The sequence below is a fragment of the Xylella taiwanensis genome (genome assembly GCF_013177435.1).
In the GTDB taxonomy this organism is placed as follows: domain Bacteria; phylum Pseudomonadota; class Gammaproteobacteria; order Xanthomonadales; family Xanthomonadaceae; genus Xylella; species Xylella taiwanensis.
This window is the reverse complement of sequence record NZ_CP053627.1, coordinates 2442727-2500397: the sequence shown is the minus strand read 5'-3', so window position 1 is coordinate 2500397 and position 57671 is coordinate 2442727. Positions and strand designations below refer to the sequence as shown.

Genomic DNA, 57671 nt, shown 5'->3' with positions numbered 1-57671 from the left:
AGCTTATCACCACAGTCGTACAGACAAACAGGATGATTGCCACGATCGTAGTGCCTTGCATGCTGCGCTGGATGCCAACTCAATAAATTTTTGCAAGTGTTGAGGATACAGGTCCCAGTACCACCGATCATATGCACGAACGCCGCGATAGCGGTGACAGTGGATACTGGATTTCTGAAGAAATTTCAGGGAAGTGGGTTAGATCCAGATCAGGCTGTGGCTGCTGCTACCAATATCGTGTTGCCTGACATCTTCTCATCTTCGTGTATGTGCTGGTTGATCCGTATCAAGCTGAATGGATGGTGCGTGGTTCTGGAAAAATGATTTATTTTTCAGATTTTCATCAACGCGCACGCCAGGATAGGTGGTATAGACGGTGATAGTGTTTCAATTTGGGTCACGGACCTGCCTTACTTGTCGGGGAAGTTGGCGATCTGTAACGTAGCGATCGCTTCCTCGGACAGTAGCACCGGAATACCGTCTTCGATTCGGAACACTTGTTTGCGGTCTCGAGTGAGGAGGGCTTCGCGTAATGACTGATCCTGAATGCTCCCGTCGGCTCGCTGCACAGTGCCGGTGGCGATTGCCTGGTTCAGTGCCTCTAACCCTTTACTATCAAGTAAGGACAGTGGTTGACGGGTATCTGGAGAGCACAGTAAATCAAGCAATTTGCGATCCATTAGGAGCGTCTGATCTTAACTGGGAAGATGGCTAGAATACGCCTTTGCGATAGGTTAGGGTCATGATCTCCAATCAATCCACCCCTCTGGTTGGCCTCGTCATGGGCTCCTGCTCGGATTGGGGAACGATGCAGCACGCAGCACAGAAGCTCGATGCCCTCGGTGTCGCGTACGAAGTGAAGGTTGTTTCGGCGCATCGTACTCCGGATAGGCTGTTTGCTTATGCCGAGCAGGCTGAATGTCGTGGTTTGCGTGTGATCATTGCCGGGGCCGGTGGTGCAGCGCATCTGCCGGGTATGTTGGCGGCTAAGACGGTGGTTCCAGTGTTGGGAGTACCAATACAGTCCAAGGCTCTGAATGGTTTGGATTCGCTGTTATCGATCGTGCAGATGCCGGCTGGCATTCCAGTGGCCACGTTCGCGATTGGGGACGCCGGTGCCGCCAATGCTGCGCTCTTCGCTACGGCACTGTTGGCACCCGAATATCCAGTGATTCGTCAGATGCTGGCGGAGTTCCGCCAACGTCAGACCGACGACGTCATTGCTGCGGAAGATCCACGTCAATGACCGCGCTCGGTATTCTTGGAGGCGGGCAACTGGCTCGTATGTTAGCGTTGGTTGCACCCCCATTGGGGGTGCGAGTGTGTGTGTTTGATCAGACTGTTGACGCTTGTGCTGGGCAGATTGCGCCGCTTTGGGTGGGTCGTTTCGATGATCGCACTGTGTTGCGTGACTTTGTGAATCGCGTCGATGTTCTCACTTTTGACTCTGAAAACATCCCGGTTGCCAGTGTGCAAACACTGACAGAACACGTCTCGGTATATCCGAATCCAGAGGCGCTCGCGGTAGCCCAGGACAGGTTAAGTGAGAAGACCTTGTTTCGTGATCTTGGGATCCCGGTGCCGGACTTTGCTGCCATCGGCAATCGCGCTGCTTTGGATGCGGCCATCGTCAAGATTGGTACACCATGTATCCTCAAGACCCGTCGCCTTGGTTACGATGGCAAAGGTCAGTTCCGGATTAAGACGCTGACCGATGTTGATGTGGCTTGGGCCATGCTGGGTGAGCAAGCCGAGATAACAGGGCTGATTTTGGAAGCCTTCGTGCCATTCCAGCGTGAGATGAGCATCATCGCTGTGCGCGATTGTAACGGTCAGTTTCGTTCTTGGCCGCTGACCGAGAACTGGCATGTTGACGGCGTGCTGTCTGTCAGTTTGGCTCCAATGACCGTTGATCCAGCGTTGCAGGTTGTGGCTGAGGCCTATGCGTGCGTATTGGCTGAGCGATTGGACTACGTGGGAGTGTTCGCACTAGAGATGTTCCTCCACGATGGCCGATTACTGGCCAACGAGATGGCACCACGTGTCCATAATTCCGGACACTGGACGATCGAGGGGGCTGAAACTTCGCAGTTTGAAAACCACCTGCGTGCTGTACTAGGCCTACCACTGGGTAGCACCGAGATTCGAGGCTATGCCTGCATGCTCAATTGGTTGGGTGTCATGCCTGATAAACATGCGCTACTGGCCGTCCCAGGCGTCCATTGGCACGACTATGGCAAGCAGCCGCGCGACGGGCGCAAAGTCGGTCATGTCACACTACGTGCAGATCAACCTGAGAGTTTGGTTGCTTCCTTGGAGCATTTGGGTACGGTGTTGGGGGATCAAACGCGCGTGGCTGTGGTGCTGGAGCGTTTATCCGAGCAGGTATCCCGGAGGTATGCCTGTGCGGCATCCTCACGTCCCTAACGTGGTGTTAGCGACCGGTGGACAGCTCAGCGTATCGGCCCGTTGCAATGCCTTGATGCCCCGGTGTCTAAAATACTTTCAGATAGCCCGTTTGATTGGGCCTGCAGTGTGAAAATACATCTGTTTCCAGCGATTGCACGCTAGCCGTTGGTGTGTCCTTGCCTGGCAGCGCTACGCCAGTGTCCCATGGTGTTGTACGTTTCCCGGGCTAAGGAGATCCAAGCAGAGATCGGCACAAGTATGGGTGTTGTTCTCTCGAATGGCTAAGTGAATGCGTGAAGCCTGTGTTACTGGATGATGGTGCATGTGTCTAGTACAGGCTTGCTACTACCCAGTGTATGAACCAGATGAATACAACGCGCCGTTCCTGTAGTTGAGGTTCCTGGCCTGTACGGCCAGTTCAAACAAGCAACCTGACCACACCTCGTATCTATGTATTTGGAAACCATTTAGCCATCGTTGCTGTCGCCATGGTTTTCTTTTAACACTGTCATGCATCTTGCTGCATTGCAGGTGCACCTCATGCCTTTCCAAACTGAGCATGGGCAGGTACGGTCCAGGGTGCGGTGGAAATAGGATCGGAGACTCTGTTCGCTTGGTGTGGAACGTTGTTAGTAATACGGAGGTTACAATGTACCCTGCGTAGTAGAAGTCTAGCTGACTGACAGGGCACCTGCCTCACGTTGGGAGAATCGTATGTTGGTGATGGAGCGGATCCAGACTGAAATCGAAGCGCATCCATTAGTGTTATTCATGAAAGGGACCCGTGACTTTCCGATGTGTGGTTATTCCAGCCGAGCCACCCAGGCGTTGTTCGCCGCTGGCGCGCATCATCTGCATATTGTGAACGTGCTTGCCGAAGCAGAGATTCGTGCCAACTTGCCACGCTTCTCCAATTGGCCGACTTTCCCACAGCTGTTCATCCATGGCGAATTGATCGGTGGCTGCGAGATCATCTTGGAGTTGTTCGAATCTGGTGAGCTCAAGCGTATCGTCAGCGACGCTGATCAGCCTTGAGTTCATACGCGTTGTAGGAAGCGTATTGGATGACTGAGTGACGTGGGTGACTAGTGTGAACGGAGATTGCGGCGTCTACAGTGATCTTTCCCAGGTGGTCGTCGTCCTTGAAGTGCTGCTACGTCGTGCTCCGTTTTGATCGTTTTGATATCCGTTGGAGTATGCAGCGATGCTTCCCCAGACGGAGGGACTGGGTCTATGCAGATCTCGTAGGGCGGCTTGGGTAGATTTCACGGTATCCTGTGCTGCGCCGTGAGCTTGCTCAGTTTGATGCCAAGCGGATCTGGCCGATCCAGCAGCATCGGCGCGCAATAGATACCCGAACCTGATCAAATGCTGCGGTTCGGTCAAACTTTCCTGGCGCTGCTGCGTCCACAGGCTGACATCGCTTGGATCTTCATGACCAACGTCAGATGGGGTGAGCCAAGCTTATTGGGAGAGAGGGTGACCGCAATTGGCGCAGTATCCCCGGCGGACCCGGGTTATACGTCTGTATACCGAACCAATTGCAGGTGTGGTAAGCAGATCAGGGCTTGTATCCAGGGCCAAGAAGTGAAGGGAGCTGGCAACTTCGATGCTCGGGAATATGCGTCGATCTGTCTTGCATACATTCATTGTTTTTATCGAGCGTTTACACCGTGGAGTGATCTGGAGTTCTATCCCATGACGATTATGTCTGCTGCGCTGTTACTGTTCCTGATCCTTGACCCATTGGGCAACATCCCAGTGTTCCTCAGCGTGCTCAAGCCATTGCCCGTCCGACGTCAACGTGTGGTACTGGTGCGCGAATTGCTGATTGCGCTGATAGTACTCATTGGTTTCCTATGGGGTGGCAAGTACGTATTGGAACTGATGCACTTGCGACAAGAGTCAGTGGCGATTGCCGGAGGCATTGTCTTGTTCCTGATTGGTATCCGTATGATCTTTCCCCGGCCAGAAGGGTTGATGGGTGAAATCCCTGATGGCGAACCTTTCATCGTGCCATTAGCTATCCCACTGGTCGCTGGTCCATCGGGCATGGCCGCAGTGATGCTGATGGGGAGCAACGAACCGGCTCGGTTGTGGGATTGGAACTTGGCGCTGTTGCTGGCTTGGGGAGCAACTGCAGCGATCTTATTTTCCGCGACTTTCTTGTACAAACTGCTAGGCCATCGTGTGCTGGCAGCCCTGGAGAGGTTGATGGGTATGTTGCTGGTGGCGATCTCGGTGCAGATGCTCCTAGACGGTATCAGCACGTACCTCAAAGCGTCAGTGCATTGAGAACCAGTACCTCGTGCTAGCAAGCCAGGTATGCATGAGGTGCCGGTATTGCATTCGGGCGGCATAGTTCCAGCGATACAGCGCAAAAATCATTGATGAGTCACTCAATGGCTTGCAAAGCAGCTAGACCGAGTTGAGGTCCTACCTGGATGACTGTGTCTGGTTGGAGGTGTTGAGATTGGATTCGAGCTGCATCTTTAATGATCAGTAAAGTGCAGACTAAACATTAGTCATCGGATTGGTGTGATACACACCGATGCACCATGAATACACATGTGTTTTCCGAGCCAGTGACTAGGGAGATTCCACAGAGATGTTCACCCGCGGAGTGTGGCTCTGTAGGAGCACGTGAAGAAATGTTCTGCGTGTTGCCCAGTGATGCCGTGTTGACAATCGCGACATACTCCATTGGTGGAGTGTGGCGATTGTCTATCCGTCGGGCTCATTCCATGCGTGATGCCATGCATCAATGGACATGCATGGTCCGAGTCGCGTGACCTTCATTAACGATGCCACGCATCTGCTGAGCAAGCATCGCTCAGAGGCCGTGCTGGACACTTGGACACTGCGTGTGGACACGCAAAAGCGGTTGTGCCGAAATTCCTCAGTGGCTGTGCGATGTCGCCTTGAAGTTGAAAGCAGCATGTGAATCCCCGCTCCGGGCAACGCAAGCAGCCGTTGCATCCCAGGAAGCCTAGATCAATGCAGTTGACGCAAGGTCAACAAGATGTCATTGCGGCAGATGGACATCTTCTTATCGTTGGTGGACCAGGTTCTGGTAAGACCACCATCTCCATCCTGAAGGCAGCACAGATCGTCGAAAAGCACCTTTGGTCCGGCCAAAGCATTCTGTTCCTCAGCTTTGCCCGTGCAACGATTTCATGCGTCGTCGCAGCCATTGAGTATGAGCGGAACCTTCCTTCCTGCACAGCAGAAACGCATTGATGTGGAAACGTACTACTCCTTCGGTTTTGGTGAATTCTCAAGATACATGGTTACTTCGTCGGGTTACCACGGTGCTTGAGTATTCTCACGCCTGCTGAAGAGGCTGTTGCGCTCTCTTCAATTCGCTTTAACTTTCAAGCCAAAAGCCTCAAACACCTGCAGCAGGCGGCTAAAAGAGTGGTCGAGGAGACCGAACAGGTACGGCTTGCATACGAAGCCAGGGCGTGCGTGCTTCGACCTGTACATGCCCTATGTGGAAAAACTCCTGCACGGCAGCGTACGTATCCGAAGCCTGATAAGCATAATGTATCCGGTCATCGTCCTGGATGAGTTTCAGGATACTAACAGTGCTCAGTGGGGTGTTATTCGAGCATTGGGTGAGTGTTGCCGATTGATGGCTCTTGCTGACCCTGAGCAACGTATCTATGACCGGATCGGTGTCGATCCTGCCTACCTTAGATCATTTAAAAGAGGCGTTTGCAGAATTTTGGGTGGTTCCGGTGTACAACCCCAATATGGGACATGTTTAGCATTTTGCTCATGCTTGAATAAGTTGGAGACGCGCCACAATATCCCACGGGAATTCTATTCTACCGACTTATAAAGCAATGCTTTGCTGCCTTGACTAAGATAATGATCGTGGTGATAAGTATCAGGTACACGATTGCTGCAAACAAATAAGCTTTGAAAAACTCAAAATCCGCTGCGGCAACCTCCTGAATACGGGCAAAAAATTCAGGATATTGTATGAGAAATGCCACTGTACTGTCTTTAATATTGCTGACCACCTGATTTGTCAACGCCGGCACAGAAGCAAGGAGAACCTGCGGTAATAAAATCAGACGAAAAACCTGCCACCGGGTAAATCCCTGCACCGTCGCGGTTTCAGCTTGGGACGGGGCTATGGCGTTGAAAGCTGTTGTCATATAAGCGGCGTTGTAAGCCCCCACATTCAGAGTAAATCCGGTTAACGCGACGTTGAAAGGTGAAAGATGTATGCCGGTTTGAGGCAGGCCATAATAAATAACAAAAAGTATAATTATCAGTGGCGTACCGATAAAAAAATCCATATAAATCTTCGTCAGCCTTTTAATCACTGGATGGTGGCTGATGCTGAGAAAAAAAATGACTATGCCCCACAAAAAACCGGTTAAGGAGACCGTCAGCGCCAGTAACAGTGTTTTTTTTACACCATCCAGCACCAACGGGAACTGCTCCTGGAGGTCGCCCATAAAATTTTCCCATCCTGCCAGCATCTACATTTACCCAAAAAAACTGCGGATTTCATCACTTGCGCCATATGTAGAAAGCTCATCCGGGCTTCCTTCTGCGCATACACGGCCGCGACTGAGGTATATCACCCTGTCGCAAAGCATCTGAGCAAGGCGCACGTCATGAGTGACGCAAAGGATTGTCACATGGCGGCTCTGGATTTGCCTGATAAGAGAGCCTACTTCACGCGTCATCAGCGGATCCAAAGCCGATGTTGGTTCGTCAAAAATAACAACTTCAGGATCGGTCACCAGTACCCGAATCAAGGCCACACGCTGCTGTTGACCACCGGAAAGCTGGGAGGGATACTTCGTGCTGTGTGCTGTCATATCCAGCTTCTCGAGCTCGCAAAATGCCTTATTTCTGGCTTCTTTTGCGGACATACCAAATACCTGCCTGAGTGCCAGCGTAATATTATCGATCACGTTGAGATGGCGGTATAACGCGTAATTCTGAAAAACGAATCCGACTTTCTTTCTGAATCCGAGTACGTTGAATACATCGTCATAAATGTTCTGGCCATGAAAAAATATCTCGCCTGAATCCGGAACTTCAAGTTTTGCCAGACAACGCAGCAGCGTTGTTTTACCACAACCCGACGGCCCCATAATAACCTTTGCTTCTCCAGGATTTATCGTGATACTGATATTGTCCAGGACTTTTCTGTGGCCAAGCGACTTGCTGATGTTACTTAATTTTATTAATGTCATGCGTTTTAACTCTTCTTTCGTTCAGCTCATTGCCTGATATGTGTAGTTTATTTTCAAGCATTCCAGCCACTGACGCAGAAAATTTATAAATAATAAAATAAAGTATTCCGGTGATCGAATATACGGCTAGCCCGTTCATAGTCACCACCGTCAGAGTCATGGCTTGTTTCGTCATTTCAGTAATACCAACTGTATAGGCGAAAGGAGAGGCTTTCAGTATCGATGAAAATTCATTGAGGATCCCAGGAACAGCAAAACGAAACATCTGCGGTAACTCAATACTTCTTATTCTCTGAAAATGACTGAGTCCCGCCGTTTCTGCCACTTCTATTTCGGTACGTTCTATCAGTCCAAGCGCTCCGCGAAATACTTCTGCTAGGTAACTTCCGCTGACCAAAGCGACGCTGATATTCATCGCAATAAGGGGAGAAAGAGAGATTCCTTTAGACGAAAGGCCAAAATAAACAAGAAAAACGAGGATAAGTATTGGGATACAACGAAACAGGTACACCGAAACGTCTAGAAGTGGAGTAACAATCTGGAAATTCAGTCGCCGTATAACAGCGACCGTGAGTCCTGTAAACAGTGCAGACACAAAGCAAGTAAACGTTACTATCAACGTATTGCTGATACCTTGCAGTAGAAAAGACAGCACGTTGATAACATCAGTCATAGGTGCGCCTGTCATTAGATACGTGCTACTTCATCCACTTATCGATAACAGCAGATATTTTTTCCGCACCCTGATCATTCATCCAAGCATTAAAATCATCGCGCACGGGTGAGCCTTTCTTGAAAGCAAAACCAAGATGGTCCACGTTTCTAAATACATACCGTGCTTCAATCGGCATTCTTTTCTTATTTTTATAATCAAAGTAAACTGGGTCCTCAATAAAGGCCAAGTCAAGATTTCCGTTTCTAAGGTCGGTAAGCACTTCATTATAAGATGGATAAAGTTTTACTTTATTCAAAGAATAATAACCTTTAGGCTCCAAATTTGATTTAATAAGGTCGGCGTAAGCCATGCCACGCGGAAACCCGATAGAATATTTATTCAAACTTTTAAGGTCTTTCAGTTCAATATTACGGTTTGCCATGCTTACGAGATTAAATGAGTTAGCATAGTAAGGAACGGAGAAATCCATGACTTTTTTGCGCTTTTCTGTAATGGATATCCCTGAAAAAGCTACATCTGCTTGGCCGCTGGCCACAGCACCCAACATACCATCCCATGAGTATTCCATGAGTTTCACCTTACAGTTTCTCGATTTACAGTAAGATAAAAAAAGATCAAGATCGATACCTTGAACTTTACCGTCCCCACTCTTGAAAAGCATAGGAGGTGAAGCAGGAGATACTGCGATGTTCAGTGTTTTCCCGTTAACCGCCCCTGCCGCACCAGCAACAGAAGATGCCACTGACAACATCACCAGAAGAAAAAATTTTCTCAAAAACATATCCGTCTCCCGTTTTGCATAGACCAGTATTGAGTTGTCTTTAACAAGACCACGCCAACGCTAGCAGAAGACGATATAGATTCATTATTGAAATATCAATATGGACAAAAAACGCCAACGAATACTACAAAATCCATCTCTGTTTGATATACGAAGGACGAGGCGGCCGCGCTGGCTAGCTACAAGTACCTATTACCTATCGAAACACATCCGCAACAAGTCACTCGACCGTCCGACAAGGGCGGTTGACTAAGATCGAGCGCAGTCAGCAGGCAACGCATGCATTGCTCGGCAATGCTGCTTTTCTGGTCAGGGAATAAGGTGTTCATCAGAGAATTCAACAAGCTGGTTGGGCCAGTAAGCTGGAACCACAGTATTGAACCGCTGTACTTTTCTCACCCTCGCCTACGTTCGCGCTCATGGCGGCGACCTGTTCGGCTTGCGGCCAAGCTGCTTGGCAACTTACAACCTAGCATGGGTGTGTTCGATGATTAGCTCGCGCTCCATCTCGGCCAGGTTAGCCATGATCTGGAAACCGTCCGGATGGCGTACCGGTGTCAATGGAGTCGGTGAGGCTTCTGAACTGGATGCCCTGCGGGTGCAATTTGCTGACTATATTGAAGTTGCTTGACCGACTGGCCCAGCCAGTCGAGATTCCAGACAGCCAGTGTGTCGCCCTCGCCTAGCATTTCAAGCGTCTGGGCCAAGCATGGGCGGTCTGCCCGTGTGCCGCTCATTTTGTCTTCAAAGACATTTTGGGATCTGGCTTTGGCCAATGCTGTGCATTGCAGTTCAAGGTTCTGATCCTGTGTTGAGACCAGTGTATAGCCAATCAACAAGGTTTATCTCACGCTAGGTCAATGCGTTTCTGCATTGCCTGTCGGCCCGATAAGCACGCTATGCCTTGGGTGAGTGCCACCGAAATCGAATTTCAGCGGAATGGTCGCGGTGCAGTTGCCGATGATCATTGCGGCCATCATCTGGTGCATCAGTACACACTTGCCGGAATGTGGCTCATGGCTGGCCGTGTCGATCACGAAAGAGGGGCCGAACATCGGCGGCTGGTTGTCGTCAGTCATCATTACATCCCATAGGGGGTTGTAAGCCGGAACCCTATCTTGGCGTGGTCAGTGTCTATCGGCTTCTGACAGAGGCAAAGAGCAGCAAAAGCAAAACCTATCTCATGAAGCCATCCTGCATTTTGATCGTATAGATGGCACTTTTTTCTTCTATGTGGTCACTACCGCAACATGGCATGAATTTTCTTCAGCCAGCCCGTAACATCGCCGCAAACATCAATCTCTGCGAGTCTGTTCGCTGTCATTTTCGTGGCTGCATTGCTATTGAGCTGTTTTTTAGCGTGTCTGACCTTGGTTGCAAGTGTCTTGGGATCACTGATGATCTCTGCCCAAGGTTTTCCACACCTGGAACTGGTATGCACCGCCTGCGCGACGATCAAGGGGACATCACAGGTATCAGTGAACGTAACCACAATGCCATCCATGCCCTCCGAAATCGCATCCGGATGCAGATAATTTTCAAGTTCGCGCTTTGACGTCATGACAGCCCATGAGCCATCACCGCGAGCGTTGACAGCCTCGCATTCCTTTTGGTACTGCGGCGGGGTGAGGTCATCTCTGTCATAGATGTGAACTTCAGGAAGGTTCAGATTCCGCAGGTAATGTTGAGCAACCCATTGCTTTAATGACCCACCGCCGAGCGGCACCAGTGCCACGCGGCTGTCGCTCGTGAAATCAACGACATCAGCGAAATCAGGTTTGAGCATGGAGCTGATGCGCTCCAGGAATTCGATGTCATTGGTCCCTTCTACGCAAACCAAGGCTTGAACGCGTCGGTCTGGCAGAACGCCAAGCTCATTTGCTATTACGGCCAAGTCGGTATCGCTACAACGAGAAACGTTTGCTGTGCCATCGGCTTGCTTGCGGACATACCGCAGACTGTCGATTGACAGCAGGCCGGCCAAGCCTGGAGTGTGTGATGTGACTAACACTTGCGTATTCTCATCAGCCGCAAGTTCCTTGAGCGCCTGGACCAAGAGGCGCTGATTGTCAGGGTGTTGCGAGGTTTCCGGTTCCTCAATGGCATAGATGACGCTCAATGCTCCCTTCTCGGTGCGACGCCGTTCTGCTTCAGCCCGGAAGAAGTTCAACAGGATAAGACGGCGGACGCCACTTCCTCGTTTGTTGATGGGGATGTTGTTGTCACCCACCAAGCCGAATTTGAAAACGTCCCATTTGGGGTCAGTCTTAAAAAATGGCTTCAGCTCGCTTGCCAAGCGGCTGTCCATCTCATTTAGCTTTTCCAACGTTCGTTTTGCCACGTCCTCAGCCCGTGACCGTACCGAATCTTCGATCTTTCTCAGGTCGTCCGCCATTTCCTTCAGCGCCTGAGTGATCGCACATTTGAGCGGGCTCTGAACCTCTTCGTCTCCGTCCTGGCTTGGCCGATCCGACCGGAAGAGCGCGTACATTGGAAGCTGGAGTTTGAGTTGGTCCCACACTTTTTTGGCGTCTTCCTTGTCGAGTGGTACTAGCTTCCGCTCAAGCGTGAGGGGCTGGCATGCGTCACGAATCGCTTGCCGCATGCTCCCATTGATAGCCAGGGTGACGGTGGATTCGTCAATACCCAGTTTTTTTACGCGAGCCTTGAGTTCGCTGTTTTTCAATATGAGCAGATCGGCCGCGTTGGCGTTGCTAGGGTGTTGTGCCGCCGCAAAAACCGACTCCTTTGGTACTTTGGCCGAAGCGTCCCATTCCTTGACGATTTCTAACTCGCCTTTTTCGTTTAACAGATGCTCGGCGGCGAAGGAAGTCCGAGCGGCTGTGTCAAGGACTATTTCGCTAGGCAGGCTGTCAAACGCGCAGCTAATGCGGATCGTTGTCCCTGTGCCGTGCACACATGCATCGCTGCGTTCCGGTTTTCCGTCGTTGAAGAAGATGTCAAGCGCTTCGAGGATCGTTGACTTACCCGCATCGTTCTTGCCGATAAACGCGGTTAGATCATCAATTTCGATTCGGGTGCTTTGGGAGTACCCTCGAAAGTTTTCGAGAATCACGGCTGAAAGTTTCATGAGATCCTTCTTGATGATTGGTTTGAATAGGGTTAGTTATCGGTGCGTTTGATGTGCATGTTGCGCATGCAAAATCGGAGCAGTGCTGCACCGAACGTGTGCTTCAAGCAGGCTCTCAAGGTCTGTGACACCACAGGCATCAACAGGCGCGACCGACCACCTTCCAACATCGTGTTGACCAAACACGGGAGTGTCCCGCGATATATCCACGCAAGTGGGGTGAGCAAGATCCAACTGGATCAGTGTACGATTTTTTCCGTTTTCTGAGTTGACCCCATAAATAATGAAGAACTCTATCCATCCGTAGATCGCGCTGTTCTGAGATGTCCCCAGGAGGCGAGCACCAGATTCGGACAGTTGGCTTGGCCACGACTGCCGTTGTAGCGGCCCAGCTCGAGAAACAGGTTCTCGCGTTCCATGCCCAGGGAGTAGCGGAGGATCCATGCAGCCGTACCGCAGATGTGTCCGCACATGGAACAGATTGTCAGTTGGCCGACCTATGTCCTTCACCCAAATGTCCTTTATCCCAAACGAGATGACTTGCATGTGCCCACTTGCACGGGCCATCGAAACGGCGTACTTGCGGAACGCGCTTTCGGTTTAGATGACACTAAACACAAGCTCGGAATCGAAGCCCGTGCGTGTGGCTTCGTAGTACACGGTGTTGCGGAACGCGATATGGTCCTGCACATCAGCCAGGCGCTTGTGGAGCAGTGCTGCCTTGTCGGTCAGCCAAGCTATTTTCCCTGCTACGCAAGGAAAGATCGCTTTGGGTGTGGCGTTGTCGCTCAAGGAAGCTGACGGCCCTGCTTGGATGCTGGTCGAAAGTTGTTGCTTGACTTGGGTGCCAGCCAGTGCCTGGCGGTAGGGTAGGGTGATAACCACGCCGACCAACAGCACGGTGAGTGTGCGGTGAGTCAGCGTGCTACTTCTGGATTTGCTTCGCGCGGCTTCGGCGGTTTGCTACGTTCCTGATCCTTGCCCTGAATCTTTGGAGTGTGCTTGAACCTTGACCTCACGCACCTTTGGTGCCGGCACTGACTCGCCGTGAGTGATCTTTTCGGAGACCCCCCGACGCGTGCTGGCGACGCACCGTGCTTGAGCTTCCTTGTTTTGGAGTTGTTGCTCTGCGAACTGCTGCGCAGCGGCCACTACGCCATAAGCTGACGCCAAGTCATGGTATTTCTTGAGTGCTTCGGCACGCTCTTCATGCGCGAATGCTGCAGCCTTTTCCAGTGAGCCGACTTGCGAGTGGTTGCGGTACGTATCGACACGGCATTCGTTGACTTATTTGCCATTGTTGTCGCACCCCCGTTCATTGGTGGTAACAGGTGTGTTGCCGACTTTCTCAACGGCAGCCCGTTTACCGATGGCGATACCGCTTGCGGCGACTGCGCGGCCGAGATCGATACCCCACACGATGCGTTCGCCGTGCTGCGTCTCGACCTTCAAGACTAGATGTTCTCCTTTTTTCGGATCGTGCTGATCGTTGGTTTTGCCGTGTTCGAGCAGCTTGCCGGCCAGAACGCTGTCACGCCGCCACCAGAACGATGGCCGTTAGACCTGCTTCTTGGTCCGTGTCGGGCGCCGTCAAGGTACGCTTCGAGCTGACCGAGGTTGTAGCGCCCCCTTGTCGCTGCTCCGGGTGTGTGTTGTCGGTTTCATGCTCGCCTGGGTCACGCTTCTCGATGGAATTCTCGCGGGTACCACCCTAACGTTCCAGCAGGATTGCCACATGTGCCTTACGCAGGAATTCTTCGCTGCCGCGCACCTTAATTCTGTTCCATGCGCGCGGATGCGCAATCGCAACTCATGCTCGTACGGCTTCCTGGTTCTCGCTGTGCGTGGTCGGCTGGCGTCCGCAATCCTCGAATGCGCGCGTCTTGTCAGGGAAGTGAAATGTGTTGTCGATCTGAATGAAACGTTGCTTCACTGCATCCGGGATCGCCTTCGTATTGTTTTTACCTGATGAACTGATAGCGGTTTTCAATTTCTTGCTGTCAGTCATTTGCGTTCTGGCACCTGGATCGCCACGCGCTTCGGTGGAAATGATGTGTTTTGCAAGCGCTGTTATCGCGAACGGGTCGTTTCTTCACGACGCTTGGCGAGGAACGCGAGCACGTCTTTATCAATCGATGTATCACGCGCAATGCTGACTTCGATTTGGTTGATGTGTTTCTTATCGGGTGTATAGGATTTTTTGAACGCCAAGTGCTTGGCTTGCAACTTGACCTTGACCATATCGGGCGCGGCATCCTTCGCCTTTGCCAGTCTCGATATTTTCAACATTGGGTTTGCCGACGATTGCGATGGCCGGTGCGCTATGAGCAATACACATCCAGCACTTGCTTTTGCCGTTCCAAATTGTCTTGCTGGTCGTGGCTGGACACGCACGCCTAGGCGACCGTGTGCCGATGGCTGTTAGCGGCGTGACGAAATGCCTCAGGCTTGAGTGTTGCAAGGTCGTAGTGTCGATCGTGGCCTGCCGTGTAAGCGGCAGCACGTTTTCCCGACAATGGGCAGCGCCGCAGTGCCGTGGTCGACACTACCTAAGGCATGGGGTGCTTCACCTATGCTAATGAATCTCTCCATGTTGAAGACGAGTAAGGAATGTTCAATCCTGAAGACGCCCGACGCATGGCCGACCGAGCTGAAATGACACCTGCTTGAACTACGCAACGCATGGGTGGGGCAAACCAGGATTCAAGCTGGTTTGAGGTGAGTGTGGCAACGTCTACGAAGTCAACACAGGTGAGGCCACGAATACGACCTCGGCGTACCTCGCGTTGTTTGTACGGTGTACGGGGCTAGCGACCATCTGAACCTGACGACCGAGCCGTGCGAGACATTGCAGCATCTTTGCCTCACTGATATCTCGGAACTGTCCGCGCCGCATGTTCGACAACTTTGGTTGTGTCATGCCAAGCACGTCGGCTGCTTCTTGCTGAGTCCAGCGGCGCCCCTTGATGATCTCGCCGATCTTGGTGGCAAGCGCGCCTGCACCAGCATTTCGTCAGCTTCAGGTTTTTGTCGCTGGGACGTAGGTCTGGGATTGCAGGTGTTCGAGGTCGTGTTGCAGACGATGGGGAAGCGGATCGTGGGTTCCGCAACGGGATGGCGATGTGGTCTTGTCTGCTGAGCCGTGAATGATGGGAAATGCGCTGTCTGGACATCCGATCCTGGTCGAGGATGGGCGGTTTATTGTTGTTGTGGCACTGGTGACAATCGGTAGTGTCAGTGTCTTTGCTGAGGTCGAGTGGCGGCATAACAAACATCCAGCTGGGTTGCCTGCTGCGGATCGCTGATTCATGGGTGCGGGTTTCAGGTGGGGGCGCACCCTGGCGAGTGGGTGTGGAGTTGCGGTGCTGAATGGGTATCCGATGTGACCGTTGGGGGTGCTGCGGTTAGGTATGCGGTCGTGTGTTCACCGTGTCAGGTGCCGCAGTTGTGGCAGTGCCGCTTTGACTTGCGGCCACGGGAAAAGCGGCCCAGGGTCACGCTTGCGTGCAACCAGTCGCGTGGGGTCGTCGCTGGCCGGGACGTGCTCGGTGTCTAGTGTTTCGTGGCCGGCGATTGTCCTGAGTGCCGGTAATGTATGTGTCAGCCACGTGAGGAGTGCGATCAGGGCCTGGATCTGGGCTGATGGATAGGGTTCGTCCATGGTTTGATGGTGTGTGTCCAGCCAGTGTGGGTAGCGGCCGCGGTTGACCAATTCGATCCCTAGGGTGTGTGCATTCTGGCTGCAGACATGATGTGCGATCCGTTCTAGTGGCACGTACTGCTCGATGTGTCCGTTGCGATCGACATAATAGTGGCCGCTGTCACCGGTGCCGCTCGGATACAGCACGCGCTCGCCATAGGCGCGGGCGGTTGCCAAGTCAGGTAGTTCGGTGCAATGGATTACTGTCATGGTGATCGTCTCCAGAGGGCGTATTTGCAGCGCGGTGACATAGGGCAGAGGATGCGGCTGAATCGGTGGGGCGGCTGCAGACATTGGCGGATGCTACCATCCGGGAGATGTATCGCCTCTCCACAGTGTGTCGTGCGTGTTTGGTGCTGACCCCTATGAATCGTGTGGAGAGACAGTGGTTGTATCTGGGGTGTGACCGATCGAGGTGCGATGTGGTCGGCGTCGTGGCTCAGAGTATGGTCACTGTCGCTTGTCTGGTGATTGTGCTGAGTGCTTTGGATGACACACTCAACATGAAATGAGTGATGGTTAAGGTGATGATCGATACATCGGTGAACGCGAAGAGGGTGTCCCCGCGATGCGGGCTGACGTGTGGTGGAGATCGCTTGGTTCGATCGGTACACAAGGTGTTTGGTCTCGATAGCCTGTGTGTGTTTGAGGTGGTGTGATATATGTTGCCGATGTGGTGGAGGAACGGTGAGTCGCGGGCATTGCATTCTTTCGCATGGTTTTGAGAGCAGTCCGGATGCGAACAAAGTCACTGCACTCGCGGAGGTCGCTGAGCGTTTGGGCTGGAGCCACGTGCGCCCTGACTACACCGACTTGGACACGCGGCGGGAGGTGGGGCCGCTGGGTGACGTGCCGGCGCGTCTGGAACGTTTGCTTGCGCTGGCGCGTCGCGCTGTTGAGCGCGGCCCACTGGTGTTGGCGGGATCCAGTCTTGGCGCCTATCTGGCTGCGCGGGTGTCGTTGCAGGTGCCCGTTCGCGGCCTGTTTTTGATGGTGCCACCGACACGTATCGATCAAATGCCGGTGCTGGACGCTGCGTCAGTGCCGATCTCGATGGTGCATGCTTGGCGTGATGAACTGATTCCTGCTGTGGAGGTGATCGCTTGGGCACAGGCGCGTGCAGCCCGGCTGTTGTTGGTAGACGATACGCATCGTTTGGCGCATCACGTTGATGCGGCGGCGCAGGCGTTTGCGGCGTTGCTTGCGACGCTTTAAAGGGAGCTACCAGGGACAGACGGTGTGCAACTGTGGCGCGTCTATTTCTATATTTTTAACGTGATGGTGATATTGGTTTTCTGTTTTCAATGTGTGGCGCCGTTGCTATGGCAGGTGCGCACGTGGTGCTGTGTTGCGCGCCGACGGGGTATTGACGTGGTTGCGCGATTGGGATCCTTGTACTTTCTGAAAGTGGGGGCTTAGATCCACCCGTGGTACAGCGATGGAGCTGCATAGCGTTGCAATGGTTGTGTTCGCCGGGCGCAGTGGGTGATGTCGTGTTGGGTGGTGTGCAGCGTGACGACCGTTTTGGGATGTGCATCTAAGGCACTCTGATGGTTGTGCAGTGCATTGTTGGTCGCTGTCGGGCACGTGTCTTGTGTTTGCGGGTGAACGTGTGTGACTGTCCAGTATGTGTGGACTGAAGTTGTTGAGAGGCGTTGGGTCGCAGAGGGGGTGCGATCTGTTACCCAACGTGATGCACTTGGCTTGGCCCTGCTCAAGGTTGCTATAGATGAAGCGGTGCCATCTTGAATGGCGTTGATTTTAATGTGTGTGACGTGTGTCAGGGGCTGTATTGCGACGGAATGCAGGGTGTCAGTGTAGACGCGTCCCATCCTTGGGGAGGCGTGTTGTGAATACATATTGACTTGTAGCCGGATCGACGTATCGGGGCTTGCTGCATCCATAGATTGTTTTTGTTTAGATCTTGCTGTGTTGATGCTGGGTTTGAAGTTGTCCTGACAGAGGTGCTGGTAAAGCGTGGCGTGATGGCTGAACATGGCGCTCCGTGTGGCGGCTTCTGCTGCTGTTTTTTCCCATCGCGGCACGCGTGGGGTGTTGGTTTCCGGTCCGGATTGATGACGTGAGATTTTTCGTTTCCTGTGCTAAAGGTCTGGAATACCTGTTGGTCGACGAAGTGCTGGCGCTCGGTGTGACTGGAGCCACCGCTACGGTGGCTGGTGTCAACGTCGAAGGCGAGTTGTGCGATGCGCAGCTTGCGGTGCTGTGGTCGCGTTTGGCGAGCCGTGTATTGTGGCCGTTGGCGACCTTCGCGTGTCCGGATGAAGACGCTTTGTATGCCGGTGCAGCGGCATTGCCGTGGGTCGAGCATCTTGTGCCGGGCCAGACGTTGGCGGTAGATGCGCACGTTTCTGGAGATGTGATCACCCATGCCCGTTATGCGGCGCAGCGCGTCAAGGATGCGGTCGTCGATACGTTACGCGCTGCCGGTGTAGTCCGGCCATCGGTGGATGTCCAGCAGCCGGATGTGCTTCTGAACTTGTCGCTCCGTAAGGGGCGCGCGACGCTGTCGGTAGATCTTGGGGGGGGGGCGTTACATCAACGTGGCTGGCGTCAGGCACCGCATGCGGCGTCCCTGAAGGAGCCTCTGGCGGCGGCAGTGCTGCTGCGTGCCGGCTGGACTAGGGTCTATGCCGAAGGTGGGGGCCTGCTTGATCCGATGTGCGGCAGTGGCACGCTTTTGATTGAAGGGGCGTTGATGGTGGCTGATGTGGCGCCTGGTTTGTCCCGTTATGCAGATCCTGGAGTGATGTCCAATGTCCCGGTGGCGGAGCGCCCGGTGCTTATGCCGAGCCGTTGGCGTGGTTTTGACGTTGCGGCGTGGACGGCGCTGGTCGCGGATGCGCAGCAGCGTGCCAAGCTGGGCTTGGCGGTGTTGCGTCCGGTCTTGCGTGGCAGCGATGTTGATCCTCAGGCTATTGCCGCTGCGTCTGCCAACGCGCGCGCGGCGGGTGTTCAGGACGCGATTGCACTTGCCGTTTCCAGTATCGATGCATTGCCGGCAGTGTCCCAGCCCCGCGGCGTGGTGGTGTGTAATCCTCCGTATGATGTGCGTTTGGTGGCCGATCCGGTGCTTTACCGGCATCTGGGCGAAGCGTTGCGGCGTACGGTGCCGACGTGGCGCGCAGCGTTGCTGTGTGGCAATACCACGCTGGCGTTTGCTACCGGGTTGCGGGCTGGCAAGACGTATCAGTTCTTCAACGGTGCCTTGGAATGTGTGCTGATTCGCTGCGATCCGGTGGCGCCGCCGCCACGTGAGGATGTTGCAGCGCGGCCGCTGAGCGAGGGCGCGCAGATGGTCGCCAACCGCCTGCGCAAGAATGTGCAGCGGTTGCAGAAGTGGCGTACGCGGGCGGGTGTGGACTGCTACCGCGTTTACGATGCTGACTTGCCTGAATACGCGGCAGCGATTGATGTTTACCAGGAGGCGGATGGTGCGCGGCGGTTATTCCTCCATGTGCAGGAGTATGCCGCGCCGGCGTCGATTCCCGAGGTGGATGTACGTCGTCGCCGCAACGAGTTGCTTACTGCGGTGCGCACTGTGTTTGACGTGCCTACGGCCCAGGTGGCTTTAAAAACCCGGCAGCGTGGTAAGGGTGGTAGTCAGTATGGTTGCTTTGCGCAGCGTGGTGAATTTTTTCACGTATGCGAGCACGGTGCTTTGTTGCGCGTGAATCTGTTTGATTACCTCGACACGGGAGTGTTTCTTGATCATCGCCCATTGCGCGCGCGCATGGCGCGCGAAGCGGTGGGTAAGCGCTTTCTCAACGTATTCTGTTACACCGGTGTGGCGAGTGTTGAAGCAGCAGTGGCTGGTGCTGTGGCGACGACGAGTGTTGATTTGTCATCCACGTATTTACATTGGTGTACTGACAATTTTGCGTTGAATGGGCAAGGCGGGGGGCGTCACCGTTTGGTGCAGGCTGATGCGTTGGTTTGGCTGGAGGCTGAGCGTGGCCAATACGATGTCATCTTCTGTGATCCGCCGACGTTCTCCAATTCGGCGCGTGCTGACGATTTTGACGTGCAACGCGATCATGTACGTTTGCTACGGGCAGCTGTTGCGCGGTTGACACCTGGTGGGGTGCTGTACTTTTCCAACAATTTTCGCCGTTTCCGTTTGGACACAGCGGCGGTTATCGCGTTCGCGTACTGTGAGGAGATCAGTCCGGCGACGATTGATCTGGACTTTGCACGCAATACGAGGATCCATCGCACGTGGCGGTTATGGCGGTAGAGCGGTGTCTCCAGATAAGGATGATGTGACGTGAGTCGCGGCAGATCATCGATAGCGTCGCGCTACACCGCGAGTGCATGTTGACTTGCCGACAATGTACGTGAATGAACGCGGCGACTTGTTGTGATGGTGGGTGTGTTGGATGTGGCGACATGCAGCCCAGCGTCAATGTCGCGTGGGGATGGCGTCACTGCTGAATGATCTCAGGCAAGGTTCACGGTATTTATTTTGGTTCTTGATGTGTTTGTGACGTTCCTGGTGCTGCACAGTTTTGCATCCGGTGCAATGCTGGATGCGATGGAGAAGGAACGTGTCTCCCGATGTAGATGGAGGACGTAATGGCTTCAGATGGGCATGGGTGTCGTCCCTTTATAAGATGAGGACGAATCAAAAGAAGGTGCTTGCTCAACCCGGATATCTGGTGTTGCGGCCTGCAAGTGTTATGGCGATGCGGTCGCAACCATCGCACTGGTGGCTTGTGGCGTCAGTGCTGTTCTACGGGGCGTGTGACTGGCACATCAGGACGATATGTAATGACATGGCCGGCTTGCTCAAAGGACGTGTGGGTAGGACGCTGGGGTGGGAAATGTGCGGGGATGCCCTAGCCGGGACGCTTGCGATAGTGTGACTGGGGGGTGCACTTGATGCTTGAAATTAGGCTGCGTGTGTATGGCTGTCAGGAGTCAAGGGGCGGTGCGTGGATCTTATTTCAGTGCATTGTGCGAGTGTGACTCAGTCGATAGGCGCGTGTTGTTCACCCGTAGCGGACAGGAATGCATCGCAGGTTTTTCCGTTAATTAGCAGTGTCAGTGCATCGGTGGGCTGGTGTTCTAGTGGCTGTGCCAGTGTTTGGAGAGTGCTCACTACCTGACTCAGTCAAGGACCGCGTGAAATGAAGTGGAATGTGGAGCGCTGTCACGTGGGTATTGCCAATGTGTTCAAGAACTGTCGCTTCAACAGCAGCGCAGCTTCACAGCGGCGGTGATGGTGCGATGCAGTCATTGGTCGCCATCAATAGTGGCACGTCCATGCAGGCGATGCAGTCTGGAGACACAGCAAGAGAATGTTGATTAAAGGATCTTGGGTCATCTTTCGATATGAGATGACTATTTAATTTCTTAATTCTCATGCGTCAGTTGCCTTTGATTGTCGGTGGGTGGGTCACACTCCCGTCAATTGGGGAGCGGCTTCATTCCATGCGGGAACAACCACAGATGACCATTAGATGTAAGGATGCAAGACAATGTTTAATTGAAGGCGAGCCATGCGTCTTCCGAAAAGATAAAAGTGCTGCTGCTGCGGGACTTGGAATGAGCGAGGTACTGATCGATTCTCAAGTGTAGGTGTGGAGTGGCGTGGGCAGGTGTGACGGTTGTACGCCTGAAAAGTGTCGGTTGCAGCGTTGCTGGCTTGTGAATGCAGTGCTTGCAGCAGGGTGTTGATCGCCAACGTCAACAACGCAAGGCGTGATGGTTGGCAAGTCTCTGCGAGTCATGTCGTCTGTCAGAAGTGGTCGTCGGTTGCTTAAGGTCAGGCGTGTCTGCAACAGCAGCAGGTCGGTTGTGCTGAGCAGACGCTTATCAAGACGGACGCTGGTTTGGAAAGTGTGCGTGATGTCTTTGGCGTTGCGATGCACACGTGTTACCTCAATGTGCTGGGCATGTCACAGCACCTAGCGGGCGTCCATCGTGATAGCCGCCGTGTATATGGCGAGTGCATCATTGCGGCTGTTGCGCTGGAAACATCGAGGGGTGTGCCAGATTCGATGCGCACTGATTGCGGCACAGCTGAGCCGGTATTGGTTAACAGATGAGTGAGAACACCCGGCAGTGCCGTTAATTCGCTTCCAGCAAAAGCACTTCATCGAATCAGTGCATGGCGTGGTATGCAGATGCAGAGCCATTTGCTTATGCAACTGTGGGTTCAGTAGGTTGGCTCATTAGTACAACGCCGGTTTCTGTCTTGTTCGGCTGTTGATGACGCGTCAACGGTCAATGCTTGATGTTGAATGTCGCATGGTCAATCGTGATTTGGCTGGTTTGTTTGTCTTGCTGGCTTGAGCGGCATGCTTCGGTTCAGTCAGTGCATGGTGGTGCTGTTAGGCAACGCTGTTTAAGGTGCGCAGGCGGTCCCTGTCTGGTGTGCGTGTTGCCGATATCGTGGTGACATTCGCTGGAAGTGGCGGTTGCTGTGGTGCTGGGGGCTGCGACCGGAGATGAGTGGGTGGCATCGTATTGCGTCACGTGAATGTGTGCTCTATCGACAGGGGTGCTTCAGCTGATGTGCTTGCTTAATCTTCAGATCGAGGCTAGCTAGGTCATCGCTATCACAGGTGTTTCCAGATTGGGAGAGGCTGTCCTGATGAAGTGGTGGTTGGGCGCTGTACGAATTCACCGAAGGCAGGATGCTGGTTAACGGTGTCTCTGTGATCTGTTCTGGAGTGCTGCGTTAATGCACAGCAGGATGTTGTTTTCGATTTATTGTGGTTCGAAGCGGCGGTTGGCAGGGATGCGATGTCACCGTTGAAAGTGCCTGTGTGGAGGTGTGGCGACGGTGCTTGGAGAGCAGCAGGAATCCAGTATGGGTGGCGTGCTCGGGTGCTCGTCGATGGGCGGGATTGCAGTGTCTTTGCCGATGTCTACGGGAGGAATGAGGTTCCAGGCGGGTGAGGCTATGGGGCGTTACTCAGTTGTGCGAGTTCTTCGGCTTGGTGTTCTTGCAGTAGCCGGTCGATCAGGGCATCCAGGTCACCTTCGATGATGTTGGGAAGGTCGTAAAGTGTCAGGCTTTCGACGCGGTGGTCAGTGATCCGGCCTTGAGGGAAATTGTAGGTACGGATGCGCTGACTGCGATCGCCGCTGCCGACCTGAAGTTTGCGTGTCATTGCTTGGGCTGCGGTCTGCTTGCTGCGTTCGCTTTCGATCAGTTGTGCTTTGAGCCGTTTCATTGCTTTGTCGCGGTTGGCGTGTTGGCTGCGTTCGGTTTGGGACTCGACGACGACGCCTGTTGGGATGTGTGTGATGCGGATGGCCGATTCGGTCTTGTTGACGTGTTGGCCGCCGGCACCGGAGGAGCGGAATGTGTCGATCTTCAGGTCAGAGGGATTGATCGAGATGTCTTCGATCTCGTCGGCTTCTGGAATAATCGCCACGGTGGCTGCTGAAGTATGGATGCGGCCTTGGGATTCGGTGGCGGGCACGCGTTGCACGCGGTGCGTACCGGATTCGAATTTAAGTCGAGAATAGGCGCCGCGGCCGACGATGCGCGCTACGATCTCTTTGTAGCCGCCATGTTCGCCAGGAGTGTCTGATTCCACTTCGACTTTCCAGCGCTGCCGTTCGGCGTAGCGGGCGTACATCCGGAACAGGTTGCCAGCAAAGATTGCGGCCTCGTCGCCACCAGTACCGGCGCGTACCTCCAGAAACAGGTTGCATTCGTCTCGTGGGTCTTGAGGGATAAGGAGCAGTTGGAGTCGTTTGTCTAGGGCGGACAGGAGTGCTTGCGCTACGGTGACTTCCTCCTCAGCGAGTTCGCGCATGTCCGGTTCGGTGCGTAGCGTCTCAGCCGCGGCCAGATCTGCTTTGGTACGGGTTTCTTCGGCCAGTGCGGCAGCAATCGGTCCGAGGTGGGCGAATTCGCGGGAGTATGCACGGAATCTGTCGGTGTCAGAGACGATCTTAGGATCGGATAGCAAGCGTTCGAGTTCTTCGTGGCGCTCAGCGAGTGCTTCCAGCTTACGACGCAGGGTCGGTTTCATCGGTTTTCACAATGGTGGTCTGGAGAGTGGGGTGCTGGTAGCTTGGCTTCTCTGGAAAGAGGTATTCCGCCGCACGGACCAGCTCAATGTCGTTGGCGAGTGCGGCTTCGCGCAGTGCGGCAGTAGGCGGGTGCAACAGACGGTTGGTCAGGCTGTGGGCAAGTTGTTCCAGCACTTCTTCCGCGGGACGTCCGTTTGCCAGTTGTTGCCGTGCCCGTGTCAGCAGTTCGTCCCGGGTCGCTGCGCCGAATGTGCGGAGGCGCCGTAGCGGGGCTTGGTGTGCATGGGCTTGTAATGCATCCATGTAGCGTTTCACTTGTAATTCAATGATCGCCTCGGCGGTTTCAGCCGCTTCGCGCCGGCTGCGCCGGTTTTCTTCCACGGCGCGTTGCAGGTCGTCGATGGTGTACAGATAGGCATCGGTGAGTGTTCCTACCTCGGTCTCGATATCGCGTGGTACTGCCAGGTCAAACAGCAGCATGGGTTTTCGTTTTCGTGTGTGTAGTGCGCTTTCGACGTGGGATCGGGTGACTACTGGGACAGGAGCAGCGGTGGCTGAGAATACGATGTCGGCTTCAGCCAGGTGGCGGTTCAGTTCGGTCAGCGGTAGTGCGTAGCCACCGTGCTGGCTGGCCAGCATCTGAGCCTTGGCGTGGGTGCGGTTAGCAATCAACAGGCGCTGTACGCGGCCTTCGCTCAGGTGTTTGGCTGCCAGTTGGATGGTCTCGCCGGTGCCGATCAGCAACACGGTCGATTCGTTCAGCGGGGAGAAGGCGTCTTGTGCTAGCCGCACGGCGGTCGAGGCCACTGAGACTGGATTGGCGCCAATCCGGGTATTGGTGCGTGCGTGTTTGGCTACTGAAAATGTGTGTTGGAACAGCCGGTCAAGTTGGTTGCCGAGTGTGCCGTGGGTACGTGCCGTGGACCAGGCATATTTTACTTGGCCGAGAATTTGCGATTCTCCCAATACCATTGAATCTAGGCCGGTGGCGACTCTGAATAGGTGTCTTACTGCGGCGGCGTCGCGATGTTGATACAAATAGCTCTGTAATCCTGGGCGTTGTTGTTCGAGCCAGTTCACCAGCGTTTCTGCGTTTCTAGTCTCGGCGTACAATTCAGTACGGTTGCAGGTGGATAGCAGTGCGGCTTCGTTCACGTTGGGGAGTTTGTGCAGTGAATCGAGTGCGCGAGGCAAGGCGTCGCCAACGAAAGAGGCACGCTCGCGTAGCTCCATTGGCGCAGTTTGGTGGTTCAGTCCGAGCACCCACAACGTCATCATTCAGTTGCTTGCTATAAGCTGCTGGTTATTCATGCCCTCCATTTTACGGTCCGGTCGTTCCCGATGCTCGTGCCGATTCACATCCTTACTGTTTCATTGTTGTTTTTTGTGGCGTTTCCAGGAGTTGCTGCCCGCGCCACTTTTGGCGATCCGGCGACTCAGGGGAGTCCTTGGTTGGAGCCAGCTTTAGTGGCCGAGTTTGCATTGCAATCTGGACAATTGAGCGATGCGGCGCGGTGGTATTTGCAGGCTGCCCGTAGTCAACCTAATAGTGTTGGTCTGGTTGAGCGTGCCGCTCGCATCGCGATGTTGGCGGGCGATGATGCTGGTGCGGAGCGCGCTGTAGCGATCTGGCGTGTCCGCGCGCCTAAGTCGCTGTCAATGCGTGCGGTCGAAGTATCACTCGCTATGCGCCGCCAGCAGGCGAATGCGGCGCGGCATGGTCTTAGTGGGTTGCTGCGTGATGCTGATCCTCGTGGTTGGCGTTATGCGTTAATTGCACTGAGCAATGGTGGTCGTGATCCGCTGCTGTCGGCGAGATTGCTGGAAGACTTAGTTCGCCGTGGTGATATCCCTAATAGGATTGAGATCTGGCAAGAGTTCGGTCGTTTGGCGTTGCGTTTGGAACAACCGGTATTGGTGAAACAGATCATCAATCAGCTGATGGTGCGCTTTCCTAAGGAGCCACGTGTGGTGTTGTTGCAGGCTGCTCAGCTGCAGCAGGCAGGCAAGCATAAGCAGGCTCTCTCCAAGCTTAAGGGTGTTGAGCGGGCGGCGGTGGCTGACGTGGATCTGCGTGGAGCATTGGCGTTGACCTATGACGGCATGGGTGAGAGTAAGGCTGCTGCACGTGTGCTTGCCACTGGGCCGCAGGATGTTCAGACCTATGGGTTGCGTGCTTCGTTGTTGGCTCGTCAGCAGGACAAGCAGGCGTTGCTTGCGCTGTATGAGGAGCTTAGCAACAGGGGCAGGACTTCTGAGCCAGAGAAGCGTCTTTTATTGGGTAAGATTGCTGAGTTTCTGACACGCTACAACGATGCTCTTTCTTGGTATCACGGGGTGCTGGATGGAGATCTGCGTGGCGAGGCGGCCTTGCGTGCGGTCAGCGTGCTATTTGAGCTCAAGCGCTATGATGAGGCGTTCCAGGAGGTTCATCGTTTGCAAGCGGATGCTGCGATCGAGGATGAGCAGCGTCGTGATGCTTATCTTCTTGAAGCTGAGTTAAAACAGCGTTTAAGTGATTCTGAAGGTGAGTTGAACGCTTTTGCGCGTGGACTGGATGAATTTCCCAATGATAGTGAACTTCTTTATATGCGTGCCTTGGCTTGGGAGCGTCGTAATGACATCGTTCGGGCTGAGGTTGACTTGCGTAAGTTGCTGGTTGCCGACCCAGGTAATGTAGTCGCGTTGAATGCGCTTGGTTATACCTTGGCCAATCATACGACCCGCTACAAGGAAGCGCTGGCATTGATCGACCGCGCCCGCATGGTTGAGCCTGATAATCCGGCGATCATCGATAGTTATGGTTGGGTCATGTATCGGTTGGGACGACTTAAGGAAGCGCTGGCTGAACTCAAGCGTGCTTGGTCGTTGGCCAATGAACCAGAGATTGCTGTGCATGTTGGTGAGGTGCTGTGGGTGGATGGTCAGCGTGAGGAGGCGCGGTACTACTTTGAGGAGGCGCGCAAGTTAGATCCGGACAATCTGGCGTTGCATCATGTACTGGAAAAGTTTGGTTTATGAAGCTGTGTTTGCAGGATGTGACGAGAAGTATCCGTGTGCTTCTGTTGGTGGTCTCTTTACTATTGCCGGGGTGTAGTAGCACTGGTGGTCGACGTCTGGCGGTGCCGGTCATGGTGGATACCGCTGCGCAGCAGGCTGAGCAAGCTCGCCAAATTTGGTTACAGAATCATCCAAACTGGCGTTTCCGGGGACGTGCGGGGATCAGTCAGGGCCGTCATGGTGGTAGTGTCCAAGTGGAGTGGCAGCAACATGGTGGCAGTTACCGGATCGTGTTAAGTGTCCCAGTGAGCCGTCAGAGTTTGGTGCTGAATGGAAGTGTTAACGGTCCCGCACGTCTTGAGGGGGAGGGAGGTGAGATCCGTGTTGGTGAAGCTGCCGAGCAAATGTTGTTCGAGGCGACTGGATGGCAAATCCCGATGGGGTTGTTGCCTGATTGGGTGCGAGGTCGTGATAGTGGGGGGGGGGATGTGCAGTTGGACGCTGAGGGGCGTCCTTACCGTGTGTATCAGGGAGGGTGGCAGTTGAAATTTCTAGATTGGTTCCCGTCTTCCGAGGGGCGTCCGGTGTTACCACGGCGAATCGAGGCTAGTAGCGGCTCGGCTAGGATGCGTCTGATTGTTGATCAATGGGATGACTTGATCCCGTGAGACCTGTCATTGATGACGGTGTGGGTTGGTCGGCGTGGCCGGCACCTGCCAAGCTGAATTTATTCTTGCAAATAACCGGGCGGCGTGCTGATGGTTACCATGAATTGCAGACCGTTTTCCGTCTGCTCGACTGGGGCGATACCATCCACCTGCGGGTGCGTGAGGATGGCCGGATTCATCGCATTGGTGTGTCAGTGATTGGGGTTGTTGAGGCCGACGACCTGATGGTGCGTGCGGCTTATCTGCTACGGAATGCGACTAATGTTCATTTTGGCGCGGATATCTTTGTTGAGAAGCGTATTCCAGTATGTGGCGGCTTTGGAGGTGGGTCGTCTGATGCGGCGACTGTACTTCTTGCGTTGAATGCACTGTGGCAGACCGGGCTCGACGTTGCGGCTTTGGCGGCCTTGGGGTTACGTTTGGGGGCCGATGTGCCGGTGTTTGTACATGGTTGCAATGCTTGGGGTGAGGGTGTGGGCGAGTGTTTAACACCTATGGTGTTGCCTGGAGCAGCCTACCTACTATTCGATCCGGGTGTGTATATGCCGACACAGGAGTTGTTTCTTGATCCGCATTTGACGCGTGATGCGTCGCCCGCGACAATAGGAGACTTCGTTTCTGGTACTTTGTTTGGTAACGCGTTCGAGCCGGTCTTAAGGCGGCGTGAGCCGGCTGTTGCGGCTGCTCTCGATGTTCTGTCCGAAGTTGGTTTGGCAAGGGTGACCGGTTCTGGCAGCGGTTGCTTCGTCGAATTCAGCACACGTGATGAAGCTGAATGTGCTTTGGAGCGGTTGCCATACGGGTTGTGTGCTTGGGTAGCTGGCGGCGCTTCCCGTTCCCCACTGCTCGATGTACTGGAGACAATGGAATGTTGATGCAGGGGCGTAGCCAAGAGGTCTAAGGCACCGGGTTTTGATCCCGGCATTCGTAGGTTCGAATCCTACCGCCCCTGCCAGTTTCATTGGGTTTTTCTACGAAAGTGGATGTGTTCTCGTGTTGCGAACTAGGCGCTTGCCCAGATGAGAACCTGCCAATTTAGTCTTGCTGTCTTCATTCTCTTCATTGATGTCCGATAGATGCCTACCATTCAAGACGAACGCAATTTGCTGGTCTTTTCGGGTAATGCCAACAAACCACTGACTCAAAGTATTTGTAAGGAGTTAGGGGTGCGCATGGGCAAATCGTTGGTGTCGCGTTTTTCCGATGGAGAGGAGCAGGTCGAAATTGAGGAAAGTGTGCGTCGCCAGGAAGTATTTGTGGTGCAGCCCACCTGTGCACCGAGTGCCGAAAATTTGATGGAACTGTTGGTCATCATTGATGCACTCAAGCGTGCTAGTGCTACTAGTGTCACTGCTGTGATTCCTTACTTTGGTTATTCGCGTCAAGATCGTCGCCTGCGTTCTTTGCGTGTGCCCATTACCGCAAAAGTTGCGGCCAAAATGATCAGTGCGATTGGTGCTGATCGAGTGCTGACCATTGATTTGCATGCTGATCAAATCCAGGGTTTTTTCGATGTGCCGGTAGACAACGTTTATGCTTCGCCGCTGCTGCTAGCTGACATTTGGCGTGCTTACGGTACCGACAATCTGATCGTTGTCTCCCCGGACGTGGGTGGTGTGGTGCGAGCCCGTGCGATGGCTAAGCGTTTGGACGATGCCGATCTAGCAATCATTGATAAGCGCCGCCCACGCGCCAACGTTGCTACGGTGATGAATATTATTGGGGAAGTAAACGGCAAGACCTGCGTGTTAGTCGACGACTTGGTGGACACCGCAGGTACTTTGTGTGCGGCCGCCATAGCACTTAAGCAAAGTGGTGCCACTAAGGTTGTAGCTTATATCACGCATCCGGTGCTATCCGGTCCGGCTGTGGATAACATCAATAATTCTCAGCTTGACGAGCTTGTGGTGACGGATACCATTCCGTTGTCTGATACCGCTCGGGGGTGCTGCAAGATTCGCCAACTCAGTGTGGCTGAGTTGCTGGCTGAGACTATTCGGCGTATTGCTTTTGGTGAATCGGTCAGTTCACTGTACGTGGATTGATTGAACGGCAATCGAGTGGTCTTCAAAACGGCTCTTTTGGTCGCGAGAGAGTCGCGTTCTGCCGCTGCGAGGCGGTTTCTCAACTTTTAAGGTAGTGAAACAATTATGGCAAACCATCAAATTAAAGCTCAGCGCCGCGAAGACGAGGGGAAGGGTGCGAGCCGCCGCCTGCGTCATGCTGGCCTGATTCCAGCCATTGTTTACGGTGGCGAGGAGCGTCCAGTCAGTATCCAGCTTAACCATGAACATATCTGGCTTGCTCAACAGAACGAATGGTTCTATTCATCAATTCTCGATCTGAATGTTGATGGCAGCGTGGAGAAGGTACTGTTGCGTGATTTACAGCGTCATCCTTATCGTCAGTTGGTCATGCACGTTGATTTTCAACGCGTTAGTGCGGATGCCAAGCTGAGTGTTGCGGTGCCGTTGCATTTCATCAACCAAGCTACTTCACCTGCGGGCAAGGCGAGCGGTGTGGTGATTACCCACGAATTGAATGAAGTGCAGATATTGTGTTTGCCGAAAGATTTGCCAGAGTTCATTGAGGTTGATCTGTCCACGTTGAGTGTCGGTCAGGTGATCCACCTGTCCGACATTAAGTTGCCGATTGGTGTTGAGTTGCTGACTCGGCTGGATAAGGAGCACGACGTGGCAGTAGTTATCGCTAAGCATGTGGTGAGCGAGGATGACACGTCGGCAGCGGCGGAAGGCGAGGGCGAGCCTAAGTAATTACCCTGCATTCTCTGCGTCTAAATGGTGAGAGGAATGCAATGAGAACTTTCACATGTTAGGGTTGCGTTTGATCGTTGGGCTTGGCAATCCGGGTAACGAGTACACTAAAACCCGGCACAATGCCGGGTTTCGTTTTGTCGATGGTTTGGTTCAGCGTGAGGGTCAGCGCTGGACGCTGGAGTCAAAGTTGTTTGGTCACGTCGCCCGTGTGTTGATCGCTGGGCAATGGGTATGGTTACTACGCCCAGTCACTTTTATGAATTTGAGCGGCAAGTCGATCTGTGCCGGTTTAAACTTTTGGAAGATTAAACCGGAGCAGATGTTGGTTGCTCACGATGATTTGGATTTTCCACCGGGGACCGTGCGCTTGAAGTTTGATGGTGGTCATGGTGGTCAGAATGGGTTGCGTGATATCACCAAGCTGCTTGGTCACGGACGCTTTCATCGTCTTCGTGTAGGTATTGGCCATCCTGGTCATAAAGATCGTGTGGTAAGTTGGGTGCTCGGTTGTCCAACGTGTGATGACGATATTGCTATCGATGCTGCTTTAGAACGAGCCGGTGCTGTATTGCCTTTGGCGGTTTCTGCTGACTTTGATGAGGCTGTGAAAAAGCTACACACGGTGGTGTGATTGGGGATTGGTCACAACGTGACCAATCCCCAATCCTCACCATCGGAAATCTATATGGGTATTAAATGCGGTATTGTTGGGTTGCCCAACGTTGGTAAATCGACTTTGTTCAATGCATTGACTAAAGCCGGTATCGCTGCGGCTAACTTCCCATTCTGTACAATTGAACCCAATGTGGGTGTCGTGCCTGTTCCGGATCCACGTCTCAATCAATTGGCCGAGATCGTCAAGCCTCAGAAGTTAGTGCCGACAGTGATCGAATTCGTTGATATTGCAGGTCTGGTTGCCGGCGCGGCCAGTGGTGAAGGGCTGGGCAACAAGTTTTTGGCGCATATTCGCGAGGTTGATGCGATTGCTCACGTCGTGCGTTGCTTCGAGCATGGCGAGATTATCCACGTTGCCGGTAAGGTTGATCCTCTGGCTGACATCGAGATCATCGAAACGGAATTGATACTGGCCGATTTGGACACTGTCGAGAAGGCGTTCAACCGCATGACGCGTGCTGTCAAGGGAGGCGATAAAGAAGCGATTGCGCGCAAATCGGTGCTTGAGAGGTTGCAGGTTGTGTTCAACAACGGCAAATCTGCCCGCTCTCTTGGATTAAATCAGGAGGAACGCGCTTTAGTCCACGATTTATTCCTACTGACGCTCAAACCGGTGATGTACATCGCCAATGTGCTTGAAAACGGGTTTCAGGATAATACGCACCTTGAGACTGTAAGTGTGCGTGCTGCGTCCGAGGATGCTCAGGTTGTACCAGTTTCTGTGGTGATCGAAGAGGAACTCGCTCAGCTGGAGGATGCAGATCGCGAGGCATTCTTGGTTGACCTTGGTCTGGAGGAGCCGGGACTAAATCGAATAGTCCGTGCTGCTTATGCGTTGCTCGGTCTGCAGACTTACTTTACTGCGGGAGTGAAGGAAGTGCGTGCTTGGACCGTGAAGGCTGGCGCTACCGCGCCGCAGGCTGCTGCGGTGATCCATACGGATTTTGAAAAAGGGTTTATCCGTGCCGAAACCATTGCTTTCGAGGACTTCATCAAATATAACGGTGAAGCCGGTGCACGTGATGCTGGGCGTATGCGTTTGGAAGGCAAGGAGTATCAGGTGCAAGAAGGAGACATTTTTCATTTTCGCTTCAACGTATGATTCTACGGCTGCTCAAATAATTTTTGTCATATATTTTTTGATGACGATGTTGTTGTTAAGCAGAGTTTTGAATTGGTTGTGTAAGTTGGGTTTTGTTGACAGGGATTTTATTTTGTGTCATAATTAACAGCTTTTCGCCGCATTGCTCTATAATGCACCAAATTTCCTGGTTGCTTATTGGTGGTGAAAATCAGGAGGGATACCCAAGCGGCCAACGGGGGCAGACTGTAAATCTGCTGGCTTAACGCCTTCGGTGGTTCGAATCCACCTCCCTCCACCAGTTTTCGTTGCGTCATGTGTCCGGCTAACTAGGTGCGGGAGTAGTTCAAAGGTAGAACCTCAGCCTTCCAAGCTGATGGTGCGGGTTCGATTCCCGTCTCCCGCTCCATTGAATTTAAAGCGTGGCATAATCCGAAAGCTGTGCTCACGTAGCTCAGTCGGTAGAGCACCTCCTTGGTAAGGAGGAGGTCGATGGTTCGATTCCATTCGTGAGCACCATCTGCATTAAAGATTTAACGAATACCGAGAACAGATAGTAATGGCTCAGGATAAGTTCAAACGCACCAAGTTTCACGTAAATGTTGGTACGATTGGTCACGTTGACCACGGCAAGACTACGCTGACAGCGGCGCTGACTAAGGTGGGTGCTGAGCGTTTTGGTGGCGAGTTCAAGGCATACGATGCGATTGATGCTGCACCTGAAGAGAAGGCGCGTGGGATTACGATTTCTACGGCTCACGTTGAGTATGAAAGTGAAACCCGCCACTATGCCCATGTGGACTGTCCGGGTCATGCTGATTATGTGAAGAACATGATTACGGGTGCTGCGCAGATGGATGGCGCGATTTTAGTATGTTCGGCTGCTGATGGTCCGATGCCGCAGACTCGCGAGCATATTTTGCTGGCTCGCCAGGTTGGCGTACCTTACATTGTTGTGTTCTTGAACAAGGCTGACATGGTGGACGATGCCGAGTTGCTTGAGCTGGTGGAGATGGAGGTGCGTGAGTTGTTGAGTAAATACGATTTTCCTGGTGACGACACCCCGATCGTGAAGGGTTCGGCATTGAAGGCCCTGGAAGGGGATCAGTCGGAGATTGGTGTGCCGGCGATTATTCGACTGGTGGAGGCATTGGACAGCTACATTCCAGAGCCGGAGCGTGCGATTGATCGTCCGTTTTTAATGCCTGTGGAAGATGTGTTTTCGATTTCTGGTCGTGGCACGGTGGCGACTGGTCGTGTTGAATGCGGTGTGATTAAGGTAGGTGATGAAGTAGAAATTGTTGGTATTCGTCCGACGTCCAAGACGACTGTGACGGGTGTGGAGATGTTCCGTAAGTTGTTGGATCAAGGTCAGGCTGGGGACAATGCGGGTCTTTTGTTGCGCGGTACTAAGCGCGATGAGGTGGAACGTGGTCAGGTATTGGCGAAGCCGGGTTCGATCAAGGCGCATAAGGAATTTGAGGCTGAGGTGTATGTGCTGTCGAAAGAGGAAGGCGGTCGCCACACTCCGTTTTTCAATGGATACACGCCGCAGTTTTACATGCGTACAACAGACATCACCGGTAAGGTGTGTTTACCTGAGGGAGTGGAGATGGTGATGCCTGGAGATAATGTGAAGATAACGGTGTCGCTGATTAATCCCGTGGCAATGGGTGAGGGGCAGCGCTTTGCGATCCGTGAGGGTGGACGCACAGTGGGAGCTGGAGTAGTTTCGAAGGTTATTAGTTAACCAGTGCTTTGTAATCCGGCGGTCGAGGTCGTTGGATTCGTGCAAACGGCGGGCCGGTTGAACCTCGGTTCGCCGTTGTTATTTCAAAAATCGTAGTGCGAGTGAGTCTCAAGCGTCAGTAGCTCAATTGGCAGAGCAGCGGTCTCCAAAACCGCAGGTTGGGGGTTCGATTCCCTCCTGGCGCGCCACTTTTGCCCCGGCTTTATGGCTTGGCTCAAATCGGTAAGCTGAATCCTGATGAAAACAAAAATTGAACCTACTAAAATCACCGCTCTGAGCGGCGATATTTTTAAGTACTTCATTGCTAGCTTGCTGTTGGTGTTAGGGGGGTTTGTCTGGTTTCTGTTCGAGGAAGCTGTGCATTTCCTTATGTTAGGTTCTTGGGCTACACAGTTGCGTGGTTTGGCTGTTATGCTCGTTTTCGCCGCTGCTGCATCTGTGCTTATGACCACAGCAAAGGGGCGTGAACTTCGTGAATTCTTAGTTGAGTCGCGTTTTGAGCTGCGTAAGGTGGTCTGGCCAACACGTCATGAGGCTATTCGTATCACTTGGGTTGTAATCGTGGTAATTACTATACTGAGTCTTTTGTTGGGTGGCTTTGATTTCGTGATACAGAAGCTCACGCAGTGGTTCCTGTCGCTTTGAGGAGGATTAAGCTGTGAAGCGCTGGTATGTTGTTCATGCCTATTCGGGTTTTGAGAAGACAGTTGCGCAAGCGCTGCGTGACCGTATTTCACGTATTGAGATACAGGATCGTTTTGGTGAGGTGTTGGTTCCTGCCGAAGAAGTCGTGGAAATGCGTTCTGGTCAGAAACGCCGTTCCGAGCACAAATTTTTCCCGGGTTATGTGTTGATCCAGATCGAAACTTACTATGAGGGCGGTGTGCCACGTATCGATAGTGAATGCTGGCACTTGGTTAAGGAGACCCCAAAGGTGATGGGTTTCATCGGTGGTACTGCTGATCGCCCGTTGCCGATCAGTAGCGATGAAGCTGATGCTATTTTGCGGCGTGTTCAGGATGGTGCTGAGAAACCACGTCCCAAAGTGTTGTTTGAGCCGGGACAAATGGTTCGAGTCATAGATGGTCCCTTTAATGATTTCGATGGACTTGTGGAGGAAGTTAATTACGAAAAAAATCGTCTGCGTGTGGCTGTACTGATTTTTGGTCGTCCTACGCCTGTTGACCTTGAATTTGGTCAGGTCCAAAAAAGCTGAGTTTCGTCTCTTTCATTGTATTCAGTAAAAGATATAAAAGGTTTGCTATACTTGGCAGCTTAAGCTTTGTTAAGTTGTGGGTTTGTTGGCACATAAAGAGTCTTTATTTAGACGATTAAAGACGTGATCTCGGGACGCGTGTTTTTCTCGACGTGATGGGGAGCCTGTTTTTAAGGCGCTATTACCCGGAGAATTTCAGATGGCAAAGAAGGTCATTGCTTACATCAAACTTCAGGTGAAGGCTGGTCAGGCGTCTCCTTCGCCGCCTGTTGGTCCCGCTTTAGGGCAGCGGGGTTTGAATATTATGGATTTTTGTAAGTCATTTAATGCAGTAACTCAGAAGCTTGAACAGGGTTTGCCGATTCCGGTGGTAATTACTGCTTATTCGGATCGTACTTTTACCTTTATTACCAAAACACCTCCAGCGTCGGTTTTGCTTAAGAAGATTGTCGGCATACAATCTGGCTCCAAACGCCCTAACACAGAGAAGGTAGGCAAAGTTACCCGTAAGCAGCTTGAAGATATTGCTAAGGCGAAGGAACTTGATATGACTGCGGCTGATTTGGATGCGGCGGTGCGTACGATCGCAGGTTCGGCTCGTAGTATGGGGTTAGTGGTGGAGGGTTAATTTATGATACAGACAAAGCGTCAGAAGGCTATTAAGGTCGCTGTTGTACCAGGCAAGGTTTATGCCATTGAAGAAGCGATTAGAATTTTAAAAACTACCACCAAGGCGAAGTTTGTTGAATCAGTGGATGTTGCCGTGCGATTGGGTGTAGATGTGAAAAAATCGGATCAACAGGTCCGAGGCTCAACGTTGTTACCCGCTGGAACTGGTAGGGCAGTACGTGTAGCGGTGTTTGTTCCATCTGGTGCTAAGGCGGAGGATGCCTTAGCTGCTGGTGCCGATGTTGTGGGTATGGATGATTTGGCTGAGAAAATGCAAGCAGGTGATCTAAACTACGATGTTGTGATTGCTACTCCTGATGCGATGCGTGTTGTTGGTAAATTGGGTACTTTGCTTGGTCCTCGTGGTCTGATGCCTAATCCGAAGGTGGGTACAGTATCTACAAATCCTGGTGAAGCGGTTAAGAATGCCAAATCGGGCCAAATTCGTTATCGCGCTGACAAGGCTGGTATTATTCATTGCGTCATCGGTAAGGTGAATTTCGACGATGAAGCATTGAAGTCAAACTTGCAGGCGTTGTTGGTTGACTTAATCAAAATCAAGCCGACTGCTTCTAAAGGAACCTATTTGCAGAAAGTATTATTGAGTTCGACAATGGGGCCGGGTGTGATGATTGACCAGTCAACGTTATCTCTTAAGTAATGTTGAATGTGATCGACGTAACGTGTTTGGAGTGTCTCCCGGGTGTGATGTTTATAGTCGGTTTCTTCCGGCCATTGGTCCACCCTTATAACGGGTAGGGCTTTTTGAAGGCGGTCGTGGGTGTTTATTCACGATAGCTATCAAAGATCGCAGGTGCACTCTACGGCTTTGGCAACGCTTAAGTCTGTGGAGTGCTTAATTTTTTCCTTGCATGAAGAGCCTGCGTAGATGGTGTCGCTCTTCTGGAATTTTCTGGTTCACGAAGCTCTGGGGCGTTCCCAGGTTGTCCTATTCCAGGTCTAGAACAGCCACTAAATCTCGAACGTGACTATTGTTTCGGCTTCCAGGAAGGAAGCTGCCCAGGACCGTAATCGGCAGGAGCCGTGAACGGAATATTTGAAGCAGAGCGGTGAGAGTGGGGTGCTTTCGAAATGTACAGGCGAGTTCTTATCTATAGTTTGTTAGCCATTTTTCGGTTCCCATATTTAATGGATGGGTCCAATGGCTCTTAATCTGTCGCAGAAACAGGAAGTTGTTGCCGAGTTGGCAGGAGTTGCCGCTAAGGCTCATTCCTTGATTGTCACTGAATATGCTGGCATCACTGTTCCTCAGATGACCGCGATGCGCAAGCAGGCTCGAGAGAGCGGTGTATATCTCAAAGTTGTTAAAAATACATTGGCTGCACGTGCCCTGGAAGGTACTGAGTACGCTATTGTCAAAGAGAAGTTAATTGGTCCTCTGCTTTATGCGTTTTCCCTTGAAGAAGCGGGTGCTGCTGGTCGTCTAATTAGGGAGTTTGCTAAAAAAAACGACAAGCTCAAGTCGAAAGTGGTATCTCTTGGTGGTGTGCTGTATCCGGCTAGCCATGTCGATGTTCTCGCGTCGTTGCCAACCCGATTACAGGCTCTGGCCATGCTAGCTCGTGTTTTATCTGAGCCGATCACATTGTTCGCGCGTGCTGTCAAAGCTGTGGCTGATGACAAACAGGGAGGCGCTGCTTTGTCCGCGTCTGAAACTAGTGAAGCGTGATGCGCTAATGACTCGCTAAAACTCTATCTCAGAAACTATCGAAAGGTAATCATCATGTCTCTTACCAACGAGAAAATTGTCGAAGCTATTGCTGAAAAATCCCTTATGGAAGTGATGGATCTTGTCAAGGCTATCGAAGACAAGTTTGGTGTTTCTGCTGCTGCTCCAGTTGTGGTTGCTGGTTCGGTTGCAGCTGCTGCTCCGGTGGAAGAGCAAACTGAGTTCACCGTCATCCTGAAAGAAGCTGGTGCTAAGAAGGTTGAAGTTATCAAAGCTGTCCGTGCTGTCACTGGATTGGGACTTAAAGAAGCCAAAGATCTTACTGAAGCTGGTGGTATTTTGAAAGAAGCTGTCTCAAAGGAAGATGCTGAGAAAATTAAGAAGGAACTTGAAGCTGCGGGCGCGACCGTCGAGGTCAAGTAAACGGTATCTTGCATTGTCGACATCTTATAACGATGCATTGAAGGCTGGGGTGGATATCAACTCCCGGCCTTTTATCCCTTGAAGAGGAGAGGCTGTTATCTGAATGTTCGAAAATTCAAATCAAATTTTAGTTACTTGGTAGTTGAAAGTGACGGGAGAAGGCATGCTGATGTCTAATACCACTGCTTCCAACTGGCAACTCGTTACTTCGAGCCGCGGACGCGCGGCCTGTACACCATAAAGGTGAAAGATCTTATGACCTCCTATTCGTTCACCGAAAAGAAGCGTATCCGCAAGGATTTCGGCAAGCATCGTTCGATCCTCAAAGTGCCGTTTTTGTTAGCTATCCAAGTGGACTCCTATTGTGCGTTTCTACAAGGAGACGTGGAGTCGAGCCAACGTAAAGACATTGGTCTACATGCGGCGCTGAAATCAGTGTTTCCTATTGTTAGTTACAGTGGCAATGCTGCCTTAGAATACGTCGGTTACAAGCTTGGCGAGCCGATGTTCGATGAGCGTGAGTGCCGGCAGCGTGGTATGAGTTACGGTGCGCCGTTACGTGTGACCGTCCGTTTGGTGATTTATGATCGCGAGTCTTCGACTAAGGCAATCAAGTACATTAAGGAGCAGGAAGTCTATCTAGGGGAAATTCCCTTGATGACTGAGAACGGTACGTTCATTGTGAATGGTACCGAGCGTGTTATTGTTTCGCAGTTGCATCGCTCCCCAGGTGTCTTCTTTGACCACGATCGCGGTAAGACTCATAGCTCGGGGAAATTGCTTTACAGCGCTCGCATCATTCCCTGTCGAGGCTCATGGTTGGATTTCGAGTTTGACCCGAAAGACGCGCTATTTACCCGTATCGACCGACGCCGCAAATTGCCGGCATCCATCTTGTTGCGTGCGCTTGGTTATTCCAACGAGGAGATACTGAGCGAGTTTTTCGAAATTAACACGTTTCACATTAACCCTGATAAAGGTGTGCAGCTTGAGTTGGTGCCTGAGCGGCTGCGTGGTGAAATATTAAGTTTCAATTTAACTGACGGCGACAGCGTGATTGTTGAAGCGGGTAAGCGTATCACTGCGCGTCATGTGAAACAGTTGGAGGCTTCGCGTATCTCCGCATTGGCTGTGCCGGATGAGTATCTGATCGGCCGTCTTTTATCGCATGACGTGATTGATGCGACGACTGGTGAACTGCTTGCCAGTGCCAACAGTGAGGTGACTGAGGATCGCATGGTTGCTTTTCGCAAGGCGAGTGTCGAGTCGGTGGGAACGCTTTGGGTGAACGATTTGGATCGTGGGTCGTATCTGTCTAATACTTTGCGTATCGATCCAACTAAAACTCAGCTTGAGGCTCAGGTCGAAATCTACCGCATGATGCGTCCAGGAGAGCCGCCAACTAAGGAAGCTGCCCAAAATTTGTTTCACAACTTGTTTTTCACTTTTGAGCGTTACGACTTGTCCATGGTTGGGCGCATGAAGTTCAATCGTCGTGTTGGTCGTACAGATGTTGCCGGCGAGCCTGTACTTTATGATAAAAAGTATTTTGCTGATCGCAACGATGAAGAGTCCAGGCGCTTGGTTTCCAAGCTGGGCGAGACTTCCGATATACTTGATGTCATTAGGGAATTGTGCGAGATCCGTAACGGACGCGGTGTTGTGGATGATATTGATCATCTGGGTAATCGTCGAGTGCGTTCGGTCGGTGAGATGGCGGAAAATGTCTTCCGTGTAGGGCTTGTACGTGTTGAGCGTGCTGTCAAGGAGCGATTGTCAATGGCTGAATCCGAGGGGCTCACTCCGCAGGAGTTGATCAATGCCAAACCAGTTGCTGCCGCAATTAAGGAGTTCTTCGGTTCATCACAACTGTCGCAGTTCATGGATCAGAATAATCCTTTGTCGGAAGTGACTCACAAGCGTCGTCTTTCGGCGTTGGGTCCAGGTGGTTTAACGCGTGAGCGTGCCGGTTTCGAAGTGCGTGATGTGCATTTAAGTCACTACGGCTGCTTGTGTACGATTGAGACTCCGGAAGGACCGAATATTGGTCTAATAAATTCACTGGCAGTGTTTGCTCGCACCAATCAATATGGTTTCCTTGAAACACCGTATCGTAAGGTTGCTGACGGTTGTGTCACCGATGAGGTTGAGTATTTGTCGGCTATTGAGGAGAATCAGTATGTTATTGCCCAGGCTAACACCTTGACTGATGTTAATGGGCAATTGACTGAGTCGTTTGTGCCATGTCGTTTCCAGGGGGAGTCCCTGTTGAAGCCACCATCGGATGTGCATTACATGGATGTTTCGCCGATGCAAACAGTGTCAGTCGCTGCTGCTTTGGTTCCTTTTCTGGAACATGATGATGCAAATCGCGCATTGATGGGGGCGAACATGCAGCGCCAAGCTGTGCCCACCTTGCGTGCGCAAAAACCTTTGGTTGGTACTGGTATTGAGCGTACCGTTGCTCGTGATTCGGGCGTGACTGTGAATGCCCGCCGGGGTGGTGTAATTGATCAGGTCGATGCTGGCCGTATCGTAGTTAAGGTCAACGAATGTGAGATTGTTGGTGCCACTGATGCTGGTGTTGACATCTATGGCCTGATTAAATACACCCGCTCAAATCAGAACACCTGTATCAATCAGCGTCCGCTTGTGAACGTGGGCGACATAGTTGCCACTGGTGACGTACTGGCCGATGGCCCATCGACTGACATTGGCGAATTGGCGCTCGGACAAAACATGCTGATCGCGTTTATGCCTTGGAATGGCTACAACTTCGAAGACTCTATTCTACTTTCTGAACGTGTGGTGGAAGAGGATCGGTACACTACAATCCACATTGAGGAGCTGACTTGCATTGCACGCGATACCAAGTTGGGGTCCGAGGAAATCTCAGCTGACATCCCTAATGTCTCAGAGCAAGCGCTAAATCGTCTAGACGAATCTGGTGTGGTGTACATCGGTGCCGAGGTGCGTGCTGGCGATATTCTGGTCGGTAAGGTCACGCCGAAGGGAGAAAGCCAGCTAACCCCGGAAGAAAAGTTGTTGCGTGCGATCTTTGGTGAAAAAGCTTCGGATGTGAAGGATAGCTCGCTTCGTGTGCCACCGGGCATGGATGGTACTGTGATCGATGTCCAGGTGTTTACCCGTGATGGCATTGAGAAGGACAAACGTGCTCATCAGATTGAAGAGTATGAAATCAAGCGTGTCAAGAAGGATTTTGATGACCAGTTTCGTATTCTGGAAGGCGCTATTTACGCTCGTTTGCGTTCTCAGATCGTAGGTAAGGTGGTTAACGGTGGCGTCGACATTAAAAAAGGCGAGATAATCACTGAAACTTATCTCGATGGTTTGAAGAAGAGTGACTGGTTTGCGTTGCGAATGAAGGATGAGGTCGCTGTTGAAGCAATCGAGCGTGCGCAGAAGCAGATACAGGCACACGAGAAGGATTTTAATCAGCGTTTTGCGGACAAGCGTAGCAAGATCACTCAGGGTGACGACTTGGCGCCCGGTGTATTGAAGATGGTCAAGGTTTTTTTGGCTGTAAGGCGTCGTATTCAGCCTGGTGATAAGATGGCCGGACGTCACGGCAATAAAGGTGTGGTTTCCAACGTTGTACCAGTTGAGGATATGCCATTCATGGAGGATGGAACACCGGTGGATATTGTATTGAATCCGTTAGGCGTCCCGTCGCGTATGAATATTGGTCAGATCTTAGAGGTGCATTTGGGGTGGGCAGCTAAGGGTTTGGGACATCGGATCCAGCGTATGCTGGAGGTCAAAGCCGCTATTGCGGATCTGCGAAGTTTTCTTGATGAAATTTACAATCATGACCACAGTATGGTTGGGCAGCGGGTAGATCTGTCGCAGTTCAGTGATGACGAATTGCTGAACATGGCTAACAATCTGACTGACGGTGTGCCGATGGCAAGCCCAGTTTTCGATGGTGCCTCTGAGCAAGAGATTAAGCGTATGCTTGAACTAGCGGAATTGCCGACCAGCGGTCAGACCCAACTCTACGATGGCCGCACTGGAGAACCGTTTGATCGCAAGACTACGGTTGGTTACATGCACTACTTGAAGTTGAACCATTTGGTTGACGACAAGATGCACGCCCGTTCAACTGGCCCCTATTCACTGGTTACTCAGCAGCCGTTGGGTGGTAAAGCCCAGTTTGGCGGCCAGCGCTTTGGTGAGATGGAAGTTTGGGCCTTGGAAGCTTATGGTGCAGCTTACACACTGCAGGAAATGCTGACGGTGAAGTCTGATGATGTCCAGGGGCGGAATCAGATGTACAAGAACATCGTCGATGGCAATCATCAAATGGTCGCAGGTATGCCCGAGTCTTTTAATGTCCTGGTGAAGGAAATCCGCTCCTTAGCGATCAATATTGAGCTGGAAGATAACTAAAGATGCGATGTTATGGATTCATTGATCGGTTTGGAGGTCGTGAGTTCCATTGTCCCTTGTTTCCAACTAATCCTGATGCCTGAATTCCGAATTTCGGAGAAGAAGTATGAAAGATCTACTCAATCTCTTTAACCAACAGCGCCAGACATTGGATTTCGATGCAATCAAAATTGGCCTTGCTTCGCCTGCCTTGATTCGATCTTGGTCGTTTGGTGAAGTTAAGAAGCCGGAAACCATCAACTATCGCACTTTCAAGCCTGAGCGTGATGGTTTGTTTTGTGCTGCGATCTTTGGTCCTATCAAGGACTATGAATGTTTGTGCGGCAAATATAAACGCATGAAGCATCGAGGTGTGGTTTGTGAAAAATGTGGCACCGAGGTGACTTTGGCTAAAGTGCGTCGTGAGCGTATGGGTTGTATTGAATTGGCTTCACCTGTTGCCCATATTTGGTTTTTAAAGTCGTTACCTTCACGCATTGGGCTGATGCTGGACATGACTTTGCGTGATATCGAGCGTGTGTTGTACTTCGAAGCCTATGTAGTAACTGAGCCGGGTTTGACTCCCTTAGAGCGGCGTCAGTTGCTAACCGAAGAGCAGTATTTACAAGCCCGTCAAGAGCATGGTGACGACTTCGATGCTTCTATGGGAGCCGAGGCTGTGTATGAGCTGTTGCGGATGATCGATTTGCAATCCGAGATGGCCCGTTTGCGTGAGGAAATTGTTGTCACCGGTTCTGAAACTAAGCTAAAACGTCTAACTAAACGTATTAAGCTGATTGAGGCGTTCATCGAATCTGGTAATCGCCCAGAATGGATGATTTTGACAGTATTACCTGTACTGCCTCCAGACTTGCGTCCATTAGTACCGTTGGACGGCGGCCGTTTCGCAACCTCTGATCTGAACGACCTGTACCGTCGTGTTATTAACCGTAACAACCGTCTATGCCGCTTGTTGGAGTTAAGCGCTCCTGACATTATCGTACGCAACGAGAAGCGCATGTTGCAAGAATCAGTTGACGCGTTGCTGGATAATGGTCGTCGTGGACGTGCTATTACTGGTACTAATAAGCGTCCGTTAAAGTCGCTAGCGGACATGATCAAGGGCAAGCAGGGGCGTTTCCGCCAAAATTTGCTTGGAAAGCGTGTGGATTACTCTGCTCGTTCAGTTATTATCGTAGGTCCGCACCTTCGGCTGCACCAGTGCGGCTTGCCGAAAAAAATGGCGCTTGAGCTATTTAAGCCTTTTGTGTTCGCTAAGCTGCAGCGTCGCGGCTTGGCTACTACGATTAAGGCTGCTAAGAAGCTGGTTGAGCGTGAAGAGGCCGAGGTATGGGATATTCTTGAGGAAGTTATTTGTGAGCATCCGGTGGTATTGAATCGTGCGCCAACTCTGCATCGTCAGGGTATTCAAGCATTCGAGCCAGTTTTAATCGAAGGTAAGGCGATTCAACTACATCCGTTGGTTTGTACAGCATTTAATGCTGATTTCGATGGTGATCAGATGGCTGTACATGTACCGCTTTCGCTTGAAGCTCAACTTGAAGCACGTGCGTTGATGATGTCCACCAACAACATACTGTCTCCAGCTAATGGTGAGCCTATCATCGTACCGTCACAGGATGTGGTGCTGGGCTTATACTACATGAGTCGTGCTCTGGAGAATAAGAAAGGCGAAGGCATGGTATTCGCCAATACGAGCGAGCTGAAACGTGCTTACGACAATCGTGTTGTCGAATTACACGCTAAGGTGAAGGTCCGCATCACTGAGATAGAGATTGATGATCAAGGGCTGCGTACCAAGAGAGTTGCGATTTTAGATACTACGGTAGGGCGGGCATTACTGAGTGAGATTCTTCCGGAAGGTTTGCCGTTTGTGTTGGTCAATACCGAAATGACTAAAAAGAACATTTCGAGGTTGATCAATTCCAGTTATCGCATGCTTGGCTTGAAAGATACGGTTGTATTTGCAGATAAATTAATGTACACGGGTTATGCTTATGCTACTCGTGCCGGTGTGTCGATAGGCATAGATGACATGCTGATTCCTATCGAAAAGAAAGAAATATTGGGTGAGGCTGAGCAGGAGGTGCTTGAGATTCAGGAGCAGTATCAATCTGGGTTAGTTACCGCTGGTGAGCGGTATAACAAGGTGGTTGATATTTGGTCGCGTACTAACGAGCGCATTGCCAAGGCGATGATGGATACTATCGGCACTGAGAAAGTGGTTAACGCCGAGGGTGAAATCGTTGATCAGAAATCAATGAATTCACTGTATATCATGGCTGATTCTGGGGCACGTGGTAGCCAAGCGCAGATTCGTCAATTGGCTGGTATGCGTGGTTTAATGGCCCGTCCTGATGGCTCGATCATTGAGACACCGATTAAAGCTAACTTTCGTGAAGGTTTGAGTGTGCAGGAATATTTCAATTCCACACATGGTGCTCGTAAAGGTTTGGCAGATACCGCATTGAAGACTGCGAATTCTGGTTACTTGACCCGCCGTTTGGTCGATGTGACTCAAGATTTATGTGTTGTGCAGCTGAACTGCGGTACTGCTAACGGCTTAACTATGACTCCGATTGTTGAAGGTGGAGACGTTGTTGAGCCACTTAAAGATCGCGTGTTGGGACGTGTCGTTGCTGAGGATGTATTTCTTCCTGGAAACGACGATGAGCCGATTGTCACTCGTAGTACCTTGCTCGATGAGCAATGGGTAAATAAGTTGGAAGAGGCTGGTGTGCAATCTGTGAAGGTTCGTTCTCCTATAACATGTGAATCTCCATTTGGTGTATGTTCGTTATGTTATGGTCGAGATTTGGCGCGTGGCCACTTGGTTAATATAGGTGAGGCAGTAGGTGTCATTGCCGCGCAGTCGATTGGTGAACCAGGTACCCAGTTGACGATGCGCACCTTCCATATCGGTGGTACTGCCTTGAGCGCAGCGGCGGTAGATAACATCACTGTTAAAACTAGCGGTTCGGTAAAATTTACTAACCTCAAGTATGTTGAGCATGCTAATGGTACTTTGGTGGCAGTATCTCGCTCGGGGGAAATTTCTGTCCTGGATACCCATGGGCGTGAACGTGAGCGCTACAAATTGCCTTACGGCGCGACTATCAATGTCAAGGATATGGCTGAAGTCAAATCGGGACAGACCTTGGCAAATTGGGATCCGCATAACCACCCGATAGTTTCTGAAGTTGCTGGCTTTATCCGTTTTGTCGACTTCGTTGATGGCGTTACTGTCATTGAGAAAACTGATGATCTGACGGGTTTATCTTCGCGTGAGATTACTGATCCGAAGCGCCGTGGTTCTCAGGGTAAAGATCTCCGTCCTTTAGTGCGTATCGTTGATAAAAAGGGAAACGATCTGACCATCCCCGGTACTGATCTTTCAGCTCAGTATTTGTTGCCGCCGCGCTCTATTGTTAATCTTCAGGATGGTGCGTCAGTTGGTATTGGTGATGTGGTGGCTAAAATTCCACAGGAAGCTTCCAAAACCCGTGACATCACTGGTGGTCTACCCCGAGTGGCGGATCTGTTCGAAGCGCGTAGGCCGAAAGATTCCGCCATTTTAGCTGAGCGTTCGGGGGTAATAAGCTTTGGTAAAGACACCAAAGGTAAGCAGCGCTTGATTATCAAAGATGCTGATGGCAGTGAACACGAGGAACTGATTCCTAAGTACCGTCAAATTATTGTGTTTGAAGGAGAGCATGTCACTAAAGGTGAGACCATTGTGGATGGTGAGCCGAGTCCACAGGATATTTTGCGTTTACTGGGTATTGAACCGTTAGCTGCCTACTTGGTGAAAGAAATACAGGACGTGTATCGTTTGCAAGGTGTGAAGATCAATGACAAACATATTGAGGTGATCACACGCCAAATGTTGCGTAAAGTTGAGATTGTTGACCAGGGGAACAGTAAGTTCCTTAATGGTGAACAGGTTGAACGTCAGCGTGTTATCGAGGAAAATACGAAGTTGATTGCGCGCAATGAGTTGCCAGCAAAGTACAATCCAGTGTTGCTAGGTATTACTAAAGCTTCTTTGGCAACTGAATCGTTCATCTCGGCGGCCTCTTTTCAGGAGACTACCCGTGTCTTAACCGAGGCAGCAGTGCGAGGAACCAGGGATAATTTGCGTGGTTTGAAGGAAAATGTCATCGTTGGTCGCCTTATCCCAGCGGGCACTGGTCAGGCTTATCATAGCCATCGTCGCTATAGTGCGGTTGGTCTTACTGAGTCTGAAATGGAAGCTTTGCTTGGTCGTAGCGCCTTTTCTGGTGCAGATATTTCTTCGCACACCAAAGATGCGGTTTCTCTTGGGGGGTAAAGTTCCTAGGGATTAGTGTAGGCATAAACTCTGTTGACTGCTAACTGGGAAAAGGCATCGATCATAATGATATTTATGCGATGGTTTCCTTTGTTGGTCATGGTTAGTAGATCGGAGTTTAGTGCTTCGTTGACATTTTTCTTGTTTGTCAATTACGCTGGTTCGGTTAACGGCAGGGCAGCCTCACTTCCCTGCTTTCCTTTTTAATGCACAGTCTCTTGTGCTTCATTCAGAAGAATTTACGATGGCAACTATTAACCAGCTGGTTCGCAAGCCGCGGCAAGCGAGCACTTACAAGAGTGCCTCTCCGGCACTCGATAAGTGCCCGCAGCGTCGTGGAGTGTGTACGCGTGTCTACACTAGTACTCCTAAAAAGCCCAATTCTGCATTACGTAAGGTTGCTAAGGTACGGCTAACTAATCAGGAAGAGGTCATTAGCTACATTGGTGGTGAAGGTCACAATTTGCAGGAGCATTCTGTAGTTTTAATTCGTGGTGGTCGTGTTAAGGATTTACCAGGTGTGCGATATCATACCGTGCGTGGCTCGCTTGATGCTGCTGGCGTCAACAAGCGGCGTCAGGGGCGTTCGAAGTATGGCGCAAAGCGCCCGAAGAGTTAAAGGAGTCAGAGAATAATGTCTCGTAAAGGTTTTACTCCGCAGCGTAGTGTTTTGCCAGACCCAAAGCATGGTAGTGAAACTATTGCCCGTTTCATCAATATGGTGATGAAGAGTGGCAAGAAGTCTGTTGCTGAAAAAATCGTCTATGGGGCGATGGATGTTATTGGTCAGAAAAATCCTAATGCTATCGAATTACTTCAGAAAGCTCTTGACAATGTAGCGCCTGCTGTTGAAGTCAAGTCGCGCCGTGTCGGTGGTGCAACTTACCAAGTGCCAGTGGAAGTCCGTGCTTCACGTCGTATGGCGTTGGCGATGCGTTGGTTGATCGATTCCTCACGTAAACGCGGCGAGAATTCTATGCCACGTAAGTTGGCGGCGGAGTTGCTTGATGCCTCGGAGAGTCGTGGCGGTGCCATCAAAAAGCGTGAGGAAACTCATCGTATGGCGGAAGCGAATAAAGCGTTTGCCCACTACCGCTGGTGATTTATGGACTCTTGAGTAAAGAGTTTTCTTTGCACTCCATGAATACTCCTGGCTACTCGTAGCAGTGCTGTTCCCGATCCGAAGGCCGCTGGAAAGCGGTGTTTGGCCATTTGAAATTTGAGGAATTGAGAGGTTCCCGTGGTTCGTGCCACTCCCATTCACCGTTATCGTAACATCGGCATCATGGCTCATATTGATGCTGGTAAGACCACTACCTCCGAGCGCATCCTCTTCTATGCTGGTGTCTGCCATCAGATGGGTGAAGTTCATGATGGTGCTGCGGTGATGGATTGGATGGAGCAGGAGCAAGAGCGTGGCATCACTATCACTTCCGCTGCCACCACTGTCTTCTGGTCCGGTATGGATAAGTCTATGCCGCAGCACCGCTTTAACATCATTGATACCCCGGGACACGTGGACTTCACCATAGAAGTGGAGCGTTCCCTGCGTGTGCTTGATGGCGCAGTATTCGTACTGTGTGCAGTCGGCGGTGTGCAACCGCAATCTGAGACAGTGTGGCGTCAGGCTAACAAGTATTTTGTGCCACGTATGGCTTTCGTCAATAAGATGGATCGTACCGGTGCTAACTTTGACAAAGTGGTCGAGCAACTGAAAGCGCGTTTAGGTGCTTACCCTGTGCCGATGCAAGTACCTATTGGTGCCGAAGATGGTTTTGAGGGGGTGATTGACTTGTTGAAGATGAAAGCGATCCATTGGGATGCTGCGTCGCAAGGTACCGTCTTTGAATACCGTGATATTCCCACCGAATTAGCTGATAAGGCTTTTAGAGCACGTGCGTTTATGGTCGAGGCTGCTGCAGAAGCGACTGAAGAGTTAATGGATAAGTACCTGAACGAAGGTGAGTTGGGTGAACAGGAAATACTGGCAGGTCTGCGTGAACGTACATTGAAAGTTGAAATTGTACCGGTGTTTTGTGGTTCAGCATTCAAAAATAAAGGTGTGCAAGCCATGCTTGATGGAGTCATACACCTATTGCCTTCGCCGGCTGACCGTCCTCCGGTGCAGGGCGTCGATGAGGACGGGAAGGAATGCCGCTGTAATGCTTCAGACAACGAGCCATTCTCGGCGTTAGCGTTTAAGATTATGACTGATCCATTTGTTGGTTCACTCACATTCTTTCGTGTTTACTCAGGTGTGCTGAATTCCGGTGACCAAGTGTATAACTCCGTCAAATCAAAAAAGGAGCGTGTGGGACGCATCCTACAAATGCATTCCAACCAACGGGACGAAATAAAGGAAGTCCGTGCTGGTGACATCGCTGCTGCGGTGGGTTTAAAGGATGTGACCACAGGTGATACTTTGTGTGACCAAAATCATATTATTACTCTAGAGCGTATGACTTTCCCTGAACCTGTGATTTCAATGGCGGTTGAGCCGAAGACTAAATCCGATCAGGAAAAAATGGGAATGGCTCTGGGGCGTCTTGCGCAGGAAGATCCTTCGTTCCGTGTCAAGACTGATGAGGAGTCAGGTCAAACCATTATTTCAGGTATGGGAGAGCTACATCTGGACATTATTGTCGACCGTATGCGTCGTGAATTTAATGTCGAGGCCAATGTTGGTAAGCCGCAAGTAGCCTATCGTGAGACGATTCGTAAAAGTGACGTGAAGTCAGACTATAAACACGTCAAACAGTCTGGTGGTAAAGGTCAATATGGTCATGTAGTGATTGAGATTTCACCAATGAACGATGTTGACAAACAGCATTCAGATGTGAAGGATGATTTTTTGTTCGTCAACGAAATCACTGGTGGCGTTATCCCTAAAGAATTTATCCCATCGGTTGAGAAGGGGCTGCGCGAAACGATTACCAGTGGTCCGCTAGCTGGGTTCCCGGTTGTCGATGTGAAAGTTAAGCTAGTTTTCGGTTCATACCACGATGTTGATTCTTCAGAAATGGCGTTCAAGCTTGCTGCATCAATGGCGTTCAAACAGGGCTTTGCTAAGGCTAGTCCTGTGCTACTCGAGCCGATCATGAAGGTTGAAATAGTCAGTCCTGAGGATTATTTGGGCGATATCATGGGTGATGTAAGTCGTCGTCGTGGTGTGTTGCAAGGGCAAGATGATAGTCTGTCTGGCAAGGTTATCAAAGCGATGATTCCTTTGGGTGAGATGTTCGGCTATGCCACCTCGTTGCGTTCGATGACGCAAGGACGCGCTACTTTTGCGATGGAATTCGACCATTATGAAGAGGCACCGACCAACATTGCCGATACTGTCATCAAGAGAACTTAAACGGTAGCGTTTGCCAGCTTGCGTAAGGCCATAAACAACGGCTCTTGTGCTGGGCGCTGTGTTATTAAAAATCGAGTATAAATTTAGCAGAAGAGGTTTCCAATTCTATGGCTCAGGATAAGTTCAAACGCACCAAGTTTCACGTAAATGTTGGTACGATTGGTCACGTTGACCACGGCAAGACTACGCTGACAGCGGCGCTGACTAAGGTGGGTGCTGAGCGTTTTGGTGGCGAGTTCAAGGCATACGATGCGATTGATGCTGCACCTGAAGAGAAGGCGCGTGGGATTACGATTTCTACGGCTCACGTTGAGTATGAAAGTGAAACCCGCCACTATGCCCATGTGGACTGTCCGGGTCATGCTGATTATGTGAAGAACATGATTACGGGTGCTGCGCAGATGGATGGCGCGATTTTAGTATGTTCGGCTGCTGATGGTCCGATGCCGCAGACTCGCGAGCATATTTTGCTGGCTCGCCAGGTTGGCGTACCTTACATTGTTGTGTTCTTGAACAAGGCTGACATGGTGGACGATGCCGAGTTGCTTGAGCTGGTGGAGATGGAGGTGCGTGAGTTGTTGAGTAAATACGATTTTCCTGGTGACGACACCCCGATCGTGAAGGGTTCGGCATTGAAGGCCCTGGAAGGGGATCAGTCGGAGATTGGTGTGCCGGCGATTATTCGACTGGTGGAGGCATTGGACAGCTACATTCCAGAGCCGGAGCGTGCGATTGATCGTCCGTTTTTAATGCCTGTGGAAGATGTGTTTTCGATTTCTGGTCGTGGCACGGTGGCGACTGGTCGTGTTGAATGCGGTGTGATTAAGGTAGGTGATGAAGTAGAAATTGTTGGTATTCGTCCGACGTCCAAGACGACTGTGACGGGTGTGGAGATGTTCCGTAAGTTGTTGGATCAAGGTCAGGCTGGGGACAATGCGGGTCTTTTGTTGCGCGGTACTAAGCGCGATGAGGTGGAACGTGGTCAGGTATTGGCGAAGCCGGGTTCGATCAAGGCGCATAAGGAATTTGAGGCTGAGGTGTATGTGCTGTCGAAAGAGGAAGGCGGTCGCCACACTCCGTTTTTCAATGGATACACGCCGCAGTTTTACATGCGTACAACAGACATCACCGGTAAGGTGTGTTTACCTGAGGGAGTGGAGATGGTGATGCCTGGAGATAATGTGAAGATAACGGTGTCGCTGATTAATCCCGTGGCAATGGGTGAGGGGCAGCGCTTTGCGATCCGTGAGGGTGGACGCACAGTGGGAGCTGGAGTAGTTTCGAAGGTTATTAGTTAACCAGTGCTTTGTAATCCGGCGGTCGAGGTCGTTGGATTCGTGCAAACGGCGGGCCGGTTGAACCTCGGTTCGCCGTTGTTATTTCAAAAATCGTAGTGCGTTATTACCGATTACCGTGATAATTCAAGGATTGCATTCGATAAGTTGGTTGATTGCTGTCCCCAGATTTTGACCGAATAGACTACTTGTTTTGTGACGGTTTAGTGCTTGAATCGAGACCATTTGTTCGTGATCTCCTGTTCCTAACTTGAGATAATTTATAGCAATAACAAGGGGGTTAGGTTACTCTCCTGTTTCGGCATCGTGTATCTTGAGATCTTTGCCTTTATGGTGTGTTTGGGGGATATAAGTATTGTAGAGGTGGCGGTTGGGATATTTCTTGATAATACGAAGTACAATCGTGGAGCGATCAATACTTTGATTGTAATAGCAGTGTGTGCAACACAGCAGCGCTTGTAATTGGTGTAATGGCAGTAAATGTTGTGTGGGGTGAGTACTATTGGATTCTAGTTGTGTAACACGTCAGAGATGAGAGCGATACTGTATATTTGGTGATTGTGCACACGGTTAATAAAAGTAATGTGTGGATTTAAGGATGACGTTTATGATCTGTGTTGCTTACTTGTCTATCAAAAATGTCATTGCGTAGATGATTTCTTTTGAGAGTTAAAGATGTATTGTTTCGATGTTGGTGATGATCGTGTCGCGTGCTTTTTTAATGTTGCTATACGTAATGGTGGTGATCGCTTCGTGAAGCGAGATGTTATTGAGGTTCATGCTAAATGGGGAGATTTGGGATGAGTGTGAAATTAGTGAATCGCGCATATCCGCTTTAGCAACAGTGTAGTTGGTCCGTACATACCGCATCTTCAGATGTATTGCGGCGATCTTAATCTTTGAGGAATGGCGGTCGCTTCTCAAATGTTCTCTAGCCCTGGGCGATTGACGTTGAATACCAAGTTGAGGTTGGTATCAATGATCTCGTGTTACTGTTTTGTTGGTAATTTAATCAGATTCCAGCGTTGTTGATCAGCATCTTGATTGATTTGGTTTAGCAAGTACGCTTGAACTCTTCGAATGAAAAGTAAGTGCGTTATTATAAATAAGGTTCTCCATGCTTCCGAGACTAGGATAAAGTACTAAGTTTGATGCGTCTTCAAAGTGTCTGTAGATTTGTGTTTCTCTTCCCTAGAGGGGTATGGGTAGAGTGATGTAGCAGACAGTGATCCCTCGGAAGGGCTGTACGTGGCATGTGTTGGGTAGAGAAAGCCCCGAATATAGTTTTGGCGTGTCCGTTATTGTTCACAGCATGTGCGGCCTGAACTAAAGCTCGCAAGTTACATGTAGTGTCGGCACGCCGTCTCTGATATATCTTTGTAGAATATCTCAAAAATTAATATGCTACAAGGAGAGACGTGTAGACGCACATCGTGCGCATTTGGTAGTGGTGTAAGCTATCGTTTCGACCAGATCAGTATGGCTGCAAGAACACGTAAAGACTAGACTGTTATCTAAAATCTGTCGAATGCGATGAGGTGGAGCGGATCGCGCTGCCATAGGTGCGATTGGGTGTAGGATGAACGCTACTAGGGTTTGTAGTTGCGCATCAGTAGTACCGGATAATTCACGTGCTCTGTTCAAGTTTATAATTTTCAACCAGCCATTCCTTGTTAGTGAAGGGGTGATAGGCAAATGCGCAAAGCTCTCTCCGTAGATTCAATCAGCTTATCTGTTGATTTTAAGTGTGATTGAAAGGGCATTTTAATGGTATTTTTATGCCCCTTCTGGAGTATGTGTTATATGTTTAATCGTATTGTCTTATTTGCCATAACTAACTTTGCGGTGTTGGTTTTGGCTAGTATTGTGATGTCCCTGCTGGGTGTCAATGCGACTCAAATGGGGGGACTGTTTGTCATAGCCGTAATTTTTGGCTTCGGTGGTTCGCTTATCTCGCTATTGATATCTAAGGTCATCGCTAAGCGTACCACTGGTGCCTATGTGATCGGGCAGCCGCGAAATCCAACCGAGCTCTGGTTACTAGAGACGGTACGTCGGCAAGCGCAAATCGTTGGTATCGCCATGCCAGAGGTGGGAATCTATGAGGGAACTGAAGTCAATGCCTTTGCAACTGGTCCTGATCGCAATAATGCCCTGGTAGCAGTGTCGACCGGCTTGCTGCAGAACATGAGTCAGGATGAGGTCGAGGCAGTGTTGGGCCATGAGATTGCACATGTCGCCAACGGTGACATGGTTACCATGGCGCTGCTACAGGGGGTGCTCAACACATTTGTGATCGTACTAGCAAGGGTACTTGGTGGATTTATTGACAGTACGTTGGCCGGTAATCGTGATGGTGGCCGTGGTGTGGCTTATTACGCGATTATATTGGTATTGGAATTGTTGTTTGGCCTTTTTGCGACGATGATTACAATGTGGTTTTCGCGTCATCGTGAATTCCGTGCCGATGAGGGCGGTGCATACTTGGCTGGTCGTGCTAAAATGATTGCCGCATTAGAACGGCTTGCGATTAATCGTGGTCAGAGTACGTTGCCGACACAGGTGCAGGCCTTCGGGATTTCTGGTGGTGTCGGTGAGGGCTTGCGTAAGCTTTTCATGAGCCATCCGCCTCTGAATCAGCGGATCGCTGCACTTCGTGCGGCTGGACAGTAACATCCACTGTAGCTTTGGTTAATCCTCATTCTCGGATTTGCTTTGAGGAGTTCGTTAGGCTTGTATAGTTTTTCATTACGGTCATGGTCATAACAGTGATGGTTTTATGTTATTGACCTTATGAACATTTGAAGTGAGTTCTTTATGATCAATGCATTCAATTGAATTTTTGTCTCGGATTTAGGTTTGATTGCTAACAAAATTTGCAATGCAGTCATTAGCCAGTTGTAGTGATCGATGTGTGCATGTTTCTAGGTTTCTCATGAACACTTGGATCTAGTAACTGAAATCCACTATGGTTCATAAAAAGGATAAATGGCCATTTTTGTGTATCTTTCCCAACTTTGCTGAGTGGGGGGGGGGGCTAGCAAATAAGAGGGCTGCTTGTATTAGAACTCGTGGTTCATTGTTGAGCTAATTGGCGCGATGAAATCGCCTTGCACGTAGTCCACACCAACGTTGAATAACGCGCTCATCGAAGTTGAGTCAGTCACGAATTCGGCGAAGGTTGCAATGCCGGTGTCTTGCGCACGTGCAGTTATCTCACGAATTTTCTCTAGACTGTTATTGTTGGAATTGATGTCTTGAGTCAGGTGGCGATCCAATTTCAGGAATGCTGGCTTAAAATGTGCGAGTAGCTGGAATGAATCCAACCCTGTACCGAACTGCTCTAGTCCCATCTTGCAGCCCTGTACTGAGATTTCACTAAGGAACTGCTGTGCATTATGTAAATGCGTGAACACTTTTGATTCAGGCGTTTGTAGCCACAGTTGCTCGCCAGGAACATTGTGCGCGGCCAATTCTGCGCGTACCATAGTGAGTAAATCCGGGTCGGAAAACGAAGCCGAATCGATCTGTACCAATAGATGCGTGGTATGGCCAGCGCGCTGGCGTTCGCCGATCTGCGCGATCGCGCGTGCCACTACCCATCGATCAATCTGTGCGATCAATTCGCTTTTCTTAGCGATCTCTAACAGAGCAGCCGATGAAATTAGTTCTTCGTTTCCATGCATGCGTAGGTAAATTTGATATAGCTCCAGGGATTGCTGCTGCAGGCTTATTATCTGTTGATAATGAAAGATGAAGTCGTTGTTTGCCAGTGCTTGCTGCAGTTGTTTCAGTAAGTTCTGGATCCGCTGCTCCTCTGCACGGTCTGCTGCTGCTGGGTCGTAGATGATGACAGTGTTGCCACCAAGCTGAGTGGCAACCTGAACTGACTCGACCGCGTGATAGAGTACTTGGCACAGACTGGCGATGCGTTCGTCGATTTGTACGCCGCCAATGCTCACTGTGACTGTGGTTGAGTGTTTGCCAATTAAGAATATGTGTTGAGCGATGTCAATGCGGATTCGTTCAGCCAGTTTCATGGTATGTGTGTAGTCGCCCTCTAGCAGTAGTGCGAACTTGGTCTCACAGAAACGCGCGGTTCGCACTTCCACTTTTGGATCGATCATTTCAGAAAAAAAATCTGCCAGCGCGGTGATGAGCGTGTCGGCCGAGTCCAAGCCGATTTCTTGTAGGATCTCCGTGTAATGGTTCGGTTCAACCAGCAGCAAGCCGAACTGACCTTTGCTCATGCTGGCGCGTGTCAACGCATCTTCCAGTGCGATGATGAAGGCCGGGCGATTCAGCAGACCTGTGACAGGATCACGCTGACGCAGTTTTTCGATTTCACGTGCCAATTCTTGGTTGAATTCCTCGCAGTTTCGGAGTACTACTTGTATGCATGGCTCACTTTCGTAGGTTGTGGCGGTGAACTCCATTGTTGTAGGGAATATGTTCCCTTTCAGGTGGCGTGCATCCAGTTTATACGGCGAAGGCGGTGACTCTCCTTTGGAGAGTGTTTTGAGCAGATGCTTGAATCCTTCAATATGTGGTGCTGCAATCAAATCTAGCAATGGTAGCCCCTCAATGTCTTCAAACGATTCGAACCCGAATATCCTCAGATAGGCTTGGTTGGCGTGAATGTGCATGCCTTCATGCACGTAGGCTATCGGATCTCTTGAAGAGGCGATCAGTGCGTTGCAGCGACGTTCGGTCTCCCGCATTTGTGCTTCGACTCGGCGTAGATTGCGGCGTACTTGCAGTGCTTCAATCTCTTTGTTCACCACTTCCAACAGGTGCTTAGGGTGGTGGTTTAAGGCAATTGCGCGGATGCCAAAATTGGTTGCGGCGATCCACTCTTTCTCGTTTAGTTGCCAAGTCAGTTGGATCAGTGGCACGTCCTTGCCACTAGCGAAAATTTGTTGATGTAATGCCCTTAGCGGGATTTGGCAGGAATTGCTAGCCAGTACCAGGTCAATCTGGTGTCTGAGCATCATGGTCACGTCTTCCAGGTGCTGTGGCCGGGATGGCCTCACCGCGATGCCGCTATTTCGCAGCAAAGTAACGATTGATTCTGCATTCTCAGCGTTATCGTCAATGATCATCAGTCGTAGCGTGTGTTCTTTATTTTTTTTCATGCGCTAGTCCAAGGGATGAGATGGAAACACAAGCAATCTATGCATGCACTGCATGGTGGCTTAAATGCGTCATGCTTGCGAGGGAGAGAAATATGCAGACTGAATTGTGAAGCTTCTAGGTCAACTGATTACGTCTACACTTGGCTGAACTGAAGTAGGATTCAGGCATCAGGTGTAGCATTTCTGTAATGCTTAAATCGATGTCGGTGGTGTTGTAATTTTTGGTTGTGTTATCAATTAGCAACTAGGGTGCCAAAAACTTGGCCATGTTATGCATTTGGTATTTATCTAGTGGGTATATTTGTTTATCTTGCAGTCAGATCTCGCAGACAACACTGCGTCAATTAGCGAGGCAACGCCAAGCTGAGCATGCTACATCCCTTGGTTGCTTCATTTAGCCAAGGCGGCCATGTTTTTTTCAGACAATAGATTTTAGACATAGGTCGTTGCTAGAATTTCACTAGAACGAGTGATTTAGAATTCCTTGGCAGTTAATATTAAATTTTTGTGATAATAATCAAATTTATAAACATTATGTTATGATGTCGCAAAAACCTCTTTCTACAAATACCACGTCTTCCTGGAGTCTATTTGAAAAATATTGGTGAACAAGAAATTATCACAGCCAATCTCATCCATGTGCTGGTGAAATTGAGCGGTTGCTTTTGGAAGTCATAATATTTTTGAGAATCTTGTTTTGTTTGGATGATGATTAGAATCGTATCCGGCTCTGTGTTGGTTAGTGATAGGTGTAATGATCATCTCGATAGCGCGTGTCAACCGCCTTAGTCATCATTTCAGTGCTTCGTATTATGTGGGCCAACAATGTGATTTGAGTTTCTGTGCCTAGCGCTTGGAATTGATCTTAGACTGTCTTGGATCAGTACGTTCAGTTGGATACTGTGTTTAGTTAGGCTGTTTGGCATGACCATCTGGGCGTGCGGGTGTCGACCACGGTTTTTTGTCTCCTTGAGGTGGCGGTTCCTTTTGCAAGAGAACCTTGTCTAGGTTGATTCGCTGTTCGCTCTAGTTGCTTGAGTCATTGCAGCACAGAGCTTAGCTATTGTCTTGGCTGAAGTTATAGTGTCAATTCTAATGCTGATTACGCCAACAGGTCGAAGATACGGAGACGCAATATCAATTATTTATTGAACCATGAACACGGATTGCCGCAAAGTGTGTGTAGGGCCTGTGTTGCAGCTTCAGTTGATGTGCCTAATCTGCTCTACAAATTGCTCTTAGTCAGAGTGATTGTGAGAGGCATGGACGGGAGGGCAGGGTATACTGTCTGTGTCATTCCTC

52 protein-coding genes and 5 tRNA genes are annotated in these 57671 nt (G+C 51.0%); 39 read left to right on the top strand and 18 right to left on the bottom strand.

Annotated elements, in window-relative coordinates; all coding sequences use genetic code 11:
- Nucleotides 1-410: 410 nt before the first annotated feature.
- Nucleotides 411-680 (bottom strand): Trm112 family protein, encoded by a 270-nt coding sequence (locus tag PLS229_RS10570; protein WP_038271254.1) that lies wholly within the window; start codon nucleotides 678-680, stop codon nucleotides 411-413.
- A 62-nt stretch (nucleotides 681-742) separates the two neighbouring features.
- On the opposite strand from PLS229_RS10570, the gene purE reads away from it, so the two are divergent.
- From purE to PLS229_RS12320, 6 genes are all read left to right on the top strand, one after another.
- Nucleotides 743-1246, top strand: a complete 504-nt coding sequence (gene purE, locus PLS229_RS10565) for a 5-(carboxyamino)imidazole ribonucleotide mutase (RefSeq protein WP_038271255.1) — start codon at nucleotides 743-745, stop codon at nucleotides 1244-1246.
- Entirely contained in the window at nucleotides 1243-2427 is a 1185-nt protein-coding gene (locus tag PLS229_RS10560) for a 5-(carboxyamino)imidazole ribonucleotide synthase (RefSeq protein ID WP_038271256.1), read from the top strand. Before purE ends, PLS229_RS10560 begins: the two co-directional genes overlap by 4 nt.
- A 696-nt stretch (nucleotides 2428-3123) precedes the next feature.
- On the top strand, nucleotides 3124-3444 hold the full coding sequence (gene grxD, locus PLS229_RS10555) for a Grx4 family monothiol glutaredoxin (RefSeq protein WP_038271257.1): 321 nt from the start codon (nucleotides 3124-3126) through the stop codon (nucleotides 3442-3444).
- A 663-nt stretch (nucleotides 3445-4107) separates the two neighbouring features.
- Nucleotides 4108-4704: a YhgN family NAAT transporter gene (locus PLS229_RS10550; RefSeq protein ID WP_038271287.1), complete on the top strand. Its 597-nt coding sequence runs from the start codon at nucleotides 4108-4110 to the stop codon at nucleotides 4702-4704.
- Between the two features lie 702 nt (nucleotides 4705-5406).
- Nucleotides 5407-5649, top strand: coding sequence for a UvrD-helicase domain-containing protein (locus tag PLS229_RS12005; RefSeq protein ID WP_051482315.1), 243 nt, complete (start codon nucleotides 5407-5409; stop codon nucleotides 5647-5649).
- Nucleotides 5650-5893: 244 nt separating this feature from the next.
- Nucleotides 5894-6253 (top strand): UvrD-helicase domain-containing protein, encoded by a 360-nt coding sequence (locus PLS229_RS12320; RefSeq protein ID WP_268746647.1) that lies wholly within the window; start codon nucleotides 5894-5896, stop codon nucleotides 6251-6253.
- On the opposite strand, the gene PLS229_RS10540 is transcribed toward PLS229_RS12320, so the two are convergent.
- From PLS229_RS10540 to PLS229_RS10525, 4 genes are read right to left on the bottom strand one after another with little or no spacing between them, the layout of a single operon-like run.
- Nucleotides 6240-6905, bottom strand: a complete 666-nt coding sequence (locus tag PLS229_RS10540; RefSeq protein ID WP_038271259.1) for an amino acid ABC transporter permease — start codon at nucleotides 6903-6905, stop codon at nucleotides 6240-6242. The genes PLS229_RS12320 and PLS229_RS10540 overlap by 14 nt on opposite strands.
- A gap of 6 nt (nucleotides 6906-6911) precedes the next feature.
- Nucleotides 6912-7631, bottom strand: a complete 720-nt coding sequence (locus PLS229_RS10535; RefSeq protein ID WP_038271260.1) for an amino acid ABC transporter ATP-binding protein — start codon at nucleotides 7629-7631, stop codon at nucleotides 6912-6914.
- Nucleotides 7609-8304, bottom strand: coding sequence for an amino acid ABC transporter permease (locus PLS229_RS10530; protein ID WP_038271261.1), 696 nt, complete (start codon nucleotides 8302-8304; stop codon nucleotides 7609-7611). Before PLS229_RS10530 ends, PLS229_RS10535 begins: the two co-directional genes overlap by 23 nt.
- 25 nt (nucleotides 8305-8329) lie before the next feature.
- A complete protein-coding gene (locus PLS229_RS10525; protein ID WP_038271262.1) occupies nucleotides 8330-9088 on the bottom strand; it encodes a transporter substrate-binding domain-containing protein in 759 nt (252 codons plus the stop codon).
- 376 nt (nucleotides 9089-9464) lie between these two features.
- Between PLS229_RS10525 and PLS229_RS12825 the strand changes: the two genes are divergently transcribed.
- Entirely contained in the window at nucleotides 9465-9719 is a 255-nt protein-coding gene (locus PLS229_RS12825; protein WP_038271263.1) for a hypothetical protein, read from the top strand.
- Here PLS229_RS12825 and PLS229_RS12820 read toward each other — a convergent pair.
- The 5 genes from PLS229_RS12820 to PLS229_RS10500 form a co-directional block, all read right to left on the bottom strand.
- Complete coding sequence (locus PLS229_RS12820) at nucleotides 9646-9864, bottom strand: recombinase family protein (protein ID WP_425511091.1); 219 nt, start codon at nucleotides 9862-9864, stop codon at nucleotides 9646-9648. The genes PLS229_RS12825 and PLS229_RS12820 overlap by 74 nt on opposite strands.
- A gap of 81 nt (nucleotides 9865-9945) precedes the next feature.
- Nucleotides 9946-10170, bottom strand: a complete 225-nt coding sequence (locus PLS229_RS10515; protein ID WP_038271264.1) for a hypothetical protein — start codon at nucleotides 10168-10170, stop codon at nucleotides 9946-9948.
- Nucleotides 10171-10328: 158 nt separating this feature from the next.
- Complete coding sequence (locus PLS229_RS10510) at nucleotides 10329-12179, bottom strand: ATP-binding protein (RefSeq protein WP_038271265.1); 1851 nt, start codon at nucleotides 12177-12179, stop codon at nucleotides 10329-10331.
- 600 nt (nucleotides 12180-12779) lie between these two features.
- The gene (locus tag PLS229_RS11995) at nucleotides 12780-13079 is read right to left on the bottom strand and encodes a hypothetical protein (RefSeq protein WP_051482316.1); all 300 of its coding nucleotides are present in this window, start codon (nucleotides 13077-13079) and stop codon (nucleotides 12780-12782) included.
- A gap of 63 nt (nucleotides 13080-13142) precedes the next feature.
- On the bottom strand, nucleotides 13143-13352 hold the full coding sequence (locus PLS229_RS10500) for a hypothetical protein (protein ID WP_038271266.1): 210 nt from the start codon (nucleotides 13350-13352) through the stop codon (nucleotides 13143-13145).
- A 72-nt stretch (nucleotides 13353-13424) separates the two neighbouring features.
- On the opposite strand from PLS229_RS10500, the gene PLS229_RS10495 reads away from it, so the two are divergent.
- Nucleotides 13425-13637, top strand: a complete 213-nt coding sequence (locus tag PLS229_RS10495) for a hypothetical protein (protein WP_152536618.1) — start codon at nucleotides 13425-13427, stop codon at nucleotides 13635-13637.
- A gap of 352 nt (nucleotides 13638-13989) precedes the next feature.
- On the opposite strand, the gene PLS229_RS10490 is transcribed toward PLS229_RS10495, so the two are convergent.
- The 3 genes from PLS229_RS10490 to PLS229_RS12815 all read right to left on the bottom strand — a co-directional run bounded on the left by PLS229_RS10490 (nucleotide 13990) and on the right by PLS229_RS12815 (nucleotide 15147).
- Nucleotides 13990-14187, bottom strand: coding sequence for a hypothetical protein (locus PLS229_RS10490; RefSeq protein WP_038271268.1), 198 nt, complete (start codon nucleotides 14185-14187; stop codon nucleotides 13990-13992).
- 62 nt (nucleotides 14188-14249) lie between these two features.
- A complete protein-coding gene (locus tag PLS229_RS10485; protein WP_162814107.1) occupies nucleotides 14250-14468 on the bottom strand; it encodes a hypothetical protein in 219 nt (72 codons plus the stop codon).
- 445 nt (nucleotides 14469-14913) lie between these two features.
- Nucleotides 14914-15147, bottom strand: a complete 234-nt coding sequence (locus tag PLS229_RS12815; protein ID WP_425511090.1) for a helix-turn-helix domain-containing protein — start codon at nucleotides 15145-15147, stop codon at nucleotides 14914-14916.
- Between the two features lie 178 nt (nucleotides 15148-15325).
- On the opposite strand from PLS229_RS12815, the gene PLS229_RS10475 reads away from it, so the two are divergent.
- Nucleotides 15326-15484, top strand: a complete 159-nt coding sequence (locus PLS229_RS10475; protein ID WP_160165177.1) for a hypothetical protein — start codon at nucleotides 15326-15328, stop codon at nucleotides 15482-15484.
- 119 nt (nucleotides 15485-15603) lie between these two features.
- On the opposite strand, the gene PLS229_RS10470 is transcribed toward PLS229_RS10475, so the two are convergent.
- Nucleotides 15604-16173, bottom strand: coding sequence for an N-acetylmuramoyl-L-alanine amidase (locus tag PLS229_RS10470; protein ID WP_038271269.1), 570 nt, complete (start codon nucleotides 16171-16173; stop codon nucleotides 15604-15606).
- A 393-nt stretch (nucleotides 16174-16566) separates the two neighbouring features.
- Here PLS229_RS10470 and PLS229_RS10465 point away from each other — a divergent pair, with 393 nt between their 5' ends.
- From PLS229_RS10465 to rlmKL, 3 genes are all read left to right on the top strand, one after another.
- Nucleotides 16567-17094 (top strand): alpha/beta hydrolase, encoded by a 528-nt coding sequence (locus tag PLS229_RS10465; RefSeq protein WP_038271270.1) that lies wholly within the window; start codon nucleotides 16567-16569, stop codon nucleotides 17092-17094.
- A 399-nt stretch (nucleotides 17095-17493) separates the two neighbouring features.
- Nucleotides 17494-17628, top strand: coding sequence for a hypothetical protein (locus PLS229_RS12505; protein WP_267903162.1), 135 nt, complete (start codon nucleotides 17494-17496; stop codon nucleotides 17626-17628).
- 331 nt (nucleotides 17629-17959) lie between these two features.
- Nucleotides 17960-20134 carry a bifunctional 23S rRNA (guanine(2069)-N(7))-methyltransferase RlmK/23S rRNA (guanine(2445)-N(2))-methyltransferase RlmL gene (gene rlmKL, locus PLS229_RS10460; RefSeq protein ID WP_114867227.1) on the top strand — a complete coding sequence of 725 codons (2175 nt, stop codon included), beginning with the start codon at nucleotides 17960-17962 and terminating at the stop codon, nucleotides 20132-20134.
- 732 nt (nucleotides 20135-20866) lie between these two features.
- Here the strand turns inward: rlmKL and PLS229_RS12500 are convergent.
- Nucleotides 20867-20998: a hypothetical protein gene (locus tag PLS229_RS12500; RefSeq protein WP_267903160.1), complete on the bottom strand. Its 132-nt coding sequence runs from the start codon at nucleotides 20996-20998 to the stop codon at nucleotides 20867-20869.
- Nucleotides 20999-21740: 742 nt separating this feature from the next.
- Between PLS229_RS12500 and PLS229_RS10455 the strand changes: the two genes are divergently transcribed.
- Entirely contained in the window at nucleotides 21741-21947 is a 207-nt protein-coding gene (locus PLS229_RS10455) for a hypothetical protein (RefSeq protein ID WP_152536621.1), read from the top strand.
- Between the two features lie 858 nt (nucleotides 21948-22805).
- Here PLS229_RS10455 and prfA read toward each other — a convergent pair.
- Nucleotides 22806-23891 (bottom strand): peptide chain release factor 1, encoded by a 1086-nt coding sequence (gene prfA / locus PLS229_RS10450; RefSeq protein ID WP_038271274.1) that lies wholly within the window; start codon nucleotides 23889-23891, stop codon nucleotides 22806-22808.
- The gene (gene hemA, locus PLS229_RS10445; RefSeq protein WP_038271288.1) at nucleotides 23869-25167 is read right to left on the bottom strand and encodes a glutamyl-tRNA reductase; all 1299 of its coding nucleotides are present in this window, start codon (nucleotides 25165-25167) and stop codon (nucleotides 23869-23871) included. Before hemA ends, prfA begins: the two co-directional genes overlap by 23 nt.
- Nucleotides 25168-25233: 66 nt before the next feature.
- Between hemA and PLS229_RS10440 the strand changes: the two genes are divergently transcribed.
- From PLS229_RS10440 to htpX, 26 genes are all read left to right on the top strand, one after another.
- The gene (locus tag PLS229_RS10440) at nucleotides 25234-26913 is read left to right on the top strand and encodes a tetratricopeptide repeat protein (RefSeq protein WP_038271275.1); all 1680 of its coding nucleotides are present in this window, start codon (nucleotides 25234-25236) and stop codon (nucleotides 26911-26913) included.
- Complete coding sequence (gene lolB, locus PLS229_RS10435) at nucleotides 26910-27560, top strand: lipoprotein insertase outer membrane protein LolB (RefSeq protein ID WP_160199309.1); 651 nt, start codon at nucleotides 26910-26912, stop codon at nucleotides 27558-27560. The genes PLS229_RS10440 and lolB overlap by 4 nt, the downstream gene beginning before the upstream one ends.
- Nucleotides 27557-28435, top strand: coding sequence for a 4-(cytidine 5'-diphospho)-2-C-methyl-D-erythritol kinase (gene ispE, locus PLS229_RS10430; RefSeq protein ID WP_114867187.1), 879 nt, complete (start codon nucleotides 27557-27559; stop codon nucleotides 28433-28435). Before lolB ends, ispE begins: the two co-directional genes overlap by 4 nt.
- A 3-nt stretch (nucleotides 28436-28438) precedes the next feature.
- Nucleotides 28439-28515: transfer RNA gene (locus tag PLS229_RS10425), tRNA-Gln, on the top strand.
- Nucleotides 28516-28645: 130 nt separating this feature from the next.
- On the top strand, nucleotides 28646-29605 hold the full coding sequence (locus PLS229_RS10420) for a ribose-phosphate diphosphokinase (protein ID WP_038271290.1): 960 nt from the start codon (nucleotides 28646-28648) through the stop codon (nucleotides 29603-29605).
- 105 nt (nucleotides 29606-29710) lie between these two features.
- Complete coding sequence (locus tag PLS229_RS10415; RefSeq protein WP_038271276.1) at nucleotides 29711-30334, top strand: 50S ribosomal protein L25/general stress protein Ctc; 624 nt, start codon at nucleotides 29711-29713, stop codon at nucleotides 30332-30334.
- 55 nt (nucleotides 30335-30389) lie between these two features.
- Nucleotides 30390-30968, top strand: coding sequence for an aminoacyl-tRNA hydrolase (gene pth / locus PLS229_RS10410; protein WP_038271277.1), 579 nt, complete (start codon nucleotides 30390-30392; stop codon nucleotides 30966-30968).
- A 54-nt stretch (nucleotides 30969-31022) separates the two neighbouring features.
- Complete coding sequence (gene ychF / locus PLS229_RS10405; RefSeq protein ID WP_038271278.1) at nucleotides 31023-32114, top strand: redox-regulated ATPase YchF; 1092 nt, start codon at nucleotides 31023-31025, stop codon at nucleotides 32112-32114.
- Nucleotides 32115-32307: 193 nt separating this feature from the next.
- Nucleotides 32308-32394: transfer RNA gene (locus PLS229_RS10400), tRNA-Tyr, on the top strand.
- Nucleotides 32395-32428: 34 nt separating this feature from the next.
- Nucleotides 32429-32502, top strand: a tRNA-Gly gene (locus PLS229_RS10395).
- 34 nt (nucleotides 32503-32536) lie between these two features.
- Nucleotides 32537-32612 (top strand) — tRNA-Thr (locus PLS229_RS10390).
- Between the two features lie 40 nt (nucleotides 32613-32652).
- Nucleotides 32653-33843: an elongation factor Tu gene (gene tuf, locus PLS229_RS10385; protein ID WP_038273292.1), complete on the top strand. Its 1191-nt coding sequence runs from the start codon at nucleotides 32653-32655 to the stop codon at nucleotides 33841-33843.
- 112 nt (nucleotides 33844-33955) lie between these two features.
- A tRNA-Trp gene (locus tag PLS229_RS10380) sits at nucleotides 33956-34031 on the top strand.
- Nucleotides 34032-34080: 49 nt separating this feature from the next.
- The gene (gene secE / locus PLS229_RS10375; RefSeq protein WP_038272892.1) at nucleotides 34081-34488 is read left to right on the top strand and encodes a preprotein translocase subunit SecE; all 408 of its coding nucleotides are present in this window, start codon (nucleotides 34081-34083) and stop codon (nucleotides 34486-34488) included.
- Between the two features lie 13 nt (nucleotides 34489-34501).
- Nucleotides 34502-35059: a transcription termination/antitermination protein NusG gene (nusG, locus tag PLS229_RS10370; protein WP_038272890.1), complete on the top strand. Its 558-nt coding sequence runs from the start codon at nucleotides 34502-34504 to the stop codon at nucleotides 35057-35059.
- A 199-nt stretch (nucleotides 35060-35258) separates the two neighbouring features.
- Nucleotides 35259-35687: a 50S ribosomal protein L11 gene (rplK, locus tag PLS229_RS10365; RefSeq protein ID WP_038272888.1), complete on the top strand. Its 429-nt coding sequence runs from the start codon at nucleotides 35259-35261 to the stop codon at nucleotides 35685-35687.
- Nucleotides 35688-35690: 3 nt separating this feature from the next.
- Nucleotides 35691-36389: a 50S ribosomal protein L1 gene (gene rplA, locus PLS229_RS10360; RefSeq protein WP_038272885.1), complete on the top strand. Its 699-nt coding sequence runs from the start codon at nucleotides 35691-35693 to the stop codon at nucleotides 36387-36389.
- Between the two features lie 501 nt (nucleotides 36390-36890).
- A complete protein-coding gene (gene rplJ, locus PLS229_RS10355; protein ID WP_038272883.1) occupies nucleotides 36891-37418 on the top strand; it encodes a 50S ribosomal protein L10 in 528 nt (175 codons plus the stop codon).
- A gap of 54 nt (nucleotides 37419-37472) precedes the next feature.
- Nucleotides 37473-37841 (top strand): 50S ribosomal protein L7/L12, encoded by a 369-nt coding sequence (rplL, locus tag PLS229_RS10350; protein WP_038272881.1) that lies wholly within the window; start codon nucleotides 37473-37475, stop codon nucleotides 37839-37841.
- Nucleotides 37842-38096: 255 nt separating this feature from the next.
- Entirely contained in the window at nucleotides 38097-42251 is a 4155-nt protein-coding gene (rpoB, locus tag PLS229_RS10345; RefSeq protein ID WP_038272880.1) for a DNA-directed RNA polymerase subunit beta, read from the top strand.
- A 106-nt stretch (nucleotides 42252-42357) separates the two neighbouring features.
- Nucleotides 42358-46581 (top strand): DNA-directed RNA polymerase subunit beta', encoded by a 4224-nt coding sequence (gene rpoC, locus PLS229_RS10340; RefSeq protein ID WP_038272879.1) that lies wholly within the window; start codon nucleotides 42358-42360, stop codon nucleotides 46579-46581.
- Between the two features lie 244 nt (nucleotides 46582-46825).
- Complete coding sequence (gene rpsL / locus PLS229_RS10335) at nucleotides 46826-47200, top strand: 30S ribosomal protein S12 (RefSeq protein ID WP_038272877.1); 375 nt, start codon at nucleotides 46826-46828, stop codon at nucleotides 47198-47200.
- Nucleotides 47201-47215: 15 nt separating this feature from the next.
- Entirely contained in the window at nucleotides 47216-47683 is a 468-nt protein-coding gene (rpsG, locus tag PLS229_RS10330; RefSeq protein WP_038272876.1) for a 30S ribosomal protein S7, read from the top strand.
- A gap of 138 nt (nucleotides 47684-47821) precedes the next feature.
- The gene (gene fusA / locus PLS229_RS10325) at nucleotides 47822-49939 is read left to right on the top strand and encodes an elongation factor G (protein WP_038272873.1); all 2118 of its coding nucleotides are present in this window, start codon (nucleotides 47822-47824) and stop codon (nucleotides 49937-49939) included.
- Between the two features lie 107 nt (nucleotides 49940-50046).
- Nucleotides 50047-51237: an elongation factor Tu gene (gene tuf, locus PLS229_RS10320; protein WP_038273292.1), complete on the top strand. Its 1191-nt coding sequence runs from the start codon at nucleotides 50047-50049 to the stop codon at nucleotides 51235-51237.
- Between the two features lie 1800 nt (nucleotides 51238-53037).
- The gene (htpX, locus tag PLS229_RS10315; protein WP_038271774.1) at nucleotides 53038-53907 is read left to right on the top strand and encodes a protease HtpX; all 870 of its coding nucleotides are present in this window, start codon (nucleotides 53038-53040) and stop codon (nucleotides 53905-53907) included.
- Nucleotides 53908-54296: 389 nt separating this feature from the next.
- On the opposite strand, the gene PLS229_RS10310 is transcribed toward htpX, so the two are convergent.
- Nucleotides 54297-56369 carry a GGDEF/EAL domain-containing response regulator gene (locus PLS229_RS10310; protein WP_038271772.1) on the bottom strand — a complete coding sequence of 691 codons (2073 nt, stop codon included), beginning with the start codon at nucleotides 56367-56369 and terminating at the stop codon, nucleotides 54297-54299.
- Nucleotides 56370-57671 lie beyond the last annotated feature (1302 nt).

Bases quoted from the DNA above. Each gene is read 5' to 3' on its own strand.
- hemA (WP_038271288.1), bottom strand. From the start codon at position 25,167: ATGACGTTGTGGGTGCTCGGACTGAACCACCAAACTGCGCCAATGGAG.
- ychF (WP_038271278.1), top strand. From the start codon at position 31,023: ATGGGTATTAAATGCGGTATTGTTGGGTTGCCCAACGTTGGTAAATCG.
- PLS229_RS10540 (WP_038271259.1), bottom strand. From the start codon at position 6,905: ATGCTGGCAGGATGGGAAAATTTTATGGGCGACCTCCAGGAGCAGTTC.
- rpoC (WP_038272879.1), top strand. From the start codon at position 42,358: ATGAAAGATCTACTCAATCTCTTTAACCAACAGCGCCAGACATTGGAT.
- tuf (WP_038273292.1), top strand. From the start codon at position 32,653: ATGGCTCAGGATAAGTTCAAACGCACCAAGTTTCACGTAAATGTTGGT.
- PLS229_RS10415 (WP_038271276.1), top strand. From the start codon at position 29,711: ATGGCAAACCATCAAATTAAAGCTCAGCGCCGCGAAGACGAGGGGAAG.
- secE (WP_038272892.1), top strand. From the start codon at position 34,081: ATGAAAACAAAAATTGAACCTACTAAAATCACCGCTCTGAGCGGCGAT.
- rpoB (WP_038272880.1), top strand. From the start codon at position 38,097: ATGACCTCCTATTCGTTCACCGAAAAGAAGCGTATCCGCAAGGATTTC.
- PLS229_RS10570 (WP_038271254.1), bottom strand. From the start codon at position 680: ATGGATCGCAAATTGCTTGATTTACTGTGCTCTCCAGATACCCGTCAA.
- pth (WP_038271277.1), top strand. From the start codon at position 30,390: ATGTTAGGGTTGCGTTTGATCGTTGGGCTTGGCAATCCGGGTAACGAG.
- PLS229_RS12005 (WP_051482315.1), top strand. From the start codon at position 5,407: ATGCAGTTGACGCAAGGTCAACAAGATGTCATTGCGGCAGATGGACAT.
- PLS229_RS10515 (WP_038271264.1), bottom strand. From the start codon at position 10,170: ATGATGACTGACGACAACCAGCCGCCGATGTTCGGCCCCTCTTTCGTG.
- rplL (WP_038272881.1), top strand. From the start codon at position 37,473: ATGTCTCTTACCAACGAGAAAATTGTCGAAGCTATTGCTGAAAAATCC.
- htpX (WP_038271774.1), top strand. From the start codon at position 53,038: ATGTTTAATCGTATTGTCTTATTTGCCATAACTAACTTTGCGGTGTTG.
- PLS229_RS10550 (WP_038271287.1), top strand. From the start codon at position 4,108: ATGACGATTATGTCTGCTGCGCTGTTACTGTTCCTGATCCTTGACCCA.
- rplK (WP_038272888.1), top strand. From the start codon at position 35,259: ATGGCAAAGAAGGTCATTGCTTACATCAAACTTCAGGTGAAGGCTGGT.
- PLS229_RS10530 (WP_038271261.1), bottom strand. From the start codon at position 8,304: ATGACTGATGTTATCAACGTGCTGTCTTTTCTACTGCAAGGTATCAGC.
- PLS229_RS10485 (WP_162814107.1), bottom strand. From the start codon at position 14,468: ATGTTGAAAATATCGAGACTGGCAAAGGCGAAGGATGCCGCGCCCGAT.
- rpsL (WP_038272877.1), top strand. From the start codon at position 46,826: ATGGCAACTATTAACCAGCTGGTTCGCAAGCCGCGGCAAGCGAGCACT.
- PLS229_RS10535 (WP_038271260.1), bottom strand. From the start codon at position 7,631: ATGACATTAATAAAATTAAGTAACATCAGCAAGTCGCTTGGCCACAGA.
- PLS229_RS10310 (WP_038271772.1), bottom strand. From the start codon at position 56,369: ATGAAAAAAAATAAAGAACACACGCTACGACTGATGATCATTGACGAT.
- prfA (WP_038271274.1), bottom strand. From the start codon at position 23,891: ATGAAACCGACCCTGCGTCGTAAGCTGGAAGCACTCGCTGAGCGCCAC.
- grxD (WP_038271257.1), top strand. From the start codon at position 3,124: ATGTTGGTGATGGAGCGGATCCAGACTGAAATCGAAGCGCATCCATTA.
- PLS229_RS10525 (WP_038271262.1), bottom strand. From the start codon at position 9,088: ATGTTTTTGAGAAAATTTTTTCTTCTGGTGATGTTGTCAGTGGCATCT.
- PLS229_RS10470 (WP_038271269.1), bottom strand. From the start codon at position 16,173: ATGTCTGCAGCCGCCCCACCGATTCAGCCGCATCCTCTGCCCTATGTC.
- rplJ (WP_038272883.1), top strand. From the start codon at position 36,891: ATGGCTCTTAATCTGTCGCAGAAACAGGAAGTTGTTGCCGAGTTGGCA.
- purE (WP_038271255.1), top strand. From the start codon at position 743: ATGATCTCCAATCAATCCACCCCTCTGGTTGGCCTCGTCATGGGCTCC.
- lolB (WP_160199309.1), top strand. From the start codon at position 26,910: ATGAAGCTGTGTTTGCAGGATGTGACGAGAAGTATCCGTGTGCTTCTG.
- PLS229_RS10440 (WP_038271275.1), top strand. From the start codon at position 25,234: ATGCTCGTGCCGATTCACATCCTTACTGTTTCATTGTTGTTTTTTGTG.
- PLS229_RS12320 (WP_268746647.1), top strand. From the start codon at position 5,894: ATGCCCTATGTGGAAAAACTCCTGCACGGCAGCGTACGTATCCGAAGC.
- PLS229_RS10510 (WP_038271265.1), bottom strand. From the start codon at position 12,179: ATGAAACTTTCAGCCGTGATTCTCGAAAACTTTCGAGGGTACTCCCAA.
- rpsG (WP_038272876.1), top strand. From the start codon at position 47,216: ATGTCTCGTAAAGGTTTTACTCCGCAGCGTAGTGTTTTGCCAGACCCA.
- PLS229_RS10475 (WP_160165177.1), top strand. From the start codon at position 15,326: ATGATGGGAAATGCGCTGTCTGGACATCCGATCCTGGTCGAGGATGGG.
- PLS229_RS10560 (WP_038271256.1), top strand. From the start codon at position 1,243: ATGACCGCGCTCGGTATTCTTGGAGGCGGGCAACTGGCTCGTATGTTA.
- tuf (WP_038273292.1), top strand. From the start codon at position 50,047: ATGGCTCAGGATAAGTTCAAACGCACCAAGTTTCACGTAAATGTTGGT.
- PLS229_RS10490 (WP_038271268.1), bottom strand. From the start codon at position 14,187: ATGACTGACAGCAAGAAATTGAAAACCGCTATCAGTTCATCAGGTAAA.
- rplA (WP_038272885.1), top strand. From the start codon at position 35,691: ATGATACAGACAAAGCGTCAGAAGGCTATTAAGGTCGCTGTTGTACCA.